Raw genomic sequence first — 57,070 nt, forward strand, 5'->3', positions numbered from 1 at the left:
GTGTTGGCACGCTGTGGCTGGCGAGCACGCGATCATAGATCTGCAGCATGAACATCGGACCCGTCAGCATCAACAGGTTGATGACCAGACTCAAGACCCCAACGCCCGCATACCCGGACCGAGACGCCGCAAACGCCTCAGCCACCATAGGGCGCTTTGGCTGCCCACTCTTCGATGTACTCATAGATACTCCCGAAACCACCTGGCCCCAAACTTCAGTGCGCGGCACGTCCTCCCAACGAACGATAGGACGCCTGTTACGCTACAAAACTCGTGGTTATGCCCCAACAAAAATTGTGGTCTCCATAGTATGTAAATCGCACACTATTTGAAAGGGGTAAGACGCTTAATTTTGCTCATGTATTGAAATTGAGGGAAATACCGCAAACTTATGATTTGATTAAATAATTATGCAACCTGCCATTGCGGCAGGTCGCACATTTTTCTACCTCTTATACAAACGTGAAATCGTCTGCATTGATGAGGCTGGAATCAACACCTGAAAGGGTGATGGAACCACCGTCGTAGCTGACGAGTGTGTCTGCACCAGTGTCCTGAATCGTAAGGTCTGCAAAGCTGTCTGCACCGCTTTCAAATCTCATGAAGTCAAGGCCATTGGAGAAGTCAACGATCGTGTCTGCGCCGCAGTTGATGTTGAACACGAAGGTATCACGACCTGAACCGCCCGAAAGAGTGTCGTCACCGAGACCACCTTCGAGAGTATCGTTACCAGCATTGGCATAGAGACCGTTGTCGGCATCGTTCCCAATCAGCTCATCATTACCTGAACCAGAATAAGCATTCTCGATCACGGTATCACGCATGATGGTCATGTTGCCGGTCAGACCGTTCACGTCAGAGTAAGTCTCTGCCACCAAAGAGATTTTCTGGTCAGCGCGGACAGAGCTGAAGTTGATGCTGTCGTTGCCGCCATTGTCCATGATGGTGAACGTGGCTGGGTTCAGGTCTGCAATGTCGTCATAGTAACCGCCAGCGGTGGAGTTTTCACCGTAAACGGTGGACCCAGTGCGCAGGTCGGTTGCTGTGCCGTACAGGTCCTGCATAGCAAGGATGTCTGCAATCATTGGCGTGACGACGTAGGCACGGCTAGCGTCTACGTTGGTGTTCTCCACCTGATCGAAGTAGGACATGATTGTGCCCTGCCAGGAATCGTTGGAGTAGTGGTTGTCCACGCCGTAAGTCGCGCTGCCGTTGTAGTTGCCAGCATGACCCAGACCGAGGGCGTGACCGATTTCGTGCACGTAGGTCTGGAAAGCATAACCGTCCAGGCCGGTGCCATAACGCGCAACCCAGTCCGTGCTCACATTCACGGTTGAAGAAACGATGGTGCTGCCGCGTGTGGTTGAGTTTGCGTAAGCGCCGCTGTCGTTGTCGTCAAATGTGATCTGAGCGCCGGAGTTGACAGTTTGGAAGTCGATACCGGTGACTTTTGTCCAGGCTTCCAGAGCTTTGGTTGCAAGCTCACGGCCAGAAGAGTTCAGGCCATTGAGGTTGACGGTGAGAGACTCACCCGGGCTCACGTCAAACGCACGACGACCACGGCCTGAGTTGTTCCAGTACCCATCGGTCAGCTGGCTTGCAATCTGGTCGTTGGTGAACGCGTTTGGATCGGTTGGTGGGTCAGTTGGGCCGCCGTCTGCATCAACGGAGAGTCTGTAGTCTCCGGTGTAGCGATCATTGTAGGATGCAGCGCCAATGTAATAGGTGCCGGTGGATGTTGCGGTGAAGGTGATTTCGGAGTTACGTCCGCTGCCGCCATCATCGTCTGTTGCGATTTCGTTTGTGTTGGAGTCGTAAAGGTAAAGATATGTATCGGAAACGCCCCCACTTCCGATGCCTTCCATTGAAATTGTGTAAGTTACTCCGGCCTGTACCTCGAGTTTAATTGCGTCTTTATCGCCAGAAAAACTCAGCGTTCCCTCAAAAGTGTCACCCGATGAAATAGAGTATGGGGTCGTCGTGCTATATGGCGCGTCACCCCCTTCAATAACTCTTGCCTCTTCAACGTGATTATCTCTAAACATATTATCTCCCCTAGAGTAATAGTAGTAGTAAACCATCTAAACGTATGAGGGATGCACTGAAAGGCAATATAAATGATCTTTGGATTCACAGAAGAAAGTAGTATCAACACATCTACTGGTTGAATCATTGACGAACTCTCGATGTGTGAATAGAATGCAAAATATATTATTTTAGGTATAAAACATCTGAATCTTTCAAATATATCAATTCAAAATATTAATATATTTGGATAAAATAAGTTTACCTACTGATAAAAAATTCTAAAAACTGACCAGTTGATCAAATAATTGTAGTATGTTTTTCTTCTGATTTATTCTAATAAAGAGATGTTTAATACTTAATTATATTTGTTGATTCGAAGAATTTATCAATTCACGAAACTGTGAGATTGATGGCGAGATGCCTGTATATACGTGAAAATGCGTGATTTTGGTGGAACGTTTTATCAAATTAACGGGGCTAATCCGGCAAGTTGACCTATAGGGAAGTATGTATGCTGAAGTGAGCTCATAAAACACCCCGGTCAATGGGGCTTGACCAGGGTGAGTTGTGGGCAGGGTACGTCTCTACCCAGGGGAAATATTTTCCTGAATGGCTCAGGAGGAGATTCTCCGCCCCTGGGTACGCTTTGCAGATACGCGAGGCTGGAAAGCGAGATGGAGAACGTTCCTGTGCGTATCTTCAGCTTGCGGAGGGGTGCAGAGCGAAGAACGTGATCACAGGCTTGCCATAAATTGCTGGTTCAGGTCGATTCCGTAGCCCGGTGCGGTTGGCTTTTCAAAGCCCCCATCCACCAGCTCGGCTTCTGGCGTCACCAGATACTTGCGCAGCTCCCCATCACAGAAGTCCGGATGCACATACTCAAAGTAAGGCGCGTTGCCGACTGCGAACTGATAATGGATCGCCGCTGCCGAGGTGATGCCAGTCTTCCAGTTGTGCGGCATCACCTGCACGTTGTGCGCGGTCGCCATCTCGGTGATCCGGCGCAGCTCTGTCAGGCCGCCGCAACGGTTATAGTCAGATTGCAGCAGATGCACCTTGCCTTTGGTGATCCATTCTTCTGCTTCAAAGCGGGTGGTGCTCATCTCCGCACCGCAAATGCGGGAGCGGGTGTTTTCTACCAGTTTGGCGTGGCCACTCAGGTCATCGTGCTGCAGCGTCGCTTCTGCGAAGTACAGCTCCAGATCGTCAATGGAGTTGAGCAGGCGGGCAACATCATACCAGTCTGTGAAGCGGTAGAGGTAGTCCACCATCATATCGGTGTCATGGCCCAGAATACCGCGCAGTTCGCGCAGGTAATAGCCGACGTCTTTGATGCTCCAGTCTGCTTTGATCGGCACGCACACTTTCACCGCGCGGATGTTGTGTGCCTTGGCTTTTTCAAGCAGCGGGGCGTAGCCTTTGATGGCAACGTCCAAAGACGCATCCACCGGAATGGCTGGATACAGTGTCAGATATGGATGGACTTTGTCTTTGTTGGTGCCGCCAAGCAGTTGGTAGGCTGGCACGCCGAGTTGTTTGCCCGCAAGGTCATAAAGCGCCATGTCGATGCCGGAGAGGGCGAACATGCCCAGTCCGCGCATGCCCTGCCACTGCGTGGCGTCATACATGGAGTCCCAGATGGCGTTGATTTCGATCGGCAGACGGCCAATGACTCTTTCGGTCAGGTTCGTCAGCCATTTATGTTCAGTTTCAATATTGGAATAAGCGAGAATTGCGTCCGGAGATCCGTCAGCTTCGCCGAGGCCGTAGACACCGTTTTCGTCTGTAATCTTGACGACAACCGTGTTCTGGCTCCAGTTGCTGGCTTTGTAATTGACCGGAATAAACTCGACAGACTTGATGGGTGCGACTGCTGGATTAAGTGCCAGTGACATGATGTGCTCCTAAGAGAAAGGCGCCAGTTTTTGCTGGCGCCCTCATGTGCTTTATTATTTTTTGCGCATTGGAAGTTCGACACCGTTGGCAATGTCGCGGTGCAGTTCTCTGAGGAACGAGACTGCAACAATGCCGAGGATGATGACCATCAGCAATCCGCCAACAACCGTTGAGATCTGGATAGTTCCCAGGTCTCCGCCGATCAGGTTGATCACCACCGGGATGATGCCCAGGAACAGAGCCCAGACAAGACGGTTCCAAAGTGCTGGATCTGCACCATCTGGCAGCTCTTTGGTGGTCATCGCTGCAAGAGAGAAGGATGCCGCATCAAAGGTGGTTGCCATAAACACGATCGCGGAAACGCACAGGCCAATGATGAACAGAGTACCCAGTGGCAGGTTCGCAAACATGTCGATGATCACGGTGAAGGAACTCTGACCAGCTGCCAGTGCTGCAGGTGCATCAAAGATGCCTGCGTCCAGAAGGCCAATGCCGTAGTTGCCGAAGATCGCGAAGAACACTGCAGTGCCCAGAGAACCAAACAATAGGGTGCCCAGAACCATCTCACGGATTGTACGGCCACGGGAAATCTTCGCGAAGAAGAGACCCTGGAACGGACCGTAAGAAACCCACCATGCCCAGTAGAAGATTGTCCAGTCAGACACAAAGGTGGAGTTCTCTGCGTATGGCTCCATGTAGGTGCTCAGACGGACGAAGTTTGTCACGAGCGCACCAACAGAAGTGGTGAAGGACTTGATGGTGGTCAGGAAGTAGCCGCCGAAGAACAGCACGAAGATCAGCAGGCCAACCGCCAGGAAGATGTTGAAGTTGGACAGCTTCGCCATGCCTTTTTTCAGGCCAAGCGCGGAGCTTGCAGCAAACAGCGCAACCACGATTGCAAGAGCTGCAAGGTTCATGGAGGTGCCGTGCTCAATGCCAAGCACTTTGGAGAAGCCAGCGGCAACAACCGGTGTGCCCAGACCAAGGCTGGTCGCACTCGCAGTCACCAGACCAATCATGATGAAGATGTCGACCACGTTGCCCAGAGGGCCTTTTGCACGTGTACCTAAAACGCCCTTACAGGATTCTGAAACTTTCAGAACCGGGTCTTTGCGGACATAATAGTAATAGCCGATGGTGATGGAACACACGGAGTAAAGTGCCCAGGCACTAGGACCCCAGTGGAACATGCCCGTGGTGATCGCCCATTCTTTGGCCAGCTCGGTGCCCGGCTCAAGGCCCAGTGGCGGCGTGGACATGTAGTAGATCCACTCGCTGGCGCCACCCCAGAGGATGCCGGCGCCGATGCCCGCACTGAAGATCATCGCGACCCAGGAGATCGTGTTGTATTCAGGCTTTTCATCCGCCTCACCAAGGACGATGTTGCCGTACTTGCTGAAGGAAACGCTCAGACAGAAGATCAGCGACAAGATCGCTGCCCACATGTAGAACGCGCCAAATTCGTTTGTCAGATAGCTCTTCAAAGAAGAGATAACTTCTTTACCGGAGCCCGGTGCAGCAATGTCCGCTGCCAGAATGCCCATTGTCGGTAGGAGTACCGCAATGCCCCCGACGAAGAAGTTCGTCTTATCCAGTTGTAGTTTAGCCATGGATGCCCCCATTTATTATTCGAAGACGAAAGAAGCGAAAGATGCTTCCTTCACTGCGTCCCAATCCATTTCCACGCCGAGCCCGTTGCCCGCCGGCGCGTGCACATATCCCTCTTTGTCTGTGCGGATTTGGGTTTTACTTGCCAGTTCAAACGCCTCGTAAGGGTAGAACTGCTCGAAGTAATTGCAGTTGTCGTGAGCCAGAGCGACGTGCAGGTTGGCAGCCTGTGTCAGGGTGTATCCCATGCTCTGGATTTCCAGGTTTTTGCTGTGGCCGGCCGCGATCGCGAAGCATTTGTTCAGCTGAGTAATGCCGCCGCAAACAGTCGCGTCCTGACGCACGTCTGACCACATCCCAGTGCTCAGCGCGTGCGTAACTTCCTGCAATGTGAGCAGGCAGTTGCCATGGCTGGAAATTTCAAGATCCGTATTGGCGACAAGGCGCTGATAGGTCTTGTAGTCGTAGTCGGAAACTGGCGCTTCAAGCCATTCCCAGTCATGACGTTCCATCCACTTGGCCATCTTCATGGCCTGTGCTGGTGTGTAGAACGTCGCTGTGTCCAGCATGAAACGGATGCCGGTAGAGCCGTATTTGGCCTGCACAGCTTCCACCAGCGCCACATCCTTTTCATAGATGCAGTAGCAGTGCAGTTTGATTGCTGTGAAGCCGTGCGCAATGCAGTCGTCAATGTAAGGGAAGTATTCCTCTACAGTGTCGAACATTGGTGTGGAGGCGTAGGACTTGATTTTGGTCCGGGCGCCGCCAAGCAGCATGTAAAGCGGCATTCCGGCTTTTTTGGCCTTAATGTCCCATGCTGCAATGTCGATTGGAGACTTCGCTGGCAGTCCACCCCAGGTGCAGCGTGCTCCAAGCCAGTTGTTGAGTTCCTGGGTCATCAGCGGATTTTTGCCGATGAGGCCGGGAACGATGGTACGCAGAGATTCAATGATGCACCGATCAAAGAAGTTCTCTGTGTAGCTCATAGTTGCGCCAAGACCCTCGGTTCCATCCTCGGTGAACAGGCGTACAATGTTGTTGGTGTACAGCAGAGGTTCCTGATTATCCGCCCAGGGAATAGGGGGCGCATTCTCATCAGCCAAAGCATAAAGCTCGACCCGGCTAATTCTGCAGTCTTCCATTTTTAACTCCCAGTGTGCCTTGAGGCACCTTCCTTATTGCCCGACTTTTTACAGAGCGCTGCCAGCCGCACGCATCGCCTCGCGCAGCTCTTTTGTGTCGACATCCCTGTAATTGATCGCTTTGTCGATTTTCTGTTTTGTCGCCACAGCCGCCGCATGTCCCAGCTCAAAGCACTGGGCAGTAACGCGGGCAGACGCGAGCGCTTCGTGTTCGGCACTCAGGCACCGTCCCGCGACAATCACGTTGTCCAGCTCCTTCGGCACCAGCGTGCCGTATGGAACCTCATAGTAATCTTCCATCAGCCAGTGCAGTTTGCTCTTCTCACCGGCGTGCATCTCAATCGGCCAGGAGGAGCGGACCACGCCGTCCTCAGGCTTGTCACAGTTTGCGACATGGTCGTTTGTCAGTGTGGTTTCGCCGCTGATGGTCCGTGTCTGGCGAATGCCCACTTCCGGTGGCATGTCAATCAGCTGGGATTCTTCAAAGCCTTTGATCTTGTCTTTGAAGAAGCGGTGATACTCGCGTGCCTGACGACGGCCATAGACTTCCGCGTATGTGAAGTCAGCAGGGTCCACCACGTTCAGCAACCGGTTGTCCTGACCTGCCAGACGGGTGCAGTTCATCAGGAACACGCCCTTTTGCGGGGTTGGGAACACCCAGACTTTGTTGCGGGGTGTGTCGTACTCTCTGCTCTCAAAAGCTGTTTTCAGCTGTTCGATCATGTCAGGCGGGCAGATGGTGTTCTTGCCGAAGTAATCGTAGAAATCGCTTTCCACCACGTCCGACAGACGGAAGATCATGGTCGGGTTCTGAATGGCACCCTTATCGCCGAAGCTGTACTCACACCCCGCTTTCGTCACGAGAGCCGCATCTCCTGACGTATCAATGAATGCTTTTGCTTTGAGGAAAGTGCTGCCTGCCTTGGAGTCTACACGGATCGCGGTGATCTCATCGCCATCGCGGACCACCTCGGTCATATAGGTGTGGTAGAGGCACTGAACGCCGGATTCCTCAAGCAGATCGTCCGCAGCTTCGCGCCAGATCAGCGGATCAAAGGTCACCACGTGGGTGTTGCCGTAGATTTGTGGGGTGGTGGCACCGCCTTTGGCCAGCAGGCGAGCACGAAACTCTTCTGCAAAACCGAAAACAATTTGCTTGGCGTCTTTGTTTTCGATGTCGTCCTGGGTGAGGAACAGACCGCAGATAGTACCTGACAGGCCGGCAACTGCACCGCCGCCACAAAACCCGTTTTTCTCGATGAGGATTGTCTTCAAACCGCTGCGGGCACTCATAACAGCCGCAGCAACACCAGATGGGCCACCGCCGCAAACAACAACATCTGCTTCAGCAAGAACAGGAGATGCGGTTTCTGCTAGGGCAGTCTCTTTCCAGTTTTTCATGGGTGCTTACCTTGTATGCCACAATTTATGGCTGTTTGCTTTAGTTCTGAGTCCATGAGGACAGTTTTCGGAAACATATCCTCAAAACTGACATATTAGCAACCTTAAAAGCAAAAACTAACGGCTAGGGCAATGGTAATAACCCTTAGAAATCGATAAATATCATGAAATATTGGCTTCTGATATGCCAATAATGATATACTGACATGCCAGCAAGTTTCGGTAAATTTCAGAGTAACAGTTCATGATAAAGCCCTAATTACTTTAGCCTTTTTAGTTTATCTAAAATCCACAAAGCGCAGAGAACCCATGAAATCTAAGTGGTTTTTGCGTGACAGAATGACACAATGCCGAAGACTGATAGGTTACATTATCTAGGAAGGGTCCAGAACTGATATGGCAGCCGAGTGAAAAACCGCCAAACAAGATCCAATCGGCTGACATAGCAGCAAAAGAAAAGAAGAGACTGCTGGCAAATCGGGAATGCACTGTGCTACACTGTGATACAACTGACGCAGAAATAATGCTTTTAAAACAGGGGGTAACCGTGGCTCACCAGAAAACTCAGGCTGAGCTTGCGCGCACGGAAATTGAGAGAAAGCTGTTTTTCAACGAGCTTGATGTTTCAGCTCTGTACTCTGAAAACAAACTCGCCTCTCTGTTGGATTTGGGCCGAACGCCCGTTCGTGAGGCGCTTCAGGCGCTGGAGCAGGATGAGATGCTGGCCATCCATCCGCGCAAAGGGGTTCAGTTTCTCTCCATCACCGCAGAGCAGCAATTGCAGCTGCTGGAAGTGCGCAAGCAGATTGAACCGATCTGCCTGAGATTTGCAGCCATGCGCGCCTCAACTGATCAACGCCGCGAGATGCTGGCGCTCGGGTCACTCATCGTGCAAAGCGCGAAGGATGAGGATGAGAAGTCGCTGCTGTCTAATCTGCAAGACATCCACCGCATCGTGACGGAAGCGACCAACAACCCATACTTCCATCATAGCCTCGCTCGCGTGCAGAGCCAGTCACGCCGGTTCTGGTTTGCCAACAAAGACAAATCAGACAACCTGCTGTGCTCGTATCATCATGAAGCAATCATGCGCGCGGTTGCCATGGGCAATGAGGACGAAGCCGTCAAGCAATCCGGCTTGCTGCTGGAGCACTTGACCGAATCTGCTTTCAAGGCCCCAAAACTGGGCTGAGCAGACGCAATCTGAGCATTGAAATGAGAACGGGTGAGTCGCAAGACCTGCCCGTTTTTTCGTGCCAATATGCGGTTAGTCCACGCCTTCGACGATCACGGTTTCCACATCAGCGATGCCAATTCGAAACTCGCGGGCGGTTTGGTATTCAGGAGAGTTGTAGCAGTTCAACGCGTCTTCCATGCTGTCAAACTCCACGATGACATGACGATGGTATTCTTGACCCTCGAGTTGCTCCGCCCTTTCGCCGCGCGCAAGGATGCGGCCAGTGTGTTTTCGCAGGACACTCGGAGCGGCCTCGATATAGAACCGATAGATATCAGGATTTTTGATATTGACGCGGGCAATCCAATAGGCTTTCGGCATCTGTTTTTTGTTCCTGAATCAAAGGTTTCCGACCGGTGGCAGACCATAATCTTAGGGTCTCACGGGAGCCAGATCATTGTCGTTCGTGCATTATAGAGCGCTTGCCTGAAGGCGTTACTACCGGCTTTTGACCAACCAAAAATTCAAGTGAATCTGACGCTAGGGCCGTTTCTTAAAATACGCTCAAAATCGGCAAAATAGAAAATTGTTCTTGATTAAACGGCGAGCTTTGCTAGTTTGCTAACACGAATTAGCAATGGATTGATGTTGCCTTTTCCGGGAAATCAAAGGGCTGGCCCTGAGAGCGTTTGTCGGAATACGACGGCATCAGCCTGAAGACGGAATCACGAGGCGAACAGCCTCTCTGGTTCTTCATAGTACATTTATTCGCGGCGGACTTCTGAGCTTTCTTCAACCCTGCTGGAAGTCTGGGTGTTTGTTTGACCCGCCCGCGGTGGCGGGCACATGGTGTGAGTGGGGGCTTAAGTGCTTAAAGGGATCAACCCGATCATTTTCCCGGACCTGTTAAAGATCCTGCACGAGATGGGACATGGAGATGAGATCGTGTTCAGCGATGCGCATTTCCCGGCCTATTCCGTTTGCGACACCGTGCTGCGCGCTGATGGGTGTGAAGCGACAGATCTGCTCAAAGCCGTCATGCCGCTTTGGGAGCTGGACCAATATGACCCCGAAAACGTGATGATGATGGCCGCCGTGGAAGGTGACCAACTGCCGGATGGACTGGTGGACGACTACCAGAGCGCTCTGCCTGCAGGAGCTGAAATCACCTTTGTCGAGCGGTTTGCGTTCTATGAGAAAGCAAAGAAAGCCACCTGCGTTGTGGTGACAGGCACGACACGCAAATACGGCAACGTCATTATCAAGAAGGGCGTGATCCAGAGCTAAAGCGCTTCCCCGCCAAGTGGGTCCGGTGTTCGGATTGGGGGGAGGCGTGCAAATGAGGCAACGGGGACTGCGGCAGAACTCTGGGAGGAGTGCTGCAATCAGTCAGGTATCAACCGGGTGCCTCAGCCATTTCAAATTGCTGATCTGCAGTCGCAGCACCAGTCGGGATCTGTGCGTTCTCACTGAGGTTTGCAGGCCAGTATTGGGGGGAGAAAAAAATGAATACCATCGTCAGGATGACGGGTATTGAAAAGACGTTTCCGGGTGTGCACGCCCTGAAGAATGTGCAGTTTGACTTGCGTGCCGGTGAAGTTCACGCCCTGATGGGAGAGAACGGTGCTGGCAAATCTACCTTGATGAAAGTTCTTTCCGGTGTTTACACCCGTGACGACGGCAAGATTGAAATCAACGGTACAGCGGCTGACCCAAAAGGGCCGCGAGAAGCGCAAGACCTCGGAATAGGCATCATCCATCAGGAACTCAGCCTGATGAACGATCTGACAGCAGCGCAGAACATCTTCATTGGCCGCGAGCCGCGCCTGAGATTTGGACGTCTCGATGAGGCTGCGCTCAACCAGAAGACCCGCGACATCTTTCAGAGCATGGCGCTGGATTTGCAGCCTGACGTGCTGGTTGGCAACCTGACCATCGCCAAGCAGCAAATGGTGGAGATCGCCAAGGCACTCTCCTATCGCTCGCAGGTGCTGATCATGGATGAGCCGACCGCCGCGCTGAACGACAAGGAAATCGCCGAGCTGTTCACCATCATCCGCCGTCTGAAAGCGGAAGGCGTGGGCATCATCTATATCAGCCACAAGATGGACGAGCTGAAACAGATCTCCGATCGCGTCACCGTCATGCGTGATGGCGAGTATGTGGGCACCGTCCCTGCCGCTGATACGCCGGTCAACGAGATCATTTCCATGATGGTTGGCCGTGAGGTGAAAGAAGAAGCCGTGGACGTGCCGGACCTTGCAGCGGCAGACGTTGCGCTGGAAGTGAAGAGCCTGAACCGCGGCACCGAAATCCGCGATGTCAGCTTTGCGCTCAAAAAGGGCGAGATCCTCGGCTTTGCGGGCCTGATGGGGGCAGGGCGCACAGAAGTGGCCCGTGCAATCTTTGGCGCAGACCCGCTGGATTCAGGTGAAGTCTGGGTGGATGGCCACAAATGCAAGATCAACAGCCCGTCGGACGCTGTACAGGTTGGCATTGGTTATCTGTCAGAGGACCGCAAGCACTTCGGCCTGGCAACAGGCATGGATGTACGCGCCAATGTGGCTATGGCCAGTTTGGACCAGTTCTGCAATCGCCTTGGCGTGCTGAATGAAGCTGGCATGGCAGAGGTCGCCGCCAGGTACATCAAGCAGCTGGAAATCAGAACGCCCTCTGACAAGCAGGAGCTTCAATTCCTGTCTGGTGGCAACCAGCAAAAGGTGGTCATTGCCAAATGGCTGCTGCGCGACTGCGACATCCTCATTTTTGATGAGCCCACACGCGGCATTGATGTGGGGGCAAAATCCGAAATTTATAAGCTGTTGAACTCACTGGCAGAGCAGGGCTGCGCGATCATCGTCATCTCCTCCGAGCTGCCAGAGGTTATGCGCCTCAGCCATCGCATCGCGGTGATGTGCGAAGGCCGCCTGACAGGCATTTTGCCGGGTGGCAGTTCAACATCGCAAGAAGACATTATGCGCCTTGCAACACAACGCGACCCAGCTGCGCAAATTGTGAGTGAAGTACAATGACAGACACCACCTTAACCCCGCAAAAGAACCTCATCGGTCGTTTTGTAAGCTCCGGCGCACACCAGAAGCTGCTCGCCTTTGCCAGCTTGATTGTGCTGCTCATCGGCTTTGGTCTGGCCTCGCCAAACTTCATGCAGATGTCCAACATGATCGCCATTTTGCAGGCGACATCGGTCAACGGCGTTCTGGCCATTGCAGCAACGCTTATCATCATCACCGGCGGTATTGATCTGTCCATCGGCACCATGATGACCTTCTGTGCGGTGATCGCCGGAGTGGTGCTCACATACTGGGGCCTGCCCCTGCCGCTTGGCGTTGTCGCTGCCATTGGCGCTGGCGCACTCTGCGGTCTGTGTTCCGGCACATTCGTTGCCAAAATGAAGGTGCCACCCTTCATCGCAACGCTTGGCATGATGCTGATTTTGAAGGGCCTGTCCCTCGTCATCTCCGGCACACGCCCAATCTACTTCAACGACACGCCGGGGTTTGATCTCATTTCCCGTGGCTCCGTGATCGGGGCTGTCTTTCCGGGCTTTCAAATCCCGAATGGTGTGTTGATCCTGTTCCTTGTTGCGATTGCAGCTTCCTACGTTCTGGGAAGAACTGTTTTGGGCCGCTACACCTTCGCACTTGGGTCCAACGAGGAATCCGTGCGCCTGTCCGGCGTCAACACGGATGCCTGGAAAATGGGAATTTACGCGCTTGCAGGTGGGATCTGCGGTATTGCGGGAATTCTCATCGCGTCCCGCCTCAATTCCGCTCAGCCAGCCCTTGGCCTTGGCTATGAGTTGGAAGCAATCGCTGCTGTGGTGATTGGCGGAACGTCTCTGGCCGGTGGTCGCGGCACCATCATGGGAACGCTGATCGGGGCACTGATCATGGCGGTGCTGACCAACGGTCTGCGTGTGCTTTCTGTTGCTCAGGAATGGCAGACCGTGGTGACCGGCGCGATCATCATTCTGGCCGTCTATGCGGATATGGCCCGCAAGAAAAAAGCTCATGCTTAAAAGCGGTTGGGGCGCTTTTGTCCCAGCATCTTTAGTGGAGCGAATTCTTATCGTTTGATTGAATCCAATCCAACGGAACACGCTCTAAATTATTTCATTGGGAGGAAATATTATGTTTACACGTCGTACTTTGATTGGGGCCTTGGCCTCAGCAACATTGCTTGCAACCAGCTCGCTTTCATTCGCAGCGGATAAGGTTTACATCCCGCTGATCTCCAAGGGCTTCCAGCACCAGTTCTGGCAAGCTGTGAAGGCAGGTGCCGACAATGCAGCCGCTGAGCTGAACGTTGAAATCACTTTTGAGGGCCCGGACAGTGAAGCCATGGTGGATCGCCAGATCGACATGCTGGCCGCAGCACTGGCCAAGAACCCGGCAGCCATCGGCTTTGCCGCGCTGGACAGTCAGGCTGCTATTCCACTGCTGCGTCAGGCACAGTCCGCTGGTATTCCGATCATCGCATTCGACAGCGGCGTGGAAAGCGAAATTCCTGTCGCGCTGGCCGCAACCGACAACGTGGCAGCAGCAAGCCTTGCAGCTGACAAAATGGCAGAGCTGATAGGCAAAACCGGTAAAGTGGCCGTGGTTGCGCACGACCAGACCAGCCGCACCGGCATTGATCGCCGCGATGGCTTCCTCAACCAGATGAAAAACTATCCGGATATCGAAGTTGTCACCGTTCAATACGGCGGCGGCGACCAGCTCAAGTCCACCGAGCTGACCAAAGCGATCCTGACAGCTAACCCGGACATCAAAGGCGTCTTTGGCACCAACGAAGGCTCCGCAATCGGTGTTGCCAACGGCGTACGTGAAATGGGCAGCAAAGATGTTGTGATCATCGGCTACGATTCTGGCCGCGCCCAGAAAGACGCCGTCCGCAGCGGCCTGATGGCAGGTGCGATCACCCAGAACCCGGTCGGCATCGGTTATGAAACCGTCAAAGCCGCCGTCATGGCCTCACAGGGCAAAGATGTCCCATCCAACATCGACACCGGCTTCTACTACTACGACGCCTCCAACATAGACGACCCAGAAATCGCAGCAGTCCTCTACGACTAGAGCGCGTTCCGTTTGATTGAATTCAATCAAACGACAAGGATTCGCTGAAAGTAAAGAAATTAGAGCGTGAGGCGTGAATGCAAATGAACGCAACACGCTCTAAGCATTACTCGGTTATCTGAGACAAAAACCAAAAGGCCTCTCATCACGAGAGGCCTTTTTTGTTCCTAGCTCTTTGCAATTGAAATTAACTTCCTCAGATCCTGCCTAAACTCCAACCACGGTTTTGCCTTTGCGGTGGGGCGGTTCCATTTTCGTTCGGACTGGCGCATCAGGTATGCGGCGTAGGTGGCGGCGAGGATGTTGCCGGCTGCAAGACCTGCGAGGATCCACCAGAGCCCGAGCTTTGAACCTATGAAGAGCAACGGGAAGACCAGCACGAAGGTGCGCACCAGCATAATCTTCAGTGCAATGCGCGGCATCTGCAGGCCGTTAAAGATGGCGACGGTGACTGCGATAAGACCCTGAAATGCGTAGGAGACTGCAACAATCTTGAAGTAGATGCTCACGAAATTGATGACTGCTGGATCATCAGAGAAAATGGCCGCGATGGAAGGGCCAAGCAGAGCGAGGACGGCGAACAGGAGGATGCCGAGATAAAACGAGGCTTTGCCTGCAAAGATGACCGCCTGGTCGATACGTTCATGTTCCTTCGCCCCAAAGTTTTGCGCAATGAACGGGGTGACGGCCATGGAAACGGCGAAGATGCCGATCAGGGCGAGGGATTCAATTCGCCCAACAATCCCAAAGGCAGCAACAGCCTGCGATCCATAATCAGCCAGCAGGAAGGTTGTGAAAATGCCGGTGGTTGGCACAAGCATCTGCATGGAGATTGTTGAAAGGGAGAACTTCAGAATTTCCGCAAGGCCAGACAGCGCGCCGTCAAGTTTGCTCAAGCCAATCAGGTTTTGCCGAGTGAGGATGAACATCACACCCAGAAAGATGAAGCCAAAGGACAGCACGGTAGCCCAGGCCGCCCCTGCCAGACCCAGCTCAGGAAACGGGCCGATGCCGAAGATGAGCAGGTAGTCAAAGACCAGATTGATCACACCGGCAATGCCAAAAACCACTTCCGTTTGCTTGGTGATGCCAACAGCCCGCGCTGCGCCGCTGCCAACAATGCCAAGCATCAGCAGTGGGAGACCCAGATAAAGCGTGCCCATGTACGCATCAAGCAAAGGAAGGATGTCCTTTGAAGCGCCAAGCGCGGAGAACGTCGGGCCAATAAACGCGCGCCCGGCAAAGCTGAGAGAAACGGCGACAAGGACCACAAGCGCCAGAGACACCATGGTCAGCATTTTGGCTTTCTGGCGTTCACCGGAACCCACCGCCCTGGCGATGACAGAGGAAACGCCAACTGAAAACCCCATGAACACTGCGGCAAACAGAAAGAAAGCACTGGAAGAGAACGCCAGAGCCGCCAGTTCATTGGACCCCAGTTTGCCGACAAAATAGCTGTCGACGATCTGGAACAGGAAGGTGGAAAGCATGCCAAGGCTGATGGGGGCTGCCATGCGCAAAAGCATTGTGTTGACGGGTACTTCCATCATGGGGTTGGACTGCGTGTTCATGGGTTCACTCACTGGCTTGGGATGGCATGCAAGGTCGGATCAGACGCCCCCGGGCGGAGAAACTGTCACCACCCGAGGGCGCTTCGGCCCATATGTCGTTATTGGGGGGGCATCAGGCAGCAACAGGGACTTTTGGGGATGTCCCTTGTGCTGCATGAACTTGTTGAACAGCGGGATCAGCGGCCAGTTTGCGTACCAGAGCATCGATGTTCTTGTACTCAGATGTTGGCTTTTCAAACCCATAGGCCCAGCTTGCCATGGCGTAGAGGAAGGCATCTGCAACGGATTTTGTCTCGCCAACCATCCAGTTCCGGCCTTCAAGATGCTGGTCAATCTGCGTCAGAGCTTTGTCGACCAGCTGCTTTGCAGCGGCTTTCACATCGTCATAGCCATTTGCATCTGTGGTAAAGCGCATTGGCATGAACACTGGCCAGAAATACGGGTGCAGCGTGCCGGAAAGGTAGGCAAGCCAACGGTGCAGATGCACTCTGTCTGCAGTGCCTGCAGCTGGTCCAATGTTCGCTTGCGGGTTCTGATCCACCAGATGCAGGAGGATTGCCATGCCTTCTGGCAGAGCAAGGTCACCATCCACCAGTGTTGGCACAACACCAGACGGGTTTAGTTTGAGATACTCTTCAGACTTCATGGTCGGGAAATCGACGTGCTCGACTTCATAAGGCTTGCCGATCCATTCAAGAGCGATGTGCATGGCGGTGGCGCAAGTGCCAGGGGCTGAATAGAGTTTCATGGGATCTCTCGCTTTAACTATGGGTTTGATTGGGTTGGAAGGGGAGCTTCTGCTCCCCAATACTGCCGATCACCAGGTCTGGTCAGGATCCACCTTGAACAGGTGCTCCATGAAAACGCGGGTGACAGCTTGCAGCTTGTCGGTGCGGGCATGGTCGCGCTGCAGTTCAGCAGGAACAACGTTCCAGGTGATCGGCTCGACGCCGGCTTCAATCATGCGGCGCATGCCGTTTTCGTGGCTGAGTTGGGTGATGGAACCGACGGCGTCTTCGGGCACATACACATCATAGCCAGCTGCTTCCGCTTCAATTGCCGGGTAGGCGAGGCAGACATCCGTCCAGAGACCGCCCATGATGAGCTTCTTGCGTCCGGTTGCTTTCACTGCTTCAACAAACTCTGGCTCTTCCCAGGCGTTGACGCTTGTGCGGTCAATGAAAACGGCATTCGGAGCAAGCTTCTGCAGCTCTTCAATCATCGGGTCATACCCGTTCAACCCCACGGCGACGTGGCTGAAGATGATCGGGATATCGTAGATGACGGCGGTTTTGATGAGGCCGGTTGTGTTGTTGATCAGCGTTTCATGATCAATGTTCTTAACCCCTGCCAGGATTGGTGGCTGGTAGTCGATGAGGATGAGTGCAGAGTTTGAGGGGGACAGAAATGGATCTTCATCTGCCGCCCGAACCGGAGTGCCCTGATATCCTTCCGGGTAAGACGCGACACCGTTGACGGTCTTGATCTTTGGTGCATCGGCAAGGGCAGGCAAACTGGTTGAAAAGAGTGCGATCCCTACCGCTGCGATCACTGGCTTCAATGCTGAGAACATCTGGTGTTCCTCGTGGTTTGAGTTGTTCTTGTGTGATGAACTTGCTGTAGGGGAAAATTAGGCGGAAATTTATTGTTGCACAATCTGCACTAAATGCGTTTTACTATTTCCTATATGAGTTAATTAGATGGAGCAGATATGGCTGATCTGAATGCAATCGCAGCCTTTGTAGCTGTCGCGGATGTGGGTACATTTTCCGGTGGGGCAGAGGTCATTGGCATCCCCAAAGGCAGCATCAGTCGCAAGATCAGCATTCTGGAGGAAAGCCTCGGCGTGCGCTTGTTTCACCGGACAACGCGCAAAGTCACCCTTACGGACATCGGGCGATCCTTTTATGAGCGGTGCAAGCGCGGCGTGGATGAGCTTTCCGCAGCAACCCAGCTGGTGGATGAAAGCACGGCAACGCCCTCAGGCATCTTGCGCATCGCGGCCCCGGCTGCATTTGGGGAGGGAGCCTTTGGTGATGTGGTGGCGACGTATCTTGCCCGCTATCCCAAAACCAGAGTGGAGTTGTTGCTGAGCGATGAATATGTAGACCTGATTGAGGAGCGGATTGATCTGGCGCTGCGCTTCGGCGAGTTGCAGGATTCATCGTTGATAGCCCGCAAACTGTCCTCCACCCACCGCATTCTCTGCGCCAGTCCAAAGCTTCTGGAGGTTTTAGGAGAGCCGAAAAAACTGGAGGATCTGGCAGAGTTTCCTTCCATTGTTCACGGAGCCACATTGGGTCAGACCACATGGCGCATGGTGAACGGCAAAGGCACAGAGTTTTTCGCACGGCATAAACCAAGGCTGGCTGCCCAAAGCATCTCCATGGCATCCGGTGCTGCCGCTTTGGGAATTGGCGTTGCCCTACTTCCGGAAAGAGCAGCTGAGGAGGCTCTGCAAACCGGAGCGTTGACACACATCCTGACAGGCTACGCCACCCCAACACAAGGCCTTTACGCCATCTACCCCAGCAGCAAACAACTCTCCCTCAACGTCCGCACCTTCATGGACCTCTTAAACACCTCCGACCTGCTGGCGAAGTAGGGGAGGTTTTACAAAGGCGCATGTTCTCTACGTCTTCGCCTTGCGGAATACTGCGGGGGTAGCGCCGGTCCAGCGTTTGAAGGCGACGGAGAAGGCGGCTTGGTCGGCGAAGTCGAGCAGGAAGGCGACCTGGGCGATGCTGTCTGTTCCCACCAGCAAACGTTTTGCCAGATCGCAACGGGCAGATTCCACCAGAGACTTGAAGTTGGTGCCTTCCTCGGAGAGTTTGCGCGTCAGGGTCCGGCGGGTCATGCAGAGTTCTTTGGCTACCTCATCGCCGCTCGGCAGGCTGCCGGGTAAGCGGGAGCGCACCAGTTTGATGACTTTGGCAGACAGGCCGGTTCGGTTTTGCGGCAGCTGGCTCAGTCGTTCCTCTCCATGTTTGAGCAAATGCTCTCGCAAAGCTGTGTCGGAAGTCGCGATCTGAAACTCGAACCCACCAGTGGGCAACCTCACGCCGTTGATTGATTGAACGCCTGTAACCTCGCAGTCTGCCAACTCAGAAAGACGCGCGCAGTGCTCTGTGTCCTCACATTCCAACATGACGGACATCTTTCCAAAGCCATCACCTGCAATTTGCTCTGTGCGCTTGAGCAAGCCAAACACCAGGAACTCGCGATGTCTTGGGAATTGATGCGCGCTGAGAATGTCACTGCTCAGGCAAATGGTGGGCTCAGCTTCACTGCCATCCAGATCAAAGCGAAGATCCGGGTCTTCCAATGCGTAGTATTTTTGCGCGAAGCGAAACACTTGTCCGATGTTGTCACTGGCCTGAGCCAAATACGCCAGTAGTGTCTTCGCTCCCGGTGATGCGAGGCCAGCACGAGCCGCGAAGGTTGGGTCCTCCAAAGCCTCGCAGGCTGTTTCCAGCGCGGCGGCTTCTCGTTGCAGATCTATTCTTGCTGTTGCGTTGCTCAGCTCTTCCACTGAAACACCGACAGCCTCCAGGATCTTGTCAAAGCCGAGAGCCGCGTTTGGCTCCCGCCCATATACTTGCGCTGCATGGCGCAATCGGTAGGCGCTTATGCGTGTCATGCTGACTTCCACTCTGTCTGAGAGGGGCGCCTCAACATTCTTTTGCGTCGATTAGCCTCTCAAATGTCCAGAAATCAAAAATCGATGGCCAGAACTCTAAAGAACGTCCTTTGCTCATACGTTAATTTACGAACATCAACAAACGGTGCTGCCTAGGACGGTAGCTTTCTAATCAAAGCAAAGGACATTCACCGTGAAGTCGATCATCCTTTCAAGCGTCATGGTAGTTGGCGCATTAACCACCGAAGCCTCAGCGGCAGGTGGTGAACCACGCTGGTGGGTTCCACCAGGAGAATCTGACAGTTACTCCATTGTCAGTATTGTTGTTTTCTTTCTGGCCTTTCTTTTGATTGTGCATCTTTATTCCCGCTTTGACCGCTATGCGGAACACAAGGCAAAGGGAACACCGCTTCGCACAACAGTGCCAGTGATGCTGACTGTAGCCCTTGCCTATGAAGTTATGCCGGCCCTGTCTCATTTCAGCATCTTGCTTCCGGCCTCCCTGATCCTTACAGCGATCGCTCGCGATTTTATGCTGTGGTGGACTCCTAAAATGCAGGAGGCAAACAAATGATTGAGCTTCTTGTCACCTCTTTTCCTTTCGTGCTGCGGGTATGGTACCTGCGCTGGAAGGGCATGCCGATTACTCTCTACAACGTGCATTATGCCTTGGTTTTATGGGTGTTTATGGCTCTCGCCGTCTTCTTTGCGGTGTTCTATTACTACCCGAAGTCGTTTACAGGCATCGTTCCTTTTAAGACCGTTCCGGTTGTTGCCGAAAACGGTGGAACAGTCACAGAAGTCTTCGTCACTGGTGGCGACCGTGTCAAAGTTGGCGACCCGCTGTTCAGCACAGAAAGTGCAATGGAAAAGGCCAAAGTTGATCATGCAAACCGCAAGATTGACGAAATCAAAAGCGCTATCAAAACCGCACATCTGGAAGTGGAAACTGCAGATGCAGCGCTGGATGCAGCCAAAACAGGTCTGAATCAGGCTGAGATGACGTTGGCGGACCACGAAGAGCTTAAGATGAAAAACTCTGCAGCTTTCCAGCGAGCCCGATTGGAACGTGCGATTTCGCAGCGAGACACCAGTGTGGCAGATGTGAAAGCAGCGAAAGCAAAACTGGAAGCTGCAAAAGTGCAAGCGCACTCTACTCTTCCATCACAACTGGCAAGTGCCCAGTCCACACTTGAGCAGGCTGAAATAGAACTGAAAAAGACACGGGTTTACAGTCTGGTTGATGGTGTTGTTGAGCAAGTGACCCTGCATGTTGGAGCCCGAGCAGCACAGGCAGCAATGGCTCCGGCCATGGTGATCATCCCGGACCGAACCCAAAAGGAAGGTTCTCGTGTGGTTGCTGGTTTCTCTCAGGTTTCCCGCACTGAACTTTACGAAGGCATGGCAGCTGAGATCGCCTGTGAAAGTAACTTTAACATTGCAATGTTCCACACGGTTCTTCCAGCACGGATCTCTCGCATTCAAAAATCAATCTCCTCCGGCCAGATGGCACCATCCGGCAAGCTGATGGAACCAGGAGAACGCGCCAAACGTGGTCAGGTCGTCGCTCACCTCGATCTGGTCTATCCGGAACACCAGAAGTATCTGGTCCCAGGCAGCGGATGTGTTGTGCAGACCTATACAACAGACCTGAAAGGCGACATGTCAGGCGGTGTAACAGCCCACGTGATCTCAGCCCTCGGCGTCATCAAAGCAGTCGGCCTTCGAGTAAAAGCATGGCTTGGCCTTGCAATCGGAATTGGCCTTGCAGGATCTGCTCACTAAGGCGATCAGATTAGAAAACCCAAAGAAAACAGTTTTCTCCCGAAGACGGAAAGTAAACCGATCAAGAACTCAAGGATCCGGACTGGTTCCGCTCGGGAGTACCACCGAAGAGAGCAGCCTAACTGGCAATCTGAGCAACCCGTTCTCTTCAAAGCAACCCAGTGGTCAGAGCAGTAAGGACCAGCGGCGAGAACCCTGAAAGCCGAAGCAAAACCTTACGACCACCAATAAAAAGAAGAAGAAAAATGTCTATCAAAGCCCTGACAATCGCAGCAGTTGCCCTCTCCGTTGGTTACACAGTGGATTATAACCCAAGACCTTCGCAGCCTGGCACCAAGTCCATCTCACCAATCTCCTTCAAAATCGGTGAGGCAAATGCCCAGACAGCAGAACGCAATGCAGCTCGCCGGACCGCCCGTCGCACATCCCGCCGTGTCAACCGTCGCCAAGACATCGCAGGCTGCACACCTTACAACGCTTACTACAACTGCGGTGGCGTCTATTATCAAGCCATCGTCGAAAACGGTGCAACAGTTTATGTGGTTGTAAATCCATAAGGGAGACTACCGTCCCTCCCAGATGTCCCACCGTCCTGGCATCATGGGTGACCAACCACAAAAGGCCTCTCATCGCGAGAGGCCTTTTTTCTGTTTGAGGAGCCGGCTCCTGCGTTTGTAATATGTGATCGGTTCTCTCACATTCCAGCTTTGACACCTTGGAATTGCTGGTTTTAGTATGGGTGGGGTGAATGGTTGGATGGAGCTCTGGCATGGTGGAACTGGGTGATCTTGCGGGGCTTTGGCAGCGGCTTGGGGGGGAGGAACTCCGGGGCATCTTTATTGGGCTCAATCGGGAGCAGGTTGAGGAGTTGGTTGCAGCGGCGGATGCGCGGCGCGTGGCAGGGCAGAAGCTGAGTGCTATTGATGGGCAGATTGTTGCGATCAAAGGGAATATTGCGCTGAAAGGGCGGGCAACGACGGCGGGCTCTGCTGTTTATGCCACCGAGATTGAAGCTGAGAATGCAGCGGTGGTGCAGCAGGTGATTGAGGCGGGGGGCATTCCCATCGGGCCTGCCAATATGACCGAGTTTGCGTTTTCTGGCATCGGGCTCAACCCCCATTATGGTAATGCACCCAACGGGTTGGATGCAGCGCTTATTCCGGGCGGCTCGTCCTCTGGCAGTGCGGCAGCAATTTCCAACGGCATTTGCGATCTGGCGATTGGCAGTGACACCTCCGGTTCTACGCGGGTTCCTGCTGCCTTTCAGGGCATTTGCGGGTATCGGGCGACCATGGGGCGCTATCCCATGGAAGGCGTTGTGCCGCTTGGGGCGAGCCTTGATGTGCTGGGGCCGATGGCGCGAACGGTTGACGGCATCTGCGCGCTTGATGCGGTGATGAGTGGCAAAACCTTACCTGATAATAAGGATGTAGAGGAACGGGCCTTCCGCCTTGTGGTGCCGGATCTGGAAGGACTGGGCATCTCCGCTGAGATTATGGAGATGTTTGAGCATTGCATCGATACGCTTGTTGCCGCTGGCATCCATATCGTCCGCCGTGATTTGCGGCCAATTTTGAAGGCGCATCTGCTGTTTTCTGAGCATGGAACGCTGGTCAGCGTGGAAGCGCGGGAGCAGATCTCGCAGTTTGTGGACCTGAGCAAAGACCAGATCGACCCGCAGATCAAAGCCCGTCTGGAACATGCCCTGCCCATGACGCCGAAGAAACTGGCTTATCTCAGACGTCAGCGGGCGGTGCTTCAGTCAGAGGTGGAGGGGCAGCTGAAAGGGGACCTGGTCCTGATGCCGACGGTACCGGATGTACCGCCTCTAATCTCAGAGGTTGAGGAAAGCATCGAGGCGTTCCAGAAAGCCAACGCACAGGCTTTGCGGCTGACCATGATCACCGCCTTCTTAAACATGCCATCGCTCACCTTGCCGGTTGATCCAGGCAAGCCATCACACAGCATTTCCATCTGTGGGGCTGCGGTCCACGACGAGCAGGTGTTGGCAGCAGGACGCGCCGTGGAGCATGTGCTGCGATAGCGCTCAATCTATGAATCTCCATGCTCAGGCAGGCTGCTTTCTCACCTGAGCATGGAGGCCAACTCTATACCGTTGTTTTCTGGTGCGATGACTTCCAGACCTCGACGGGCTCTTCCGAGCCATCGGAGACTTCGTAGAAGCTCTCTTTTATCTGCCCATCAATGCTCAGCGTAATCAAGGCGAACCCGTTGCGAACCCGAGGCTCCTTATTTTTCAAGGGAGTATGCGAGTAGTAGTCGATGTGCGGTTTGTCCTCCAAACCAGAGGGAGCTCCATTCGGGATTGCAGCATTGCCGGAACATCTTACTTTCGCAAAACGCCCGTCAGTGCCTTTCGCGGTGGGCAGTTGGTCACCGTAGGCGACACCTAAATGCACATGACCCCAGTACCAATAGTCTGGGGTGCCGCCCAGATCTGCAACAGCCTCATCCCATAGTGGCTCTCTTTTCAGGCCGTCGAAACTGATTGGATTATGATGGGTCAGGAGAATAACATCCCTACCGTTTTTATCCCCGACGACCTGCTGTATCCAGTCTCTTTGCACGCTTGATTTGCTACCGCCCAGAGTGCCGTCCATGAAGAGTGTTGAGGCGGACGAGTAGTAGGCGCTGTCGAGGCCCAGCATCATCCAGTCACCAAACTTCAGCGCAAAAAAGCTGGCTTTCTGCTGCTTGTTGAAAGGTGTGTTTGCAGAATCCAGAGCAACATTAAAATAACCGTTCGCGCCGTCATACATTTCGTGGTTGGAATTCAGGGTGAAAGAAGTCCCAGCCTGTTTGCCATCTGCAAAGCGATCTGCTGGCCACATCTTCACGAGGTTGTCGCTCTCTTGACTGGCTTCTGTGCCAGCGTAGTAAACGTCTCCCACATGGATGATGTAGTCAGGGTTATCAAGCGCAGCGCTTTTGCTGATCGCGTCCATCACGGCTATGGCAGGGCCGCCATCGCTGGTGTAATCACCCGTGCCCCAATCTCCAAGAATTGCAATGCTGATTTCGTTTTTAGAAGTCCCCGCCGCCAGATCGATGATGCCCGCTGGTGTGGTGCTGAAGGGGGCTTTTTTACTCGGAAAGAGCTTGTAGTAAGCAACATAAGCGAGGCAGGTGGTCCATCCGACATCACCCATCTCATATTTACCGAAGCCCAAAATCGAACCGTCGGACGTGACATAGGTGCCCAGCTCGATTTGCTGCGTGATGGTGCTGTAGTCAGCCCGCAGGGGCGCCTGCAACGGTCCACCCGCTTCCCACTCCAGAAATTCTTTAACAACGGCAAGGACATCCGCGTGTTCTTCGGGTGGGTTAAAGATCCAGTAGAGGGCCAGACCGAACTCGACGTTGCCTCCCTCAAGATCTGTTTGTGGTGGGGCGGATTTCAAAAGGCCCTTTTGGTTGAGCTCGCCAAACAGCATGCGCTCGCTGGCTTGCAAGGCTTGGTTCAGGCTGGGCCCTGCGATGGCTTTCGGCTTTGTATCCGTCGTTTTCAGATGTTGCAGCTGCTCTCTGATCTGGCTGATCTTGTTTTGCAGATCGGCATTTGGCGCGTTCATATTGTCCCCCAACTGAAGCTGATAGGTGCAGCGATCTCACGTCGAAACCGCTGCACATGAGCATCATTCCCGCAGGCATTAGGCGACCTATGTATAAAGGTTGCAATACCTGCATTCTCACAGCTCATCTGCACTTCTGGGGGATGAAGACAGTCTGAGGTGTGGGGAGGGTGCTCAGCTCGTTGCTTCTGTGAAGAAGATGAGTTTGTTGTGGTCGAGATCTCTTACATAGGCTGAAATGAACGGGCCTCGCTGATTTGGATCACCCTCATTGGTGCCACCCAGGTCGATCGCCAGTTTGTGGAGCCTCTTGACCTCATCGACAGAGTCGACGCCAAAGCCAACCATTGCACCATTTCCATGTGTTGCGGGCTTTCCATCAATGGGCAGAGCCGTCGCAAAGGCAAAATTCTCATTTTGCCAGTAGGTCAGCCTTTCATTGGCTGCAACTTGCTTTGGTCCGCCTTGCGCGAAGAGTGAGTCATAGAATTTGGCAGAGGCTTCTCTGTTGTTCGTTCCGACAGTGAAATAGCCAATTTTCATCGTGTGATCTCCATGTGTTGAACTCGGGTCACCTCGGTTGTATTGACAAATAGGACATTTAATGTCCTATTTTTTCGATGGCGCGCACAAATTCAAATGGCAGATTAAGACGGATGGAACTGCTGGCTGTTCAGCTGAAGCAGGAAGAGCTTTGTACAGTCAAAGATCTGGCCCTTCAGCATGATGTCAGCGAACGCACAATCACTCGGGATCTTCAGCTGATGCGCGAGCAGGGCCTGCCCATTGATGCAGATCGTGGTCGCGGTGGAGGTGTCCGCCTTGATCGCAACTGGGGTGTCGGGCGCATGAATCTGGCGTATCCGGAAGCGGTCGATTTGCTGATCAGCATCGCTGTTTCTGAGCAAATGGACTCGCCCATGTTTCTGGCGAGCCTCGGTTCGGTCAGACGGCAACTGGTAGCGTCGTTCTCGCCGGAAAAGCGGCATAAGGTAAACCGCCTGAAATCCCGCATCCTGATCGGATCGACAGCCTCCACCTATGTGCAGCGGACGATCAATGCCCCGCCTAAAGATGTCGTGCAGGCACTGCATCAGGCCTTCATCGATCAGGTGACGCTCACGATCGGATATAAGCGAGAGGATGGTGCATCCTCTGAACGGCGGATCGAACCGCATTACCTCATGTTAAATTATCCGGTTTGGTACGTGATCGCATTTGATCATCTGCGCAATGCGCCGCGCACATTTCGGTGTGACCGAATTCTGACGGCGGAGATGACGGGGGATCATTTCCGGCTGTTGCCCAAGGAAGAGTTTCAGGAGACTTTAGACAAAAACGGCCTTCTGATATGATTGCACCACAAACACTCATATGAACGCACCCAAAACGCAAGTAACGCAGATTTCACGTAAAAAACGCAAAATCGCGCAAGCTGTTCGTTCTGTCATGCATTCATGAGAAAATTTCCGCCTCAGATCAGCGGTAAGCTGATCCCCCTACTTGAAACACCCCACATACTCGATAAAATCTCTCAGCAATTTTAAGTATTTGTCGTTCCAGAGGATGATCCATGAAACTATTACACTCATGCGTGGCTGCTGCAGCACTCGTCGCGTTTTCGTTTAGCGCTCAGGCGGAAACCCGCGTCACTTATAAATCAGCGAAAACCTCATCCTCTTATTACCAGATGGCAGTACAGATTGCGGAAGCAATGAAGGAAGCCTCAGGTGGAGATATCATTGTAACCGTTGAAGAAAGTCAGGGTTCTGTTCAGAACGTGATGGAATCCGCTGTGCGCCCGGGCAACTACGTTTTCACCACGCCGCCTGTACTGGTGAAGCTTGCCAAGGGCGGCAAGGCGATGTTCGAAAAACGGGCAAATCCCAAGTTCGGTGAAATCCGTGCACTGTTCCCGATCCCGTCTTTGACCATGCACTTTGTTGTTGGTGAAGACAGCGGTATTGAGAGCTTTGCGGACTTGAAGGGTAAGAAAATCCTCATCGGCAAAGGCTCCTTTGGTGCGCGTGAAGGTGCTAAGTACCTGAAACTGTTTGGCCTTGAAGGTGAAGTAGAGCTGGCAGATGTAGAGCTTTCCAACGCTGTGCCTGCGCTGAAGAACGGCCAGATTGATGGTTTCGTGACCGCCGGATCTTACCCGGCGCCAAACGTGATTGAGGCTGCTGCTGGGACAGGTGTTGATGTTCTGTCTCTTTCTGATGACCAGATCGCTCAGACCAAGCGCACCAAACTGGTGATCCCGGCTGGCACTTACGCTGGTCAAGACGCTGACATCACAACAACTTCTCTGCCAGTTGTGGCTTACACAACAACGCAGATGGATGATGCAACCGCATATGCGCTGACCAAAAGCTTCTGGGACCAGAAGGAAAAAATGGGCAAGGGTGCAGCATGGTGGAACGGCGTAGACAAAGATCTGCTCAGCAACATCAGCGGCAAAATCCATCCGGGTGCACTGAAGTTTTATGATGAAGTTGGGTACACAATCACCGACGCGCAGCGCTAAGCGCATTCATCTTATTAAAAATTCAGGCCCGGAGTATATTCTTCGGGCCTTACTCCTTCTGGGTTATTTCGTTGAATAGAATTCACCGTTCCGTCTGGCTGGTGCTCGGTCTGGCCACCGTGCTGTTTCATCTGGGTCTGATCTTTTCCGGTCTGGTTCCCAATCTGGTCAGTCGTCCTTTGCACATGGCACTGGCCTTGCCTTGGGCGCTCATCCTGATGGCACGTAATCCCCTTGAAAAGGTGACGGGTTATGTGCTCACAGCCTTCGGTGTTTTCGCGGCTGGTTGGATTGCATGGAACCACTCGGACCTGTCGGATCAATACGGCTATCTCATTGATGATTTTCAGCTTTATCTGGCATTTGGCCTGCTGATCACGGTGCTGGAAATGGCGCGTCGAGCCATTGGCTGGCCGCTGCCACTGGTGGCGTTGATTGCGCTGGCCTATGGCATGTTTGGGCAACATATCCCCGGTGAGTTTGGCTATGCAGGTGTCCCGCTGGAAAGTTTTCTCGGTACCATGACCATTGCTGAAGGGGGATTATGGGGCAAGCTGACGGGAGTATCTGTTGGTGTTGTCGCGATCTTTGTGATCTTCGGTGCGTTTTTGAATGCCGGAGAAGCAGGCGCTGGTTTCATGAATGTGGCCGCTGCCGCCGCAGGTAAACTGAAAGGCGGAACTGCAAAAGTCTCAGTGATTTCATCGGCTTTGTTCGGCTCCATCTCCGGCTCGGCTTCTGCAAACGTGGCGTCTACCGGCGCGATTACGCTGCCGGCCATGACCAAACTGGGCTACCCGCGTGCACTTGCCGCCGCCGTGGAAGCTGTTGCCTCCTCAGGGGGACAAATCATGCCGCCATTGATGGGAGCAGGTGCTTTTGTCATGGTGGAACTGACCGGCGTTCCCTACACCGGCATCATGGCAGCTGCGATTTTGCCCGCATTTTTGTACTTTTTCGCGGTCTGGATGGGTATCAATGCCTTTGCCCGGCGCTATGAGCTGAAGGGATTGGCAGCGGACGACCAGCCGGATACGCGCTCGGTTATCATCACCTCGCTGTTCTTCCTTGTGCCGTTCACGGTACTGCTCTGGGCCATGTTCGTGCTGGGTTATACCCCTCAGTATGCCGCCTGTCTGGCGATTATGGCTGCGGTTGTGCTGCTGCTGATCGACAAAAACTTCAAGGTAGATCTGCGGAAAATCGGAGGGCGCTTCGAGCAAGCGCTGATGAACTCCGGCAAGCAGGTGGCGATGATCGCGTCGATTATCCTCTGTGCGTCCATCATCATCGGCACGCTTGGGGTGACTGGCCTTGGAGTGAAGATCACCTCACTTATCCTCTCTGGTTCCGGCGGCATGTTGTGGCCTGCGCTGCTGCTGACGGCTCTGGCTTGCATGGTGTTAGGCATGGAAGTGCCAACAACAGCGGCCTATGTCATCTGCGTTTCTGTTGCTGGTCCTGCGCTCATTGATATCGGGCTGGAGCCGCTTCAGGCACACCTGTTCGTGTTCTGGTTCGCGCTGCTCTCTACCATTACTCCCCCTGTTTGCGGAGCGGTGTTTATCGCTGCGGGTATGGTCAATGAGAACTGGTTGAAGGTCGCGTTGTTTGCGATGGCGCTGGGGATTGGCCTTTACCTTATCCCGTTGGGAATGATAGCAAATCCGACGCTGATCACGCTTGTGAGTTCGCCAGTCTGGTCGTTGGTGGCAACAGTGAAGGTGGGGCTTGCGCTCTCTGCAATTTCCTACGGAGTCATCGCACCATTCTCACCACTTATCCGCGGTGGCCTGATCGCAGGTGGTGGCGTTTTGCTCTTCATCTGAGTGCATAAAAAAACAGGCGCTGCTCTGGGTGAACAGCGCCTGCAAGTGTGATCTAACCCGTTGTCTACTCGGGAGACTAGGCAAACTGGGTTAGATTTGTGAGGTCAAGAACCTCATCGAACACCTGCGGGGCAGCGCCCAAAACAGGATACGGGGCACTTGGGTTCTCAGCCATCGGAAATGGGAGAATTTTCCCGCCAGCTTCAGTGATAAGGCAGTATGCAGCCATGCAGTCCCAGGCAGACATGCGCGGCTCAACGTAGCCAACCAAGCGCCCCGCAGCGACCCATGCCAACATCAATGCACCGGAGCCATAACGAGTGTAGCTCACGCCTGCGGACATCAGGTCTTCGAACATTTTACCGACCTGCGCAGGAGCAACGCGGTCATTCGCGCCAACGCCCAACATGCCGGTCTGCAGGTTAAATCGATCAGTCACCCGAACTGGGGAACCGTTGAGAGTGGTGCCTTTGCCGCGCAGCGCCGCAAAGCGCTCCTTGAGGACCGGAACATCAATGATGCCGATGGCAGCGCCGTCTTTGTCGGTTACGGCGATGCACACGCACCACCCCGGTAAGCCATTGAGAAAAGGGGCAGTTCCGTCAATTGGGTCGATGACCCAGGTGTAACCGGTCGTCCCTTCCACAAAGCCAAATTCCTCACCAAGCAATGCATCCTCAGGGAAGTTTTTGGCGATTAGACTGCGGATTTTCTGCTCTACGGCTTTGTCAGCTTCAGAAACGACATCCTGCGGATGCCGTTTTGTGTCGATGTTCAGATCATCGCGATTGGCGAAGTGCTCAAGGGCAAGCGCTGCCGCTTCATCAGCCATCTTTTGGGCAACGTTGAAGCGTTGCTCTAACTCGGCAGCTTGGTCCAGAACTGTTTCAGTGGTCATTTTTTACCGCCAATCAGTGCAAGACCGCGTGCATCAAAGTCGATGCCAACAGAGGTGCCGTTTTCCAGCAATTCGTCTGTGTGGTTGTCGATGACAAACAGCAGACCAAGGTCGCTCATAACTTCGTACTGGAAATGATCACCCAGATAAGCCGCGGATTTGATCTTGCCGGTTGGACCGCCATTGACATCTCTGCTGAGCTTGATGGAGTTGGCACGAGCGGCCAGTTTGCCCTTGCCAATGCTGTGGTTACGGCTGCGCAGGTCAAAGCCCTTGCCGCCAATTTGAACGTTTGCAGTCTCTGCATTTACGTCGCTGATATCACAATCAAGGATGTTTGCTTCGCCGATGAAGTCCGCGATGAACTCGGAAGCCGGGCTCTCATAAAGCTCATAGGGCGTGCCATCCTGCTCAATGAGACCGTCACGCATCACAACAATGCGGTCGGAAACTGCGAGCGCTTCTTCCTGGTCGTGGGTGACGTAAACTGCAGTGAAATCAAGTCGTTGCTGGATTTCGCGGATTTCAGTACGCACCAAACGGCGCAAGCGGGCGTCCAGATTGGAGAGCGGCTCATCAAGCAGAAGAACCTGCGGCTCCAGAACCAGTGCACGGGCAACTGCCACACGCTGCTGCTGGCCACCGGAAAGCTCGGAAGGAAGACGCGGTGCTTTTTCGCGCAGGCCGACAAGGTCGAGACCTTTCAGAGCCAGATCTTCTGCGTCTTTGAAGCCACTGGATTCTAAGCCGTATTTCACGTTCTCAAGCACGCTCATGTGCGGGAACAGAGCGTAGGACTGGAACACCATGGACACGTCACGTTCGTTCGGTGGAAGACGGGTGACGTCATCTCCACCAATCATGATGCGGCCAGATGTTGGGGTTTCCAACCCTGCGATCATGCGCAGGGTTGTTGTCTTGCCACACCCGGATGGCCCCAGCAGGGTAACCAGCTGACCCGGCTCAATCGTGAGATTGAGGTTCGGGATTGCGGTAAAGTCGCCGTAGTTTTTGCCGACATTTTCGAAGCGGACCTGACCAAATTTGGAATGTGTCATGCTGCGACTTCCTTCAGTTTACCCTGAGCAGGAGATTTTTGAGTGTTTTCCGGACGACGGAGTTTTCTTTCACCAACCAGCAGCTGGAAGATGAGAATGATGGTGACCATCACGAAGATGAGAACGGAGCTGTAGGCAATCGCCACGCCGTATTCGCCGTTCTCAACCAGACCGACCACATAGGCCGTCGCCATGTTGTATTTTGCGCTCACAAGGAAGATGACCGCAGAGATGGATGTGATCGCACGCACGAAGCTGTAGACCAGTGCCGCCTGAATGGCTGGACGCAGCAGCGGCAGGATCACTTTTTTCAGTGTACGCGCGCTGTTTGCACCCAGTGTCAGGGAAGCTTCATCCAGATTCTTGTCCAGCTGAGACATCGCCGCCACGCCGCCGCGCACACCCACTGGCATGTTACGGAACACGAAGCAGAAAATCAGGATCAGAGCGGTACCTGTCATCTGCAATGGTGGCAGGTTGAACGCCAGAATGTAGCTGATACCAATCACGGTGCCCGGAATTGCGAAGCTCATCATCAGGCCGAATTCAAAGGCGGATTTGCCCGGGAAGTCCTGACGAACGATGAGCCATGCGGATAGGATGCCAACTGCAGCAGTCAATGGGGCTGCGGCTAGAGCGATCCACATTGTGGTCCAGAAGCTGTTCCACGCAACGCCGGTAAAGGCAAAGCCGTTTTCAAACGAGATGGAGAACGCGGTGATGTAGTGCGCCAGCGTGACACTGTGGTCCAGACCCCAGACTTTCACGAAGCCACCGAACAGGATCAGGCCGTACACAGCAACGGTGAACAAGCTCCAGAGAGCAACAATAGTGCCGACCGGGATTGCAATACGCCGTGGCAGTTTTGAGTAACGGCCACCATCACCCTTACCAGTTACAGTCGCGAAGTTCCGCTTACCAAGCCACATCCGCTGCGCAAAGAAGGCAGAGAGTGTGAAGCCGAGGAGGATCATCGCCAGAACTGCTGCGCGGGACGGATCACTCTGTGCACCAACAACCGCGAAGAAGATCTCTGTTGAGAGCACGCCGCCGTTACCACCTAGAACCATCGGGTTGCCGAAGTCAGCCATGGACTCGATGAAGCCGATCAGAAAGGCGTTTGCCAGACCCGGTGCCATCAGAGGCAATGACACTTTGCGGAAGGTTCTCCAGCGGCCAGAACGCATGGTCTGGCTTGCTTCTTCCAGCGACGGGCTGATGCCTTCAACAACGCCAACCAGCACGAGGAAGGAGATTGGTGTGAAGCTGAGCATCTGTGCAATCCAGATCCCCGGAAGACCGTAGATCCAGCGGCCCAGCTCAAGACCTGTTGCAGCTTCAATGGCCTCGGTGACAAAGCCTGTACGGCCCAGCATCAGGGTCAGAGAAAGACCAATCACGAAGGGAGGCGTGATGATTGGCAGGATGCTCAAGGTGCGCAGACTTTTGCGGAATGGCATCTGCGTGCGGGTTACGATCAGTGCAAACGCAAGGCCCAGGAGGGTGGAGCCTGCCGCTGTTGCAATCGCGAGGAACATGGTGCGCCATGCAATGCCGCAACTTCCGCCAACCAGACAGTTCAGCTTCCAGATTTGCGGATCGGTGATGTTCCGCATGACACCTTCAGTGGTGAAGTTGCCACGGAAATCCTGAAACGCGCCAGCGAACATGGACAGAATTGGGTAGAATACGAAGGTCGCTACAAGCAGGATCAAAAGCGAGACGGCGGTGAGGACAATCGCGTCGCCTTTGAGAGCGCCCTTTTCAGCCAGGCCAAATGAAATGAAGGTGGTGAAGGTAAGTGCGAGCAACACGGCACCGGCGCCAAACGCAGGCTGACCATCGATACGGCCAAATGTTGCTTCCAGCAGGCTCCAGTTCCAGCCACGCAGGCCAATGGAAAGGCCTTCCAGCACCATCCAGAACAGGCCAAGAGCACCGATGATGGCAATCAGTTTGCCACGGTGGCCCGGCGCAGATTTCAGGCGCAGATATCCGGCAGCACCAACAAGAGCAAACACGGGGAGCAGTTGCAGCTTTCCTAGGAAGAGCTGGAAAAAGCCCGGCCAATAACGCTCTTTGCTCAGTAGATCCAAGACCCATTCGCCGCCAAAAAAGCCGCTGCGAATGTGGAACCAAGGCAATATAAACAACCCAAGGACGCCGCATATAAGTGCGAGGTCCAGCCGACGATTTTCATTTGTCATTTGGAAAAACCAGATTTTTTGGGGAAACGGGGCGAGCGTTAACTCGCCCCGATCTCAATCAGTTTGCAGCAGCGCCAACTTCCATGTCCCAGCGTGCCAGCAGGTTTCTGCGGCGGTCACTGCTTCCGTATTCCGCAAAATCGTAGTCGATCAGACGTACGTTCTCGAGCTTAGGAGCAGCTTCTGGCTGGGTAGAACCCTTGTTGGATGGAATCTGGTAGGAACCAGTTTCCGCCATCAGGTTCTGTGCTTCTGGAGTTAGCACCCAATCGTAGAACACTTTTGCAGTGTCTGGGTTTGGCGCACCGTCAATGAGAGACATTGAACCGATTTCGTAACCGGTGCCTTCACATGGAGCGACAACCTCAATTGGGAAGCCTGCTTCAGCCTGTTTCACTGCATCGTGCATAAACACGATACCGAGACCTGCTTCACCGCGGGCCGCTGCTTTAACAGGAGCGGAACCGGACTTGGTGTACTGCGATACGTTCTTGCCCATAGCCAACAGGTATTCGAAGGCTTCTTCTTCACCCATCAACTGAACGAGAGTAGCAAGTGCGGTGTATGCGGTGCCTGAAGAGTTTGGATCTGCAATAGAGATTTCGCCCTTCAACGCAGGATTTAGCAGGTCAGACCAGCATTTAGGGCCTTCGATGCCCTTTTCCGCGAGGATCTCTTTGTTGTAGCCCCAGCCTAGTGCGCCAGAGTACACGCCTACTGTGCGGTAGCCGGAAGTTTCAGCCTGAGCAACAGCCCATGGCAGAAGTTCTTCCAGCATTGGCGATTTGTAAGCGACAGAGAGCTGATCGTTTGCTGCCTGCAGATGCGGATCTCCGGTTCCACCCCACCATACGTCCGTCTGCGGGTTGCGAGCTTCTGCACGGATCTTTGCATAAGCTTCGCCTGAAGAAAGACGGATCATGCTGACGTCAGCACCCGACTTTTCTTCAAACTTTGCTGCGAGCTTTTCGCACAGAGCGTTGTCAGCGGAGCAGATGACATTGAGTTCATCTGCAGACGCCGCGCTTGCACCAGCACCCACAATGAGGGTTGCACCCAACAAAGCTTTCTTAATGGATTTCATGTTTACTCCTCCCAAACACGTTGTGTACACGTGTACATAATATAGTCGGCTAAATTTTTGCAATGTCAACTTTATTCCAAGAAAGACTAATTTATTTTCTGGATATTTCCTGATATGCAGATGCAAACGTGTACAATAGTCAGCGAAATTTGATGTCGGAAAAAGTGTCTTCAAGAAAGCAGCAGGTCAGGGCTGAGGACGTAGCGCGCCACGCTGGCGTGTCCCGTGTTTCTGTCTCCAGAACCTTTACTCCGGGGGCCAGTGTTTCTGACGCGACGCGCGCTAAAGTATTGAAATCCGCAGAAATACTAGGGTACCGCGTCAACCGCCTCGCAAGCAGTCTCAACCGCTCTGAAAGTGGTATCGTGGCGCTTGTCGCTGCTGAGATTGATACGCCGCACCGCGCTGCGATGATCGCTGAACTCTCTGAAAGGCTACAGGCTGCTGGTAAGGTAACAATGCTTATCAACACCAGTGGATATGAGGAGCGTGTGAAGGATGCACTGCTTCAGGCCATCAGTTTTCGCACAGAAGCCGCGATTATTTTGTCCGGTGCGCCCGATCCTTCCTTAGCCGACACATGTTTTAGCAATGGCATGAAGCTGGTTTTGATCAATCGTGAGGAAGATTTCCCGGGTTCTCTACAGATCGGGCCGGATAACAGGGCAGCAGGCAAGACCGCGCTGAAGGCTCTTTTGCGTGCAGGATGTAAGCGAATCGCCCTTGCAAACTCTGCAAATGCGACCTGGAGCATTGTGGAACGACAGAAGGGTTTCCTTGCCACTGCAGAAGAAGCCGGAGTTGATGTTCTGTGTGAGGTGGATGGTTTCACATCCTATCAGGCAGGTCTGGAGCTGGGAACGGCACTGCTTGATCGTGAAGACCGTCCGGATGGCATCTTCTGCACGACAGACCTGATTGCGTGCGGGGTCATTGATGCTGCGCGTCAACGATTTGGCTTGCGCGCACCAGATGATCTTTCAGTGATTGGGTTTGACAATATTCAGCAGGCAGAATGGGAAGGATATGACCTGACCACCTTTGCGCAGCCGACGGATCAGATCATCGACAAGTGTCTTGAATGGTGCACCACGGAACAGCCATCCAGTGAAACGGTGAAGCTGCCCGCCAAGTTTGTGTGGCGTAACAGCGTGCAAAAAGCGCGTGTGCCTATGAAGTAGCAGAGTCTCAGGCTTGAGGAACGAGCCTGACCTGCTCATAGGCCTCATAGAACTCCGCAAACATCTCCTGAATGCCTCGTATGGGAACACCAAGGCTGTCGCGCTTGCTGAAGTCAAAGCGCGTTGGCGGTTCCGGGTCTTTGCCAAGTGGGGTTGGGAGCGCTTCTAGCGGCACATACTCAGCAATCTCCTGGTAAATCCGGCGCCAAGTCCAACTGCCGCTCACAGCAAAGTAGCGTCCGGAGGCCTCTGACTGCTCTAAAGCGGCCAATGCCATCCTTGCAAGATCCTGCGGGGAGGTGAGGGACATGGACCCTGCTGGAACTGTGCTGTGCCAGCCTGTTTTGCCGTGCCGTAGTTTTGCAAGAAAGCTGAGAACGTGACCTTTCAAGTGCGAAGGCAGGAGAGGGGCGCCCACCATCATGCTTGGCAAGAAGGTGCAAAGCTTCATGCCATGTTGCTCGGTGAACTCCTCTGCCGCTGCTTCCATTACAGTCTTTTGTGCCTGCGCATATTTCCTCTGCTGAATCTGCATCTCGGCATCTGAAATGTCCTTGTCCTCCTGCTTTTTAAAAGAGGGGGTGGCTGGTTCTGCGGAGGCTGTACTGGAACAGAGCACTGCTGTTTTAACACCTTGCCGATGTGCTGCTTTCAGGATGTTCAGACAAGCTTGTTCTGCAGGTTGAATGATCTCTTTCAAGCCGCGCTCGCGACCCAACTCCGCAGCAGGCGTCCCGTCTACACCGTGTTTGGTTGTTGGAATGCAGGCGATGAACACAGCCTTCGCTTGTGTCATTGGCGCATCGAACCTTTCAGAGTTGGATGTATCTGCTGAAAACAGGTGCAGTCGTTCCGCCGCGCCGGGCAAACGCATCAGGCCACTGACTTTATCAAGTTGGGAAATGTCGCGCATGGTGCCGTTGACGCGGTAACCGCGGGCCAGGGCTTCTTTGACCATGTAAGCCCCTGCCAGCCCGCTGGCTCCTGCAACGCAAATGGTTTTGATTTCAGTACCCCTCATCAATCCCTCCAGTTCCAGCAGCCTGATGGCTCATCTGAATGGAACCATGCCAGCAGTACATTCTCATTGCACATCGGAAGTTCTGAGGCAGGTCCTCAGAAAATCTGAGAGGTCGTCCTCAGCAAACCTGAGGAGAGCATTTCAAAGAAACAATTGGAATGTGGGGCATGATTTGAGGTCATCTGGCGACCAGAAAAAGACACCGCGCGATGAGCGGGCCAAGGTGCAGTCAACAACCTCCCCTAGGGTTCCGTCGCTCATCCAAAGGCGCCAATCGCGCGGCACCTCCATCATCTTGAAATGGATTTTACAGAGAGGATTTTTCCATGGTCACCAATGACACTCCCGACAAAGCCCGCATTCTGATTGGGGCGAGCGCATCTCTGGATGCGACTCTGCTACCCAACTATCTGCGCGAGATCAAGAATTCGATTGATTGCACTCTCACCGCCATGTTCACACCCAATGCCATCAACTTTGTGAACATGGACAGCATCGCGCTGTTCGTAGACCGGGTGATCTGCGGAGATGACCCGAAGGACTGGTCCACCGACAAACCGGGACGTATCGCAGCCGAGCACGATATTCTCGCCGTGATGCCAGCAACGGCGAATACACTGTCTGGTGTTGCCAATGGATCTTCACTCAATCGACTGACCACCGTCATTCTTGCTGCTGAGTTTCCGGTGCTCTTCTTTCCGGTGATGGGCGGACCCATGTGGAAAAAAGCCTCCGTCAGACGCAATGTGGCGCAGATCCGCGAGGATGGTTACGAGGTTTGTGATCCGGTTTGGCGTGAGAATTTTGACCCGCATATGGGCAAGATCCACGGGCACCAATCCCTGCCAGACCCTGAGGTGGTGGTGGAGCAGATCAAGAAGCATCTGCCTCAATATCAGGTGCGCAGAGAGCTTGAGCTGAGCTAATTTAAGCAGCTTTCCCGACCGACAAAAAGCCCGCCGCTCAGGAGAACGGCGGGCTTTCTCGTGATCCTGAAACAATCAGGATGCGGAGGAAACCGGTGCTTCAATTGGTTTGAAGACCTTGGTCTGAACCCAAAGCGCGACATACATGCCCAGGCCAAATGAGAAGTGCGTCATGAGGCTTTTCAGGCGAGCGAAGTCCGGGTTCGGCCTGTTGGAGGCCATCACACCAGCGCCAAGAGATGGCTGCATGACAAAGAATGGGAACACGATCATCACAACACCAAACAAGATCGCAAGGATCAGGGATGGTTTTTGCAGCTGACGATTTCCAAAAATCATGACGAAGGCTGCAACGAAGACGATCCCGACCAGATAATGCACCGTCCAGCCAATGGTTGCTTCTCCTGCGATAGGTGCAGCGCGGCGGATGCTTTCGTGCGTGAATTGTCCGTCCAGCATATGACCCAGCCAGCGGCCAACCACTGAGAAGTTGCTCTGCGGAATGCCAAAGAGGCTATCTGCTGCGATGGCCCAGATATCCATGAAGAGCGTTGCGCCAATGCCAACAAAGAGAATGCGGAGTGCTAAACCAGTTCGATTTTCCATAGTACCTGTTCCTTTAGATCTGCGGGTGCTTTGCCGGAAGTGGCGCTTGCAAGTGCTCCCTTTTCTGGGGTGATAAAAAAAGCAGGCCGCGAGGGGATTGGAGTGCGGCCTGCAAGTGCAAGCTAAGTCAGGAGGAGCTGACCTAGCGGCTGCCTGCACATTTCTTGATGTCGCTGATTTGCTTCAGAGGCTGCAAAGAGGTCTCTGCTACGTAAGAGCCGATCTGGTAGCCCAACATGTCGCCAACAGCGTTAGAACGGCGGTAGTGAACGCCGCCAAGAACGCGGGATTCTGACTCTTCCTCAGCAAACTGCTGGAAGCTGACATAATCTTTGGAAAGACCGCCCTTACCGTTGAAGGTGAAGGCCATTTTGCCGTCGCCAAAGACGGATTCCATGACTTTCTGAGCCGCGCTGCCGCTGGTGCAATGCTGACATGGATATTCAGGATGCATTGGTGCTGGCACCAGAGAGCTCCACTCCATACCGGCTTTGAGGGTTGGGTGCTTATAGGTCTTGCCCAGAGCTTCCATTGCTGTTTGCGGACGCCACAACGCGTACTCATATTTTGCGTTGAAACCAGCAACTAGTGAGTCTGTCAGCGCAAGGTTGAGAAGCGCCAGTGTGCGGGCTTCTTCCAGCATGGACAGATCACAGGACGCACTGCTTTTGCGAGCGATCTGGTTCCATGCACCGGAGCCGGAGCCTGCGTGAAGCTTGGCGATGAAGACGTTGTCCTCATTAGTCTGCGTTTCCTTGCCGCCCAACTTTACGACTTCACTCAGACCACGCTGATACTGCATGCTCTCCAGCGCTGGAGGTGGCGGCACGCGGAAATGCGTTGCAGAGGACAGAACAAATGGCTTCATCTCACGAATTTTCGGCGCAACCATCTGGCGTTTAGACGTTGGCTGATACACACCCGCTTCTGCTGGACCTGGCGTGTAATCTGTTGAGAAGTTAGCGTTGTCTGATGCGCGCGCTGCCAGAATTTGCTCCGCAACAGCTTGGCCCAGAGCAATGCCGGACTGAGGGCTCTTCAGGTTTGCAAGGCGCTCTTTTGCTGCAATTTCCAACTCCGCTTTACGCTCTGGCATAAGGGTCGACAGAACGTGCAGGGCCGCCTGAGTGACGGCTGCTTGCGCAGATGCATCCGGATTGGTTGAGCCAGTATATGCGTAAGGAGCGTAGGTGCCCTCAACTGCGTTTGCGGCATCGAACATTGCAGTATGCAAAATTGTCAGGGCGCGCTGGCGTTTGGCTCCTGGCCATTTTTCAGCGTTGAAAAGGCCCATGGCGGTGTCTTGCCAGTCAGCAGCCAATTCTGCTTTGGCGGCTCCACCAGTAATCACGAGCGCCAGAGCGCCGCTGTAAGCAATTGTCTTCAACCAAGTAAATCGGGTCGTCATACTAAAACCTCGCAATTTGAAAACGGCTATAGCTAGGAATGGAAATTCGCTTTGCACAAATCGAAAGAATGGAAGGCGGGCCTCAGAATTTGTGTGGGCCCGCCTGAGGGTGCTTAAAGAAATCCGAGTAGGTACCACCACAGCATGTCGATTGGGACAAGCAGGAACAGGCTGATCGCAAACAGCGTCAGGCACAGTTTGATCACGGCCTTCGGCGGCAGGTTTCCAACCTGAATGGCGGCGACCAGTGGCGGCGCCTGAAACGGCAGAAATACATTGGAAAACGCCATAACCTGCGTCATCAAAACAGTCTGCAAGGGCAGGCCAGTGGCATCTGCCAGATCCCCGGCAACAGGGGTCATCACCGCAGGCACACCCGGCAGGTTTGTTGCCATGGCAACCAGTGTCGACAGGCCAGTGAGGACGGACAGGTTCCAAATTGGTGTGTCCTCAGCAAACCCGGCTTTGCCGCCAACAGCCTGAACCAAAGCCTCACCCAGTCCGGCAACTGAGATAACCGCTCCCAGCCCCATGATGCCCGCGACGAACATCAGAGAGCCATAGCTCAGGTCCTGATTGATGCAGGTTTTGGAAGTCAGCTTGGCATTGGGCCAGAAGCAGGCGAGAGCCGCAGCAAGACCAACCCATGCAGGACCAATCGGATGCAGGCTGTCCGTCAGCCAGAAGATGAGGCACAGGGCCAGAATGATCATCAGGCGCCGTTCAGGAGCACTAACGGGTGGTACTTCCTCTGTGGTCTCATGCGCGTCCTGAGGAAGTTTGTCCGGGAACAGGACCAGCGTCAGACCGATAAGGATGAGTGATTTCAGGATGCCCAGAACCGGGAAGTTCAGACGCAGGTAATCCCAATAGGAAATGCTGAGGTCATACAGACTCTCGCTCATCCCCGCGAGGATCATGTTGGGGGCATTGGCAGGCAGAATGGTGAAGGCTGGAGCGAAGGTCGCAAAGGCCGCCGCACACAGCATACCTGTGCGCCCGTTGGAGCCGGGCTTGAAACCGATCTGTGCAGCAAGGGCGGAGATCACCGGCAGCAAAATCATGATACGGCCAATGGAAGACGGCACCACAAACGCCAGCGCCACACTGAAGGCAACAATGCTGGAGACCAAGCCGGCATAGCTGTTGAGCGGCAAACGCATCAACAGAACGGCAGCTCGTTTGTCCAGCTTGGTGTGCTTGATGGAGGCGCCAAGCACAAGGCCTGCAAACAGCAGCCAGAAGGTTGACGTCTGGAAGCCGGAGAACACCACGTCCGGCGGAGCAATGCCTATCACGATGGCAACGAAGAAGAAGGCGAGCGCGGTCCAGTATTCCGGCACCACACCTGTTGCCCACAAGCCGAGGCAACCAACGGATAAAACCGCAGCAACGGCCATGCCAGCAGGCAGATAAGCGGAAGCCAGAAGGCCCGCGATTGTGGCGGCAATAGCCACTCCAAGAAACTGCCAGGTCTGTTTGGTGTTAAACGAGGATTTTATTTTTTCGGGCGTGGGACTGAGCCCGGAGGCCGGAGCTGTGTCGTGCTGGGTGTGATCTGTCATAGCGACCTGTGATTCTGATTTTGAAAAATGAGGTGCCAGAACTATGATTTTCGCGCTTGCCAATAATCCAATCGATTTATCAGAGGCATAGCCTCAGCATTTTCGAATATGCTGATAAATGCGCCCTCAGGAAAGCTGAGGTAGCCTATCTGATAAATCGAATTTACTCGGATATCGTCTCCAAGTATCGATCTGTTGTTAAGGTAGGCTTTGGCTTTGGAGACGTTAAGTGTTTAATTTTGCAACCTATTACGGCTTCATAAATGAATAATCAGCAGGAAACCACGGTGTCTTCAGGCATCATCATGAACCCGATTGGCTTTGTGCGCTCAGGCTTTTCAGAAACGCGCGAATGCCCGAAGTCCAGTCGTCGCAACCCTGCCCAGAGCCAACTGGAAATTGCCTCTCCTTATGCGGATGCGCTTTTGAACATCACGATGGCCTCTCATCTTTGGGTGATGTACTGGCTGCACCACTCTGACGGAACCGCGCTTGTTCGGCGTGCCCGCGGAGAGGAAGCAGCACGTGGTGTTTTTGCCAGCCGTTCACCCAACCGGCCGAACCCGATTGGTTTGAGCTCGGTTGAATTAATCAAACGGGACGGCAACGTTTTGACAGTGAGTGGATTGGATTGCATCGATGGCACGCCAATTCTGGATATCAAACCCTATGTCCCTATAGAAGACCACCAGCCAACTGCGCAAATTGCGTGGCAGCCATGATCCGGAACCTGAGGATGCGCATGTTGCCGTGCGTCCCGCTCAGAAAGTCTGAGACATGCACATCTTTCACCAACCTCTTGTGCGCGTTGTAATTGCAGCTGTCGCGGCTCTGCTGCTGACAATAGCTGCGGGGATTGCTGGTCCCATAAACCAGCTTGTTATAACCGATGCCCGCGGAGATCGCGGGATGTTGGCGCCTTATGTTCATGGCAGAAACGGCATTGGTTACCTCTACACCACATACGTTTTTGATAGCCTGTTGAGTCAGTCGAAAGACGGCGATCTGGTCCCTGCACTGGCGCGGCGCTGGACTGTTTCCAAGGATGGCTTGACCTGTGATCTGTATTTGGATCTGCGTGCGTCCTGGCATGATGGGCAGCAGGTTACAGCGGCAGATGCAGCTTTCACTTTTAGCTACATGAAGGAACATCCGTACGTCTTTGTTTCCGTCGAGAATGTGAGAGAAGCCGAGGTTATCTCTCCTGATCACCTCAAGATCTTTCTCAAAAAGCCAGATGCAGGGTTGCTGAACGGGCTCCTGCTTTCCATGCCAGTCCTGCCAAAACACGTTTATCAGGATGTGGTTGAACCACAGCGTTTTGCAGAACCGGATGCTGTTATTGGCAGCGGACCTTACCGCCTTGTTGAGTACAGCAAGGCACAAGGGCGCTATGTGCTGGAAGGCAATGCAGACTATTATCTGGGCAAGCCGAAATTTAAACGCATTGCAATTGTGAAGATGGCGACAGATGCGGCGTTGCGGGCGGCTCATGCTGGGGAGATTGACGTGATTTCCTATCTGCCTCCGGACCGTTTGGAACAGGCCGAAGCGATAGGCATGAACGTTGCCAAGGCGTTTAGCCACCATTCCCTGCGTCTTGGGTTCAACCACAGCGGACGATTCAACGACAAGACGCTTCGCCACGCGATTGCCTATGCGATTGACCGGCCTGCCATCATCGAAACTGTTTTCCAAAAAACGGCAGATGTTGCAGATACCGGGTTCATTCAGGAGGAGTCGCCCTGGCATTCTGAAGACAAACATCCTGAGTATTCCTTTAATCCTCGGCGGGCCACTGATCTGCTGTTCTCTAAAGGGTGGGACCGAGGAGAAGATGGGCTGTGGTATCGTGATGGAGAGCGGGTTGTTTTACGCCTTCTTGCCAGCAGGCGCGAAAGCAAAACAGCGAAAGTCCTTGCAGAACAACTGGAGACCTTTGGCATAGAGCTGGAGGTTCGCATTTTAGAGCGTGCCGCGCTTCAGGACACTCTGTCTGAGGGCAATTATGATCTGGCCCTTTATGCCTCCGGTACTCTTGGCGATCCGAATGGAATCATGCGCCGTGTGTTTGGGCGTAAATGGGCTAGCGATGGCTATCAGAGTGAGCATCTGCAATCGCTGGTGATTGCTCAGTCTGTTGCAACCAATAAAACGGAGAGGCAGAAAATTCTGGGCGAATTTCAGAAGGCTTATTCTGAGGAACTACCAGCCTATGCCATCGCAAATCCTCACATGGTGACGGCTTACAACGATAAGCTTTCAGCCCTTCAGTTTATGCCCGGCGGTGTGGCGATCGGCGTCCCTTCAGCACTCCATAAATCCTATCTGGTTGATTGATCAGCTGGACACCCATTGTCAGCTGCCTTCGGGTGGCTGGCATAAGACAACCGACAACAGACAGGCCGTTCTTGTGGTACCTCCGATTATTTTAAACATGCTGTCTGGCCTTGGCATCCGCCTTCTGGTGTTTGCCCTGCTGGTTTTGCTGGTGTTCTTTTTACCGCGAATGCTTCCAGGGGATCCTGTTGAAGTGTTTCTTGCCTCTGATCTTTCTCGTAACCTCACTGGTGCGGAGAGTGCTGAACTCCGAGCCCAGTTCGGCCTGGCGGGAGATTGGCCGCAACAGCTTGGCGTTTACCTTTGGGACCTTGTCAGAGGCGATCTGGGATACTCGGTTCCGCATGCTGCCCCTGTCTCGGAACTGCTCAGAGCATCTATTCCCTGGACCTTGCTTCTGATCACCTGCGCTGCGCCGATTTTTCTTCTGGCAGGGGCTGCTGGTGGCATTGAAGCTGGCAAGGCGCCTGGGGCTTTCTTTGACAGGATTGCGACTGGCGTCGTGACAGTTGTCGCCAGCATTCCGCCATTCACCTCTGCCGTGCTGTTGCTGCTTGCTTTCGGCATTGTGTGGCCCGTGTTGCCCTCCGGTGGATCTGAGCCGTTTTTTCCCAGCAATAACCCGTTGCAGCGGGATTTTGACATTGCCCGCCACGCTGTGTTGCCTGTGCTGGCCCTGTCGCTGCACGAAATATCCCGGTTCTATTTTCTGGCACGGGGAGAGGCGATCACGCTGTCTCAGCGGCCTTTCATTCTCAATGCCTGCGGGCGTGGCATCAAAGGCTGGCGCTTGCGCACGGCTTATTACGGGAGAAGCCTGTTTCCGGTTTTTCTGGCACGAATGAGTGATGCGCTGACGGGCTTGTTTGGTGCTGTCCTGTTCGTTGAGATTGTCTTCTCTTATCCCGGAACGGGGCACTTGATTTATAACGCTATTTTGGATCGTGACTACGTTTTGTTGCAGGGTGCGGTTATCGTTATGGCTGGTTTGGTTCTGCTGCTGAACTGGGTCATTGATGCCGTCGCAACAAGCCTGGCGCGTAGAGGGTGATCTCATGCTTGGTTATTGGTCACCTATCACACAAAGTGCCGGTTTCATTTCACGAGGAGCGATTGCTGCCTCGGCTGTGCTGGTTATGGCAGGCTTTGCGCTGTCAGAAAGTTTGCCTCATTACAAGACCAGCCCGGATGTTTTGCAAGCCCCGAGCATGGACCACTGGCTTGGCACCAATGGGATTGGGCAGGATGTTTTTGTCGGCCTTGTAAGAGCTGCACCAATCACGGTGTTTCTCGCACTCATCACAGCCACCGCGGCGCTGGCGCTGGCTTTAGCAGCGTCCAGTCTGGCTGCGTTTGGCGGGCCGCGCATACGCAGCGCGGTCTTGCGACTGGTGGATGTGCTGCAGGTGATCCCGTCCATCCTGTTGCTGCTGTTGTTGGCGGCCTGGATACAACCCGGTTTCCTTGGGCTTGTGGTGCTTTTGTCGCTGACTGGCTGGCATGAGGATGTGCGTGTTGCTCTGCCGATTTTGCTGCGGGAGCTGACCCGCGAGAATGTGCATTTTGCGCGGAGGATGGGGGCCAGTCGCAGATACTGTCTGCGCCACCACATCCTGCCCGCGATCTGGCCCGCAATTGTCGGTCTATTTTTGCAAAATGTACGGCAGGCGGCCCTCAAAACTGCCGGTTTCGGGTTTTTGGGGCTGACTGATCCAAGGCTGTTGACCTGGGGCAGTATGATACAGGATTCAATGGACTATCTTTATACGGATGCATGGCTCTGGCTCTTGCTTCCACCAGCGGGTGCGCTTTCTCTGTTTCTTGTTGGCATTTTGATTATTGGTGAAGGCTACATGTCAAACGGCAGCCTCAGCGGAAAGGAACACCATGATCCGCGTTGAGCAGCTTAATCTTTACTATGGTCGCCAGTCTTTGCTTGAGGATGTCTCTTTTGAGATCCACAAAGGGCAAACTCTGGCGGTCATCGGAGAACCCGGCGGTGGCAAGACGAGCCTCGCCCGCTCTCTTATGGGTCTCATTCAAGGGCGCAGGCTGGCAGAAGATGAACAGCCATTGGCCTCCAGTCATTTCAGCTGGAATGGAGAGGCCTGGCTGGGAGACATGAATGTCCTGCGCTCGTCACGCGCGCAATTGCAAGGCATGCGGGGATGTTCTGCAGGCCTGATCGTACAAGCGCTGTCGGATGCATTAAACCCTCATTTGACCGTCCTGCAACATGTGCAGGAGATGCTGCAGGCTCATGGGCTTTATGAACGGGATGCGCTTGAGGAATGTGCCAGAGGGAATATTCCGGAGCGTCTTTTACATCGTTATCCTTCGGCTCTGAGCGGCGGTGAAATTCAGCGTGTGCTGACGGTGCTTGCTCTGGCGAACTCGCCTGAATTTCTGATCATGGACGAGCCGACCGCCGCGCTGGACAGTTTCAATCGGGAAATAGCCATTCGCTCGTTTCTGGCTGGGAGTGAGGACCGCTGCCAGATGCTGATCACACACGACATTGAACTGGCACGCCGTCTGGCAAGCCATGTGGCTGTGCTGCGCAAAGGCAGATTGACTGAGATCGGGACAGCTGAAGAGGTGCTCGACAGGCCGCGCAGCATCTACACCCAGCAACTGCTGAAACTGAGGCGAAACGCGCATAACTCAGCCCCGATCCTGGCAAGTGGAGAAGGGGGGTATCCGGAGTTGGAGGCACGTAGTGGTCATGGATTGACCCTTGATAAACTGCATCACAGCTTTGATGGAAGAGCCTTGCTCTCCAACATTTCAGCATTTGTGCCAGCAGGCCGGTGTCTCGCGATTTTGGGGGGAAGTGGAAGCGGCAAAACCACGCTTGCGCGGTTGCTGAGCGGTTATGAAACTGTGCAGGACGGCTTTGTTTATTGGCAGAACGAGGAAGGGCGCGCCAAGTCCGTGGTGGCGTTGATACCACAGCACCCGCACCGCGCTATGGCTTGTCATTTCACTGTCTACGAGGTCCTGAAAGAAGCGCTGATGCTGTCTGGCGGGGATCAGTCTGAGCTGACGCGGCTGTTGGAGCGGGTTGGTTTGCCGACGGATTCAGACTTCCTGCGCCGCAAAACCAGAAAGCTCTCTGGCGGTGAAGCGCAGCGATTGGTAATTGCACGGGCGTTGGCGACCCGACCTCAGTGTCTGGTGGCTGATGAGCCCACCTCAGCTCTGGACATGCAGGCCCGCAGTCAGGTGCTGGAGATCCTGCGCAGTGTGATGCGCAACAAGAAGATGGCTCTGGTACTTTTCACCCACGATCACGCCGCCGCCCGCTCGCTGGCAGACAAGGTCTGTCATTTGGAGCAGGGCGAACTCATTTGCAGCCAAGCCCCGCAAACAAATGCTGCCAGTTGAAAAAGAGCCAGCACGTTTTGGCAACGTGCTGGTTTGCTTAGGCTGGTGCTGCTTCACTTGACCGAATTGAACGTACGCGGTCCGAAAGCCAGTCCAGATCCGGATCGGCGATGCCGAGTTCGGTCAGGTGGTCTGCGGTGTTCCAGAGGTAGTCACAGTTCGGGCCACGCTCACCAGCGGCGGTCGCGATGATCTGCGCTTGCTCTTCGGCGTTGAACTGACCGTATTGCTCATGCTCGCGGTTGACCACATAAGTGAGCGCCTCAACCTCGCGTCCATCCTGCAGTTTAAGCGTGGTGATGATTTCTCTGTACGCTGGATTGAACAGCTCTCGTTTGCGTAAGTCTTCCAGCACCTTCTCTTGCCCATCACGGGGAATGCCCAAAGCAACGCCGCTGCAATACGCATCAGGTGCTGCATCCAGTGCCAAAACCAGACCGTGTTTGTCGAAGGTGCCACGGTAGCGCAGGGAGCACAGGCAGAACCGGCGTTTCCAACCGTCAAGACGAGCGGGCACTTGCTCAACGGGTTCAAAACCGGGGTGCCAGATGAGCGAGCCGTAGCCAAAGACCCAGAGAATATTTTCCATTTCTTTTCCCTTTTCAGGAGAACATTGAAAAGCACAAAGGGCACCGTGAAAGGCGCCCTTCGTGATCAAATCTCAGCTGATCAATCCATAATCAATTGATAGGATGCCACGAGACTGGTGTAAGGCGGCAGGAACACTGATTTCGGTTCCCCGTTCAGCAACACCGTGTCTTTTGCATCGAAATGCAGATGGATTGGTAGCGGCCCAAGCCAGTTGTTGGAGATCTTGCCAATGCGGTTGCCGCGGACAATCTTGTCCATTGGCTTCACCTGCAGAGTGGCCATGTCTAAATGCACATAACGATACAACGTGCCGGTGGCGCTCTGGATGGTCACACCAAAACGACCTACATGGGCAACAATGCCGTCTTCTGCTGCAACGGCCCAGTGCTTGCTGGCTTCACATGATGCCGGGCGAATGTCTTGCCCCTGATGGCCGCCTGACGCGCAAACTGGCAGATCGGCCCTGCGGAACTCGCAAAAGTTATCGCGCCATGGGTAGGAATAGTTCACCGGATCACACTCGGACCCGCCGTCAGCTTTGAATCCACCCGGTGCATAGGCGTGAGAGTTAGCATAGGCTGGGCCGGATTCCACCGGAAAACGCATGTTTGGGAAAAAGATGGCATGGCTTGCAACACCTTTACCGGTGTCTGCAATCAGGTCTCCCGGCTGCATAAAACGGGAGCTGTCATCTGCGTGAGCGGAGAAGCCAAAGGTCAGGGCCAGACAGAGATAGATAAATCGCATCATTGGTTTGCTCCATTCACAACAAGGAGGGTCTGAACGACGCTTTGAAGAAAATCAGGCTTACGGCAGCGCGTGTCTTTGATCGGGTTGTCGCAGGTCAGGCGGATTGTGTAATGCGCCCCGTAGCGGTTCAGATTGTAGTCTGCCCCGTTGCCGATGGACTCATGCGCCGTCGCTTTATGATGCTCGGTGAGATCTTCCGTTCCGGTCAGCACACTGTGAGACCCCAGAATACTGATCTGTGCGCCTTCCAGAGTGTAAAACGCAGCATAGGATGAGTTCTGGCTTCCGAACTGTGGTGTCTCCATCTTCGCATCACTGCCGAAAATCAGGACGGGCAGCTCAATGTAACTGAGCTTGCCAGTTGTAGCGGCGACGAACTTTTCCACGGCGGCTGGATCCCGCGCGAGTGACCGCTTTGCAGCGATTTTGGCTGCTTGCCAATCGATCTTGGTTGGCACACGCTCAACACCATTCTTTGCCAGAGTGGGAGCGGCGGTTGTTGCTGCCAGAAGAGTGGCCGCTAATGCGACTTTGGCGAATTCCATAAAAGTCTCCTGTAAATGCAAAAGAGTGCAAAGCCCCGGCAATATCGGGGCCTGCATCAAATCATGCGGTTTCAAGCAAGCGTTCTTCGCGCACGGGCGCTGCTTCTTTTGCCGCTTTCGCCTCCAGCCGTTTCATCTGGCTGATGATGTTGCGGCGGTGCATTTCCTCAGTGCCACCCACAGCGCAAAACGCCAGTGCATCGCGCAGGAAGGTCGAAACCTCGCCCTGATGATAGCCTTTGGTGCCGTAGAGCTTGAGCAGGTCAATCGCGCCACTGGTGATCGCTTCAGCGCCAACCAACTTGGCAATGGAACAGGTCATGCCGGCTTCCGGTGCACCGGACAGAAGCTGTTGGAGCGCGCCATAGGCCGTCCACTTGGCGGATTCTGCGGAGATGCGCATGTCGGTGAGCTTCTTCTGCACGTACTGGAACTCAAGCACCGGCACTTCGAAGGTCTGACGCTCCTGCGCGTAGCGCATCGCTTCCTTCAGCATCGGCTCAATCATCCATGCCGAAACCAGACCGTAATACAGCCTGCCGAGGGAGACGAAGGTGATCAGGTTGCGCAGGCCCTTGCCGGGAACGCCAAGCAGATCACCGTAATGCAGCGGGATATTGGTGAACTTCATCGGCCCGGTTGGCAAATCCAGATTGCCGAGTTTCTGGTCGTAGTCGCCAACTTCAAGGCCCTTGGTGCCTGCATCCAGTAAAATGAGCGAGATACCGTCACGCGCATGACCATCCAGCTTGCACACGACAAGCGTGAAATCCGCCACGGGCGCATGGGCAATGTTGTACTTGGCACCATTGAGCATGAACGTCTCATTTGGTCCCGGTGTCAGTACAGAAGAGGTGGAGCGTACATCGGTGCCTGTATCAGGGTCTGCAATTGCAGTCGCGCTCAGCTTTCCTTTGAGGATACGGCCAAGATAATCCTTCTTCTGCGCTTCCGTGCCGAACAGGTTGAGTGCATGAACCATGCCTGCCTGTGCTATGACAGAAAGCAGAATACCCGGCGTACGCACGGAGCATGCAAGACCTTCCAGAGCAGCGGTAAAGTCCCACCAGTCTGTGCCTGCGCCGCCATATTCTGCCGGGACGATGATCTTCCAGAGACCGGCTTCTAAAAGCCGGTCCCATGTGTCCTGATCAAATGCCTGCTTGCCAGCATGAAGCTCTGAGTGGTCAATCTGGCTGCCAATTTGAGCATACTTTGCTCGCAGAGCCTGTTGACGTTCATTCCATTGTAGATCCATCAGAGATCTCCAGATTTCAAAAGTGACGGATCTTAAGCTGGCTCGTGCATTGCGACAGGTTCTTGCAGAGCTGCAACCGCAGTCTTGAACTCATCCGGCACCGGATAGGTCGCCTGCTTTTCGTAATCAAACATCACGTGAGTGGAAGCTGCATTGGCAACCACACGGCCATCTGCATCGCCAAGACGCATTTCATGCTGCATCTCAAAGCTCTTGCCGCCAAACTTTGTCACACGGCTCAACACAACCAGATGGTCGCCGTAAAGAGCCTGAGAAACGTAGTCACAAGAGGTCTTCACCATGATGTGCGGCAGCTTTTCAGACTTAGGCAGCTTGAGCAGATCATGCATGTATTCCAGATAAGCGGACTGCATGTAATCGTAGTAGATCGGGCTGCTCACATGACCCATTGAATCTGTATCGCGGTAGCGGATATCGATTGGTGTTTCATAAGCTTTCTGTGTCATGAAATTCCCTCCTGTTGGGGTTTTGAAAATCATTGGTGAATGAAGGCTGGGTCTGTGTTGCGGCCTGCAACGGACCATGAATGGTGAAGCCCATAGGCACGGGACCGTGCTTTGTCAGGACTGTCAGAGAAAACTCGTTGGCGGCGCACAGCGTGGTGATGCAGCCATCAGCCTCGCCTTTGGCGCACACAGCCGCGGCTTGCGCGTTGCTGGTGACGTACTTGCGCTCAATAGAGGCCGGGATCAGTTTTTCCGGTGCCGGATGCGTTGCGCAAAGGGCTGGTGTTTTGCCGGTAGAAGAGGCCAGCACCATGTTGTCGGTGTTCATGATGAACACGTCCATCAGTTTCAGCTGGCCGATGTGCTCGTAAATAATTGAATGAAGATGCGGGTAGGCGACGACACTCAGCAAAACGGACTTGCGGCATTGAGCAACGGCTTCCGCTGCAATTTCCATGGTCGGGTGAAGAAAGACCTCGGCGTTTTTGCAGTGACGCTGTACCCATGTCAGAGCTGCTCTTTCGCAGTTCGTACCAGTCGGCCCCAGAGTGTGAACTTGCCGGACCCAATCAAAGGACAGTGGGGCTGTTCCTTTGGCCAAATAGTCCGAGGCTTCAATATGTGCATCCATAAATTCTCTGATCCTTCACTTGGGAAGAAAGACTGAAAAATGCCGATGCAGGATTTGCGCGAGGCGCTCCCCTGACAAACTGCGTTGGCTTGTCGTTGTTCTTATGCATGGGCAGAGCGGTAGTACGCGCAGACTCCGATAAATCTCCGTTTGCTCTGCCGGTCTTGAGGTGAAATTTGTTCCTCGCGTCCAGTAATATTTTTTCGTGTGACCCTATGGAGCCGGAAAGGTTTGCTTTGAACAAGCTGAAAAAACTGATGGCTTCCCTCAGGATAGATGAGGAATGCCTCAGCGGAAGTTATTGCTTCTAAATTATTGATAATACAGGCGGTTGCATAAAAAGAAGGCACCGCAAAAAATTGCGATGCCTTCTTAAGGGCTTAGTAATTTGGAGTTGCGCGAAATATAGACAGCGCTAGGCGGCAACAGCTTCGCTGAGAGCTTTGCGACCCATGTAATCATGAAGATCCAACATGCGTTCAAACCACAAATTGACAGGGTCGCTTGGAGCAAGAATTGGATCTGGGCAGCACACTTTGCACCACTGCAAGGTGCCGAACAGAACATAATCTGCATGCATCGCTCTCTCTCCACCGAACCAATCCTGATTGGTGAGCAGGTCGCGCACAGGGTTCAACTTCTCCGGCAAAGTGCTCAGTTCAGCGTCTCGCCCTGCATAGACCTCTTCGAGAGGTTTTCCGAACCGTTTTTCGCGTGCAGGCCGGAAGTAGGCGCGGTCGGCATCATTCATGATGTTGTACATATCCATCACAGCAATCACTGCCAATGTCGGGTGCAGGACGGTTTTGCAGTAGCTTTCCACAAAATGGGAAAGCTGGAGACCGCCAGCGCCATCAAACAGGCTGGGTGCGTCCTGATAGGTGTCTTCCAGATACTCGGCGATCTCAAAACTATCGCCTAAAAGCTTGCCTTGGTCGTTGAGCACAGGAACGCTGGTGAAAGATCCGTCTTCAATATTGGAAATGTCGCCAAAGAAAACCGGCTTCAGGTCAAAATCAAGGCCCTTGTGCTTCAGGGACATCATAATTTTCCAGACATGCGGGGAGTAATGTTGCCCGGAGGCTCCGCTGAGGCTGTAAAGAAGTCTTTGCATGTGGCTTCTCCCGATGAGAATTAAACAATGGGTTTGCGCTAAAAAATTCCTCAGTATTCCGGATTGTTTTTGTCTTTAACGCCAACTGGGCAGAGCAGCCATCCGCCCAACTGGAAAGCAGGGTGCAGCGACTTCAGCCCATTGCTGAGCTGAAGTCTTGCAAATCTGGTTCTTTTGAAAGTGTCAGGAGGCGATAAGGGCCGCCTCTAGTGTTCGGTCGTCCTGAAACGAAAGGCTCGTGCAATTGTCTGTCGCCAGAATGGAACGAACCGCCGCAATCACCGGGTCTTCTTTCCGGCAGGACAGGTGCGCAAACAACACGCGGGCTGATTTTTGCACCTGCGAGAGCAAGACGATGTCGCCCTGGTTCTCTTGAGGGTTTGTTGAGTTGGCATGAACGAGCCCGATACCAACACCGCTGGCAATCAAAGCACGTGTAACCCCCTCATCATCCACATTGATCACCCGCTTGGGCCTGATGCCATGCGTGTCCAGAAGGTCCCTTGCCACACGCCCGCAACAGGAATTGCCGCTTGGGTAGATCCACGGCACGTTTTCAAGCGCCTTCCAGTTCACCTCAGCCGCAACGGGCACAAGGTCCGCAGGGGCTGCGAGGTAAACGCAGAAATTGGAGATCTCCAACGTGGACAGTCCGGCGTCATCCTCGCCCGTTTCCGTATAAAATCCGGCGTCGAGGCTGCCATTGCGAATGCCTTCCAGCACCTTCACAGAGGGGCGGTGTTGCAGCTCAACTTCAACCTCAGGGAACTCCTGAGACATAGCTGCAAGCAGATTGCTTACAACGCCTGTGCTTGAGTTGCGACCAGCGCCGAGGGTCAGGCTACCAGCAAGACTGCCGCGCAGGCGTGATGCTTCCTCCAGAAATTTCTGGTGCCGGTCCAGCAACTGATGTGCTTCCGTGAGGAGGCGTTGTCCGTCGGGGGTGACCGCCATTCCACGGGGTGTCCGTTGGAAGAGCGTTAATCCCAATGTCTCTTCCATGTTTTTGATATGCGCACTGACAGCTGGCTGGCTGCGAAAGAGCAATTCTGAAGCTTTGGTTATGCTGCCTTCGCGCGCGACCGTCACGAAGGTTTTGAGTTGATGAATGTCCATCCTTTTCCTTCCAATAAGAAAAGAGTTTCTTGAACGTATTCGGCTCTGAAAAGGACAATAACTATGCTCAGCCGTTGGCTTTGGGCTAGTGTGCTGGCACCCGCTTAACGGGTATGCCCCGCTATCACCCTACGATAACTCTGCAGTCAGACCAAGCCTACTTTTGAATGCCTGTTCTTCTGCGAAATGCGTTTCCGGCCTTATTGCCGGGCCGGATGCTGAGTTCCTGAATTCCTTGTGATAGCGATGTTTGATTCCGCCGCGATAAGTAAATTATTTTGAGGTTTCGATGAATAATTTGATTGCTCGTCATCATATAAGTAGTTTGTTTCCGTAGTTTGGTTTAGTGATTTTAATTTTGTTGTATTTATTGCTGTGAGAATTTGTATTTATGAATATAGGAATTATATTTATTTAATATGACAATACATAACCAATGAATATTGTATAGTGCTAAAGTGAATTATTGATAATCACTTAGAGATGGAATTTTGTTTGCTTGGCGATGTTTTGGGCAGATGGGGCAAACGGTGATTACTTCCTCGGCACATTGACGGGAACTGCGAGGGCGAGCTGACAATGTGTCGGGAGCATGAGGGTTTGTCTGAGGAGCTTATCCAGATGGTTTTTGACGCAAGAGGCTTAGCGAATTTGCATCTGAGTCATCTCGTTGCTCAGCCAGTTGATGAAGTCCCACACAGGGGCTGAGGGGATAGATGTTTCTGGCAAGACAAACTGGAAGGCGCGCTGGCATGGGAGGGTCTCAGCAAACGGCTCCACAAGCGTGCTTGCATTCAATGCATCAATGACATAGAGATCTCTGAGAATGGCAAAGCCACGGCCTGCAATAGCGCTTTGCAGGATAAGGTCCGTGTTGTTGAACGTCAGTTGCTGCACCATCTGGCCGGAAAAGTCTGGCCAACTGGCTTCCAGGTACTTCTGCCAGTGGAAGGCTTCGTCTTCATGGATGAAGTCAGCCTTGGCGAAGAGCTCAACCGGAGCTGAATGTGGCGCCAGACGCTCTCCCGCGATGGCCTCCAGATAGCTTGGCGAGCACACCACGCGCATACGTTCCTGCGGCAGGGGAATAAGCGGAGATGCGCCGAGGTCACCCTCAGGCTTGGGCAGTAGACGTAGTGCCACATCGAGCTTTTCTTCTGCAAAATCAACGAAGCGATTGGCTGCACTGATCCGGATCGCCACATGCGGGTGCAAAGCGGAGAATTGGGCCAGACGCGGGACCAGCATAATGGAGGCAAGAGATGGCGCAATGCCGATTGTAAGCTGTTTTCGTGCGGTCTGACTGGCGAGTAGGTATGAGAGGTTCTCTATACCATTGTTGATTGCAGAGACCTCCGAAAGAATATCCTGAACCAGCTCCGTCTGCTCCAGATTTCGTCCGTTCATGCGGAACAGCTTGACGTCCCAACGCTCTTCTAACTGTTTGATATGATAGGATATCGTTGGTTGTGAGACGTTCAGTTCCCGCGCGGCAGCGGAGATGGATTTGTGCCGTGCAACTGCCGCAAGTGCACGTAATTCCTGTAGGGTAGGGACGAAACGTCGGGAGATAGCCATGAATGATGTATAGAGTTTTTCTATACATGGATCAATCAGACTGATTTGTCTTGCTCTGACCCGCACTTATAAACTGCCCAAAACTTTGAGAAATATCCGTCATAATGACGAATTTGGGGGTTGGGATGTTTAAAAATACCGGAAAAGCCATCTTAGGGGCTGCATTATTTGTCTCTGCAAGCGTTGTTGGCATGAGCGCACAGGCGGGAGAGGCTCTGGATGCGATTATGAAGAGCAAGACGTTGCTCGTGGGCTCTAACTCTGATTATCGCCCCAACGCGTTTATGGGAGACGACAACCAACTGCAGGGCTTTGACATTGACGTTTCCAAAGAGATCGCTAAGCGTCTTGGTGTTGAGGTGCAGTTTGTAACGCCGGGCTGGGAAATCATGACTGCGGGCCGCTGGTCTGGCAGATGGCATATGGTTGTCGGGTCCATGACCCCAACAAAAGCCCGCGCACAAGTGCTGGATTTCCCTGCCGTGTACTACTACACCCCGGCAGCTTTTGCGGTTCACAAAAACTCCAAGGCCACATCGCTTAAAGATCTGGACGGTAAGGTGATCGGCGTTGTGGGCTCGTCCACCTACCACAAGTACCTGGAGCACAAGCTTGAGATTGATGCGGTTGGTGCACCGGCGTTCGAATACGCTGTGACGCCGGGTGAAATCAAACTTTACAGCGATATCAACGAGTTTGACGAACTATCTCTGGGCGATGGCGTGCGTCTTGATGCATTGGCGCAGTCTGTTCCTGTTATTCAGCAGGCGATGAAGAAGGGTCTGCCGATCAAACAGCTGGGTGACCCGATCTTCTATGAGCCGCTGGCGATTGCAATCGACAAAGGCGATAAGGAACTGGGTGACAAGCTGGCTTCCATTGTTGAGGACATGAAGAGTGACGGCACTTTGACCAAGCTCTCCGTGAAATGGCACGGCGCGGACCTCGTGAGCGTTAAGTAAGATCATGGTCACACTCACCAATGGCGCTTTCAGGCAGGGTCCGGCCCGCCTGAAAGCAGCAGCAACGCTTGGATCACTGGCCTTTGTGATCGCGTTTTATCTCGCGTTCAATCAAGGCGTGATCGGGTCATTCCTTCGCCCTGCGATGAGTGAAGAAACACTTGCCAGCTGGTGGGGGCGTTTTTCTGTATCCATGGTGTTTTTCCTGCTGGCGTCAGGGCTGGGGTTTCTCATCCTCAGCCTGTCCCGGCGTGCTCAGCTGATCACTGTGTGGCTTCTGCTTGCTGCAGGTGCTTTCGGGTTCTTCCTAAGCTTTGAGCTGAGTTTTGAGTTTATCGGGCGCAAACTGCCCTTTCTGATAACGACAGGGGCATTCACCACGCTCTATGTCTCTGCCATTGCGATCACACTGGCCTTCATCTTTGCCTTGCTGGGTGCTACCGCAAAGCTCTCCGGTATTGGTGTGGTTGAGGGTGTCGGGGCATTTTATACCTCGTACTTTCGCGGCGTGCCGTTGTTGGTGCAACTCTTCCTGATCTATCTCGGCCTGCCGCAGATTGGCTATGTCATTTCGCCCGTTCCAGCAGCAATCATCGCGCTGTCGCTGGTGTATGGGGCGTACATGACCGAGATTTTCCGCTCTGGCATTCAGTCGATTTCGCTAGGGCAATGGGAAGCTGCGGATGCGTTGGGCCTGCCGCGTTTGCTGACGTTTCGAAAAGTCATTCTGCCCCAGGCCATGCGGGTTATTGTGCCGCCAACGGGCAACCAGTTCATCGCGATGCTCAAGGATTCCTCGCTGGTTTCAGTCGTCGGCGTCTGGGACATCATGTTCATTGCACGAACGCAGGGACGATCTGACTTCAAGATTCTGGAGATGCTGATCACCGCCTCCATCATCTATTGGGTCATGTCGGTCATGCTGGAATTTGTGCAACAGCGAATTGAGACACATTACGCAAAATCGCTGAAGCGATAATTATTCTTCCATTGATTTTGAGCGCGTAGGTGCGCCGCGAGTTTTCGTGCCCTGAAGGGATACGCTTATGACAAGCAAGACTGGCAAAACCACGCCGCAGAGCGT

General features: G+C 53.7%; 52 protein-coding genes and 1 pseudogene (1 of these 53 cut by a window edge). 23 read left to right on the forward strand and 30 right to left on the reverse strand.

Features of this window, described 5'->3' with window-relative positions; genetic code table 11:
- From PsAD46_RS10830 to PsAD46_RS10860, 6 genes and pseudogenes are all read right to left on the reverse strand, one after another.
- Positions 1-184 (reverse strand): annotated as a pseudogene (locus tag PsAD46_RS10830) (type I secretion system permease/ATPase); the annotation flags it as partial.
- A gap of 268 nt (positions 185-452) precedes the next feature.
- Complete coding sequence (locus PsAD46_RS10835; protein ID WP_057461533.1) at positions 453-2,045, reverse strand: M10 family metallopeptidase C-terminal domain-containing protein; 1,593 nt, start codon at positions 2,043-2,045, stop codon at positions 453-455.
- Between the two features lie 717 nt (positions 2,046-2,762).
- Positions 2,763-3,923: a mandelate racemase/muconate lactonizing enzyme family protein gene (locus PsAD46_RS10845; protein WP_063287995.1), complete on the reverse strand. Its 1,161-nt coding sequence runs from the start codon at positions 3,921-3,923 to the stop codon at positions 2,763-2,765.
- A 54-nt stretch (positions 3,924-3,977) separates the two neighbouring features.
- Positions 3,978-5,534 (reverse strand): BCCT family transporter, encoded by a 1,557-nt coding sequence (locus PsAD46_RS10850; protein WP_208981788.1) that lies wholly within the window; start codon positions 5,532-5,534, stop codon positions 3,978-3,980.
- Between the two features lie 15 nt (positions 5,535-5,549).
- Positions 5,550-6,674 carry an enolase C-terminal domain-like protein gene (locus PsAD46_RS10855; RefSeq protein WP_063287997.1) on the reverse strand — a complete coding sequence of 375 codons (1,125 nt, stop codon included), beginning with the start codon at positions 6,672-6,674 and terminating at the stop codon, positions 5,550-5,552.
- Between the two features lie 48 nt (positions 6,675-6,722).
- A complete protein-coding gene (locus PsAD46_RS10860) occupies positions 6,723-8,075 on the reverse strand; it encodes an FAD-dependent oxidoreductase (RefSeq protein WP_063292885.1) in 1,353 nt (450 codons plus the stop codon).
- Between the two features lie 547 nt (positions 8,076-8,622).
- Between PsAD46_RS10860 and PsAD46_RS10865 the strand changes: the two genes are divergently transcribed.
- On the forward strand, positions 8,623-9,267 hold the full coding sequence (locus PsAD46_RS10865; protein ID WP_057461538.1) for a GntR family transcriptional regulator: 645 nt from the start codon (positions 8,623-8,625) through the stop codon (positions 9,265-9,267).
- Positions 9,268-9,342: 75 nt separating this feature from the next.
- Here the strand turns inward: PsAD46_RS10865 and PsAD46_RS10870 are convergent, their stop codons facing one another.
- Positions 9,343-9,633 (reverse strand): DUF1330 domain-containing protein, encoded by a 291-nt coding sequence (locus PsAD46_RS10870; protein WP_063292884.1) that lies wholly within the window; start codon positions 9,631-9,633, stop codon positions 9,343-9,345.
- 486 nt (positions 9,634-10,119) lie between these two features.
- Here PsAD46_RS10870 and fucU point away from each other — a divergent pair, with 486 nt between their 5' ends.
- The 4 genes from fucU to PsAD46_RS10890 all read left to right on the forward strand — a co-directional run bounded on the left by fucU (position 10,120) and on the right by PsAD46_RS10890 (position 14,348).
- Positions 10,120-10,539, forward strand: coding sequence for an L-fucose mutarotase (fucU, locus tag PsAD46_RS10875; RefSeq protein ID WP_063296137.1), 420 nt, complete (start codon positions 10,120-10,122; stop codon positions 10,537-10,539).
- A 218-nt stretch (positions 10,540-10,757) separates the two neighbouring features.
- On the forward strand, positions 10,758-12,284 hold the full coding sequence (locus tag PsAD46_RS10880; RefSeq protein WP_063306842.1) for a sugar ABC transporter ATP-binding protein: 1,527 nt from the start codon (positions 10,758-10,760) through the stop codon (positions 12,282-12,284).
- On the forward strand, positions 12,281-13,291 hold the full coding sequence (locus PsAD46_RS10885) for an ABC transporter permease (protein WP_063288001.1): 1,011 nt from the start codon (positions 12,281-12,283) through the stop codon (positions 13,289-13,291). The genes PsAD46_RS10880 and PsAD46_RS10885 overlap by 4 nt, the downstream gene beginning before the upstream one ends.
- 112 nt (positions 13,292-13,403) lie before the next feature.
- A complete protein-coding gene (locus PsAD46_RS10890; protein WP_063306843.1) occupies positions 13,404-14,348 on the forward strand; it encodes an ABC transporter substrate-binding protein in 945 nt (314 codons plus the stop codon).
- 167 nt (positions 14,349-14,515) lie between these two features.
- On the opposite strand, the gene PsAD46_RS10895 is transcribed toward PsAD46_RS10890, so the two are convergent.
- The 3 genes from PsAD46_RS10895 to PsAD46_RS10905 form a co-directional block, all read right to left on the reverse strand.
- Positions 14,516-15,919, reverse strand: coding sequence for an MATE family efflux transporter (locus PsAD46_RS10895; RefSeq protein WP_063306844.1), 1,404 nt, complete (start codon positions 15,917-15,919; stop codon positions 14,516-14,518).
- A 112-nt stretch (positions 15,920-16,031) separates the two neighbouring features.
- Positions 16,032-16,667, reverse strand: a complete 636-nt coding sequence (locus tag PsAD46_RS10900) for a glutathione S-transferase N-terminal domain-containing protein (protein ID WP_063306845.1) — start codon at positions 16,665-16,667, stop codon at positions 16,032-16,034.
- 69 nt (positions 16,668-16,736) lie between these two features.
- Entirely contained in the window at positions 16,737-17,492 is a 756-nt protein-coding gene (locus PsAD46_RS10905; protein ID WP_063288004.1) for a hydrolase, read from the reverse strand.
- A 138-nt stretch (positions 17,493-17,630) separates the two neighbouring features.
- On the opposite strand from PsAD46_RS10905, the gene PsAD46_RS10910 reads away from it, so the two are divergent.
- Complete coding sequence (locus PsAD46_RS10910; RefSeq protein ID WP_063306846.1) at positions 17,631-18,524, forward strand: LysR family transcriptional regulator; 894 nt, start codon at positions 17,631-17,633, stop codon at positions 18,522-18,524.
- Between the two features lie 27 nt (positions 18,525-18,551).
- Here PsAD46_RS10910 and PsAD46_RS10915 read toward each other — a convergent pair whose 3' ends face one another.
- Positions 18,552-19,559 carry a helix-turn-helix domain-containing protein gene (locus PsAD46_RS10915; protein WP_208980549.1) on the reverse strand — a complete coding sequence of 336 codons (1,008 nt, stop codon included), beginning with the start codon at positions 19,557-19,559 and terminating at the stop codon, positions 18,552-18,554.
- 193 nt (positions 19,560-19,752) lie between these two features.
- Between PsAD46_RS10915 and PsAD46_RS10920 the strand changes: the two genes are divergently transcribed.
- From PsAD46_RS10920 to PsAD46_RS10935, 4 genes are all read left to right on the forward strand, one after another.
- Positions 19,753-20,133, forward strand: a complete 381-nt coding sequence (locus PsAD46_RS10920; RefSeq protein ID WP_152986716.1) for a hypothetical protein — start codon at positions 19,753-19,755, stop codon at positions 20,131-20,133.
- Entirely contained in the window at positions 20,130-21,344 is a 1,215-nt protein-coding gene (locus tag PsAD46_RS10925) for a hypothetical protein (protein WP_057463644.1), read from the forward strand. Before PsAD46_RS10920 ends, PsAD46_RS10925 begins: the two co-directional genes overlap by 4 nt.
- A 245-nt stretch (positions 21,345-21,589) precedes the next feature.
- Positions 21,590-21,901: a hypothetical protein gene (locus PsAD46_RS10930; protein WP_063306847.1), complete on the forward strand. Its 312-nt coding sequence runs from the start codon at positions 21,590-21,592 to the stop codon at positions 21,899-21,901.
- A gap of 191 nt (positions 21,902-22,092) precedes the next feature.
- Complete coding sequence (locus tag PsAD46_RS10935) at positions 22,093-23,388, forward strand: amidase family protein (protein WP_208981789.1); 1,296 nt, start codon at positions 22,093-22,095, stop codon at positions 23,386-23,388.
- 64 nt (positions 23,389-23,452) lie between these two features.
- Here PsAD46_RS10935 and PsAD46_RS10940 read toward each other — a convergent pair whose 3' ends face one another.
- Positions 23,453-24,937: a metallophosphoesterase gene (locus tag PsAD46_RS10940; protein WP_063306848.1), complete on the reverse strand. Its 1,485-nt coding sequence runs from the start codon at positions 24,935-24,937 to the stop codon at positions 23,453-23,455.
- A 174-nt stretch (positions 24,938-25,111) separates the two neighbouring features.
- Positions 25,112-25,480, reverse strand: coding sequence for a VOC family protein (locus PsAD46_RS10945; protein WP_063306849.1), 369 nt, complete (start codon positions 25,478-25,480; stop codon positions 25,112-25,114).
- A 113-nt stretch (positions 25,481-25,593) separates the two neighbouring features.
- On the opposite strand from PsAD46_RS10945, the gene PsAD46_RS10950 reads away from it, so the two are divergent.
- The 3 genes from PsAD46_RS10950 to PsAD46_RS10960 all read left to right on the forward strand — a co-directional run bounded on the left by PsAD46_RS10950 (position 25,594) and on the right by PsAD46_RS10960 (position 29,293).
- On the forward strand, positions 25,594-26,292 hold the full coding sequence (locus tag PsAD46_RS10950; RefSeq protein ID WP_063306850.1) for a WYL domain-containing protein: 699 nt from the start codon (positions 25,594-25,596) through the stop codon (positions 26,290-26,292).
- Between the two features lie 218 nt (positions 26,293-26,510).
- On the forward strand, positions 26,511-27,464 hold the full coding sequence (locus PsAD46_RS10955) for a TAXI family TRAP transporter solute-binding subunit (protein ID WP_063306851.1): 954 nt from the start codon (positions 26,511-26,513) through the stop codon (positions 27,462-27,464).
- A 71-nt stretch (positions 27,465-27,535) separates the two neighbouring features.
- On the forward strand, positions 27,536-29,293 hold the full coding sequence (locus tag PsAD46_RS10960) for a TRAP transporter fused permease subunit (RefSeq protein WP_063306852.1): 1,758 nt from the start codon (positions 27,536-27,538) through the stop codon (positions 29,291-29,293).
- Between the two features lie 76 nt (positions 29,294-29,369).
- Here PsAD46_RS10960 and PsAD46_RS10965 read toward each other — a convergent pair whose 3' ends face one another.
- The 4 genes from PsAD46_RS10965 to PsAD46_RS10980 are packed head-to-tail and all read right to left on the reverse strand — an operon-like array spanning position 29,370 to position 34,540.
- Complete coding sequence (locus tag PsAD46_RS10965; RefSeq protein WP_063292872.1) at positions 29,370-30,191, reverse strand: inositol monophosphatase; 822 nt, start codon at positions 30,189-30,191, stop codon at positions 29,370-29,372.
- A complete protein-coding gene (locus PsAD46_RS10970; RefSeq protein WP_057461516.1) occupies positions 30,188-31,249 on the reverse strand; it encodes an ABC transporter ATP-binding protein in 1,062 nt (353 codons plus the stop codon). Before PsAD46_RS10970 ends, PsAD46_RS10965 begins: the two co-directional genes overlap by 4 nt.
- Positions 31,246-33,456: an iron ABC transporter permease gene (locus tag PsAD46_RS10975; RefSeq protein WP_193757744.1), complete on the reverse strand. Its 2,211-nt coding sequence runs from the start codon at positions 33,454-33,456 to the stop codon at positions 31,246-31,248. The genes PsAD46_RS10970 and PsAD46_RS10975 overlap by 4 nt, the downstream gene beginning before the upstream one ends.
- A gap of 58 nt (positions 33,457-33,514) precedes the next feature.
- Complete coding sequence (locus PsAD46_RS10980) at positions 33,515-34,540, reverse strand: ABC transporter substrate-binding protein (RefSeq protein ID WP_063306853.1); 1,026 nt, start codon at positions 34,538-34,540, stop codon at positions 33,515-33,517.
- Positions 34,541-34,692: 152 nt separating this feature from the next.
- On the opposite strand from PsAD46_RS10980, the gene PsAD46_RS10985 reads away from it, so the two are divergent.
- Positions 34,693-35,721: a LacI family DNA-binding transcriptional regulator gene (locus tag PsAD46_RS10985; protein WP_063306854.1), complete on the forward strand. Its 1,029-nt coding sequence runs from the start codon at positions 34,693-34,695 to the stop codon at positions 35,719-35,721.
- Between the two features lie 7 nt (positions 35,722-35,728).
- Here the strand turns inward: PsAD46_RS10985 and PsAD46_RS10990 are convergent, their stop codons facing one another.
- Positions 35,729-36,742, reverse strand: coding sequence for an NAD-dependent epimerase/dehydratase family protein (locus tag PsAD46_RS10990; protein WP_208981790.1), 1,014 nt, complete (start codon positions 36,740-36,742; stop codon positions 35,729-35,731).
- Between the two features lie 326 nt (positions 36,743-37,068).
- On the opposite strand from PsAD46_RS10990, the gene PsAD46_RS10995 reads away from it, so the two are divergent.
- Positions 37,069-37,668 carry a flavoprotein gene (locus PsAD46_RS10995; RefSeq protein ID WP_063296147.1) on the forward strand — a complete coding sequence of 200 codons (600 nt, stop codon included), beginning with the start codon at positions 37,069-37,071 and terminating at the stop codon, positions 37,666-37,668.
- Between the two features lie 75 nt (positions 37,669-37,743).
- On the opposite strand, the gene PsAD46_RS11000 is transcribed toward PsAD46_RS10995, so the two are convergent.
- From PsAD46_RS11000 to PsAD46_RS11010, 3 genes are all read right to left on the reverse strand, one after another.
- Positions 37,744-38,274: a DUF2938 domain-containing protein gene (locus PsAD46_RS11000; RefSeq protein WP_063292868.1), complete on the reverse strand. Its 531-nt coding sequence runs from the start codon at positions 38,272-38,274 to the stop codon at positions 37,744-37,746.
- 142 nt (positions 38,275-38,416) lie between these two features.
- Entirely contained in the window at positions 38,417-39,682 is a 1,266-nt protein-coding gene (locus tag PsAD46_RS11005) for a vanadium-dependent haloperoxidase (RefSeq protein WP_063306855.1), read from the reverse strand.
- Positions 39,683-39,795: 113 nt separating this feature from the next.
- On the reverse strand, positions 39,796-41,247 hold the full coding sequence (locus PsAD46_RS11010) for an SLC13 family permease (RefSeq protein WP_057461510.1): 1,452 nt from the start codon (positions 41,245-41,247) through the stop codon (positions 39,796-39,798).
- Between the two features lie 263 nt (positions 41,248-41,510).
- Between PsAD46_RS11010 and tsaA the strand changes: the two genes are divergently transcribed.
- Genes tsaA through PsAD46_RS11035 form a run of 5 tightly spaced genes read left to right on the forward strand, consistent with a single transcriptional unit; the run spans position 41,511 to position 46,974 of the window.
- Complete coding sequence (tsaA, locus tag PsAD46_RS11015; RefSeq protein WP_063306856.1) at positions 41,511-41,969, forward strand: tRNA (N6-threonylcarbamoyladenosine(37)-N6)-methyltransferase TrmO; 459 nt, start codon at positions 41,511-41,513, stop codon at positions 41,967-41,969.
- A 55-nt stretch (positions 41,970-42,024) separates the two neighbouring features.
- Positions 42,025-43,587, forward strand: a complete 1,563-nt coding sequence (locus PsAD46_RS11020; RefSeq protein ID WP_063306857.1) for an ABC transporter substrate-binding protein — start codon at positions 42,025-42,027, stop codon at positions 43,585-43,587.
- Positions 43,580-44,638, forward strand: coding sequence for an ABC transporter permease (locus PsAD46_RS11025; protein WP_244273199.1), 1,059 nt, complete (start codon positions 43,580-43,582; stop codon positions 44,636-44,638). Before PsAD46_RS11020 ends, PsAD46_RS11025 begins: the two co-directional genes overlap by 8 nt.
- Positions 44,604-45,488 (forward strand): ABC transporter permease subunit, encoded by an 885-nt coding sequence (locus tag PsAD46_RS11030; protein ID WP_244273201.1) that lies wholly within the window; start codon positions 44,604-44,606, stop codon positions 45,486-45,488. Before PsAD46_RS11025 ends, PsAD46_RS11030 begins: the two co-directional genes overlap by 35 nt.
- On the forward strand, positions 45,475-46,974 hold the full coding sequence (locus PsAD46_RS11035; RefSeq protein ID WP_063306859.1) for an ATP-binding cassette domain-containing protein: 1,500 nt from the start codon (positions 45,475-45,477) through the stop codon (positions 46,972-46,974). The genes PsAD46_RS11030 and PsAD46_RS11035 overlap by 14 nt, the downstream gene beginning before the upstream one ends.
- A 37-nt stretch (positions 46,975-47,011) precedes the next feature.
- Here the strand turns inward: PsAD46_RS11035 and PsAD46_RS11040 are convergent, their stop codons facing one another.
- The 9 genes from PsAD46_RS11040 to PsAD46_RS11080 form a co-directional block, all read right to left on the reverse strand.
- Entirely contained in the window at positions 47,012-47,563 is a 552-nt protein-coding gene (locus PsAD46_RS11040; protein WP_063306860.1) for a gamma-glutamylcyclotransferase, read from the reverse strand.
- Positions 47,564-47,643: 80 nt separating this feature from the next.
- Positions 47,644-48,315 carry a M23 family metallopeptidase gene (locus tag PsAD46_RS11045; protein WP_063288024.1) on the reverse strand — a complete coding sequence of 224 codons (672 nt, stop codon included), beginning with the start codon at positions 48,313-48,315 and terminating at the stop codon, positions 47,644-47,646.
- Positions 48,312-48,860, reverse strand: coding sequence for a hypothetical protein (locus PsAD46_RS11050; protein ID WP_063306861.1), 549 nt, complete (start codon positions 48,858-48,860; stop codon positions 48,312-48,314). The genes PsAD46_RS11045 and PsAD46_RS11050 overlap by 4 nt, the downstream gene beginning before the upstream one ends.
- A gap of 61 nt (positions 48,861-48,921) precedes the next feature.
- Positions 48,922-50,118 carry an acyl-CoA dehydrogenase family protein gene (locus PsAD46_RS11055; RefSeq protein ID WP_063306862.1) on the reverse strand — a complete coding sequence of 399 codons (1,197 nt, stop codon included), beginning with the start codon at positions 50,116-50,118 and terminating at the stop codon, positions 48,922-48,924.
- Between the two features lie 32 nt (positions 50,119-50,150).
- Complete coding sequence (locus tag PsAD46_RS11060) at positions 50,151-50,585, reverse strand: thioesterase family protein (protein WP_063306863.1); 435 nt, start codon at positions 50,583-50,585, stop codon at positions 50,151-50,153.
- The gene (locus tag PsAD46_RS11065) at positions 50,566-51,216 is read right to left on the reverse strand and encodes a prephenate dehydratase (protein ID WP_057461501.1); all 651 of its coding nucleotides are present in this window, start codon (positions 51,214-51,216) and stop codon (positions 50,566-50,568) included. Before PsAD46_RS11065 ends, PsAD46_RS11060 begins: the two co-directional genes overlap by 20 nt.
- A gap of 415 nt (positions 51,217-51,631) precedes the next feature.
- Positions 51,632-52,330 (reverse strand): glutathione S-transferase family protein, encoded by a 699-nt coding sequence (locus tag PsAD46_RS11070; protein ID WP_063306864.1) that lies wholly within the window; start codon positions 52,328-52,330, stop codon positions 51,632-51,634.
- A gap of 183 nt (positions 52,331-52,513) precedes the next feature.
- Entirely contained in the window at positions 52,514-53,446 is a 933-nt protein-coding gene (locus PsAD46_RS11075) for a LysR family transcriptional regulator (protein ID WP_063306865.1), read from the reverse strand.
- 642 nt (positions 53,447-54,088) lie between these two features.
- Positions 54,089-55,024 (reverse strand): LysR substrate-binding domain-containing protein, encoded by a 936-nt coding sequence (locus PsAD46_RS11080; protein WP_063306866.1) that lies wholly within the window; start codon positions 55,022-55,024, stop codon positions 54,089-54,091.
- Between the two features lie 125 nt (positions 55,025-55,149).
- Here PsAD46_RS11080 and PsAD46_RS11085 point away from each other — a divergent pair, with 125 nt between their 5' ends.
- The 3 genes from PsAD46_RS11085 to PsAD46_RS11095 form a co-directional block, all read left to right on the forward strand.
- Positions 55,150-55,986: a transporter substrate-binding domain-containing protein gene (locus tag PsAD46_RS11085; protein WP_063306867.1), complete on the forward strand. Its 837-nt coding sequence runs from the start codon at positions 55,150-55,152 to the stop codon at positions 55,984-55,986.
- Between the two features lie 4 nt (positions 55,987-55,990).
- Positions 55,991-56,965 carry an amino acid ABC transporter permease gene (locus PsAD46_RS11090; protein WP_063306868.1) on the forward strand — a complete coding sequence of 325 codons (975 nt, stop codon included), beginning with the start codon at positions 55,991-55,993 and terminating at the stop codon, positions 56,963-56,965.
- Positions 56,966-57,032: 67 nt separating this feature from the next.
- Positions 57,033-57,070, forward strand: partial view of a gamma-glutamyl-gamma-aminobutyrate hydrolase family protein gene (locus tag PsAD46_RS11095; RefSeq protein ID WP_063306869.1) — the beginning only. 769 nt of this gene lie beyond the right edge of the window; only the first 38 of its 807 coding nucleotides appear in the window; it begins with the start codon at positions 57,033-57,035; the stop codon falls past the right edge of the window.

Origin of the sequence: Pseudovibrio sp. Ad46, assembly GCF_001623065.1 — a bacterium.
GTDB lineage: Bacteria > Pseudomonadota > Alphaproteobacteria > Rhizobiales > Stappiaceae > Pseudovibrio.

What these genes read in the sequence shown, in the direction of transcription:
- PsAD46_RS10835 (WP_057461533.1), bottom strand. Translation starts at nt 2,045, where the DNA reads ATGTTTAGAGATAATCACGTTGAAGAGGCAAGAGTTATTGAAGGGGGT.
- PsAD46_RS10845 (WP_063287995.1), bottom strand. Translation starts at nt 3,923, where the DNA reads ATGTCACTGGCACTTAATCCAGCAGTCGCACCCATCAAGTCTGTCGAG.
- PsAD46_RS10850 (WP_208981788.1), bottom strand. Translation starts at nt 5,534, where the DNA reads ATGGCTAAACTACAACTGGATAAGACGAACTTCTTCGTCGGGGGCATT.
- PsAD46_RS10855 (WP_063287997.1), bottom strand. Translation starts at nt 6,674, where the DNA reads ATGGAAGACTGCAGAATTAGCCGGGTCGAGCTTTATGCTTTGGCTGAT.
- PsAD46_RS10860 (WP_063292885.1), bottom strand. Translation starts at nt 8,075, where the DNA reads ATGAAAAACTGGAAAGAGACTGCCCTAGCAGAAACCGCATCTCCTGTT.
- PsAD46_RS10870 (WP_063292884.1), bottom strand. Translation starts at nt 9,633, where the DNA reads ATGCCGAAAGCCTATTGGATTGCCCGCGTCAATATCAAAAATCCTGAT.
- PsAD46_RS10880 (WP_063306842.1), top strand. Translation starts at nt 10,758, where the DNA reads ATGAATACCATCGTCAGGATGACGGGTATTGAAAAGACGTTTCCGGGT.
- PsAD46_RS10885 (WP_063288001.1), top strand. Translation starts at nt 12,281, where the DNA reads ATGACAGACACCACCTTAACCCCGCAAAAGAACCTCATCGGTCGTTTT.
- PsAD46_RS10890 (WP_063306843.1), top strand. Translation starts at nt 13,404, where the DNA reads ATGTTTACACGTCGTACTTTGATTGGGGCCTTGGCCTCAGCAACATTG.
- PsAD46_RS10895 (WP_063306844.1), bottom strand. Translation starts at nt 15,919, where the DNA reads ATGAACACGCAGTCCAACCCCATGATGGAAGTACCCGTCAACACAATG.
- PsAD46_RS10900 (WP_063306845.1), bottom strand. Translation starts at nt 16,667, where the DNA reads ATGAAACTCTATTCAGCCCCTGGCACTTGCGCCACCGCCATGCACATC.
- PsAD46_RS10905 (WP_063288004.1), bottom strand. Translation starts at nt 17,492, where the DNA reads ATGTTCTCAGCATTGAAGCCAGTGATCGCAGCGGTAGGGATCGCACTC.
- PsAD46_RS10910 (WP_063306846.1), top strand. Translation starts at nt 17,631, where the DNA reads ATGGCTGATCTGAATGCAATCGCAGCCTTTGTAGCTGTCGCGGATGTG.
- PsAD46_RS10915 (WP_208980549.1), bottom strand. Translation starts at nt 19,559, where the DNA reads ATGACACGCATAAGCGCCTACCGATTGCGCCATGCAGCGCAAGTATAT.
- PsAD46_RS10925 (WP_057463644.1), top strand. Translation starts at nt 20,130, where the DNA reads ATGATTGAGCTTCTTGTCACCTCTTTTCCTTTCGTGCTGCGGGTATGG.
- PsAD46_RS10930 (WP_063306847.1), top strand. Translation starts at nt 21,590, where the DNA reads ATGTCTATCAAAGCCCTGACAATCGCAGCAGTTGCCCTCTCCGTTGGT.
- PsAD46_RS10935 (WP_208981789.1), top strand. Translation starts at nt 22,093, where the DNA reads ATGGTTGGATGGAGCTCTGGCATGGTGGAACTGGGTGATCTTGCGGGG.
- PsAD46_RS10940 (WP_063306848.1), bottom strand. Translation starts at nt 24,937, where the DNA reads ATGAACGCGCCAAATGCCGATCTGCAAAACAAGATCAGCCAGATCAGA.
- PsAD46_RS10945 (WP_063306849.1), bottom strand. Translation starts at nt 25,480, where the DNA reads ATGAAAATTGGCTATTTCACTGTCGGAACGAACAACAGAGAAGCCTCT.
- PsAD46_RS10950 (WP_063306850.1), top strand. Translation starts at nt 25,594, where the DNA reads ATGGAACTGCTGGCTGTTCAGCTGAAGCAGGAAGAGCTTTGTACAGTC.
- PsAD46_RS10955 (WP_063306851.1), top strand. Translation starts at nt 26,511, where the DNA reads ATGAAACTATTACACTCATGCGTGGCTGCTGCAGCACTCGTCGCGTTT.
- PsAD46_RS10965 (WP_063292872.1), bottom strand. Translation starts at nt 30,191, where the DNA reads ATGACCACTGAAACAGTTCTGGACCAAGCTGCCGAGTTAGAGCAACGC.
- PsAD46_RS10970 (WP_057461516.1), bottom strand. Translation starts at nt 31,249, where the DNA reads ATGACACATTCCAAATTTGGTCAGGTCCGCTTCGAAAATGTCGGCAAA.
- PsAD46_RS10975 (WP_193757744.1), bottom strand. Translation starts at nt 33,456, where the DNA reads ATGACAAATGAAAATCGTCGGCTGGACCTCGCACTTATATGCGGCGTC.
- PsAD46_RS10980 (WP_063306853.1), bottom strand. Translation starts at nt 34,540, where the DNA reads ATGAAATCCATTAAGAAAGCTTTGTTGGGTGCAACCCTCATTGTGGGT.
- PsAD46_RS10985 (WP_063306854.1), top strand. Translation starts at nt 34,693, where the DNA reads ATGTCGGAAAAAGTGTCTTCAAGAAAGCAGCAGGTCAGGGCTGAGGAC.
- PsAD46_RS10990 (WP_208981790.1), bottom strand. Translation starts at nt 36,742, where the DNA reads ATGAGGGGTACTGAAATCAAAACCATTTGCGTTGCAGGAGCCAGCGGG.
- PsAD46_RS10995 (WP_063296147.1), top strand. Translation starts at nt 37,069, where the DNA reads ATGGTCACCAATGACACTCCCGACAAAGCCCGCATTCTGATTGGGGCG.
- PsAD46_RS11000 (WP_063292868.1), bottom strand. Translation starts at nt 38,274, where the DNA reads ATGGAAAATCGAACTGGTTTAGCACTCCGCATTCTCTTTGTTGGCATT.
- PsAD46_RS11005 (WP_063306855.1), bottom strand. Translation starts at nt 39,682, where the DNA reads ATGACGACCCGATTTACTTGGTTGAAGACAATTGCTTACAGCGGCGCT.
- PsAD46_RS11010 (WP_057461510.1), bottom strand. Translation starts at nt 41,247, where the DNA reads ATGACAGATCACACCCAGCACGACACAGCTCCGGCCTCCGGGCTCAGT.
- tsaA (WP_063306856.1), top strand. Translation starts at nt 41,511, where the DNA reads ATGAATAATCAGCAGGAAACCACGGTGTCTTCAGGCATCATCATGAAC.
- PsAD46_RS11020 (WP_063306857.1), top strand. Translation starts at nt 42,025, where the DNA reads ATGCACATCTTTCACCAACCTCTTGTGCGCGTTGTAATTGCAGCTGTC.
- PsAD46_RS11030 (WP_244273201.1), top strand. Translation starts at nt 44,604, where the DNA reads ATGCCGTCGCAACAAGCCTGGCGCGTAGAGGGTGATCTCATGCTTGGT.
- PsAD46_RS11035 (WP_063306859.1), top strand. Translation starts at nt 45,475, where the DNA reads ATGATCCGCGTTGAGCAGCTTAATCTTTACTATGGTCGCCAGTCTTTG.
- PsAD46_RS11040 (WP_063306860.1), bottom strand. Translation starts at nt 47,563, where the DNA reads ATGGAAAATATTCTCTGGGTCTTTGGCTACGGCTCGCTCATCTGGCAC.
- PsAD46_RS11045 (WP_063288024.1), bottom strand. Translation starts at nt 48,315, where the DNA reads ATGATGCGATTTATCTATCTCTGTCTGGCCCTGACCTTTGGCTTCTCC.
- PsAD46_RS11050 (WP_063306861.1), bottom strand. Translation starts at nt 48,860, where the DNA reads ATGGAATTCGCCAAAGTCGCATTAGCGGCCACTCTTCTGGCAGCAACA.
- PsAD46_RS11055 (WP_063306862.1), bottom strand. Translation starts at nt 50,118, where the DNA reads ATGGATCTACAATGGAATGAACGTCAACAGGCTCTGCGAGCAAAGTAT.
- PsAD46_RS11060 (WP_063306863.1), bottom strand. Translation starts at nt 50,585, where the DNA reads ATGACACAGAAAGCTTATGAAACACCAATCGATATCCGCTACCGCGAT.
- PsAD46_RS11065 (WP_057461501.1), bottom strand. Translation starts at nt 51,216, where the DNA reads ATGGATGCACATATTGAAGCCTCGGACTATTTGGCCAAAGGAACAGCC.
- PsAD46_RS11070 (WP_063306864.1), bottom strand. Translation starts at nt 52,330, where the DNA reads ATGCAAAGACTTCTTTACAGCCTCAGCGGAGCCTCCGGGCAACATTAC.
- PsAD46_RS11075 (WP_063306865.1), bottom strand. Translation starts at nt 53,446, where the DNA reads ATGGACATTCATCAACTCAAAACCTTCGTGACGGTCGCGCGCGAAGGC.
- PsAD46_RS11080 (WP_063306866.1), bottom strand. Translation starts at nt 55,024, where the DNA reads ATGGCTATCTCCCGACGTTTCGTCCCTACCCTACAGGAATTACGTGCA.
- PsAD46_RS11085 (WP_063306867.1), top strand. Translation starts at nt 55,150, where the DNA reads ATGTTTAAAAATACCGGAAAAGCCATCTTAGGGGCTGCATTATTTGTC.
- PsAD46_RS11090 (WP_063306868.1), top strand. Translation starts at nt 55,991, where the DNA reads ATGGTCACACTCACCAATGGCGCTTTCAGGCAGGGTCCGGCCCGCCTG.